Origin of the sequence: Paraburkholderia nemoris (assembly GCF_905221015.1) — a bacterium.
Classification (GTDB): Bacteria; Pseudomonadota; Gammaproteobacteria; order Burkholderiales; family Burkholderiaceae; genus Paraburkholderia; species Paraburkholderia nemoris.
In genome coordinates this window covers 115,343-166,509 of sequence record NZ_CAJNBO010000020.1, presented here as the reverse complement: position 1 = coordinate 166,509, position 51,167 = coordinate 115,343, and the positions used below count along the sequence as shown (strand labels likewise).

Genomic DNA, 51,167 nt, shown 5'->3' with positions numbered 1-51,167 from the left:
ATAGACGTCCTGCAACACCTCTCCCGGCGGCTTTAGTGGCTCAGCCGACGGGTCGTCAGGTGGGGGAATTTGAAGTGACCATACCCGGAGGAATTTGACCGACCGCCGGGGTTCCCCCATTTACCGGATGGACTGGTTTGTGTCGTTCGCGCCGTGCTGTTTATGGATCTCGTTGAATCTTGCAGGCTGATGCAGGATAACGAGGTCGAAGCAGCGCGGCGTTGGCGCGCGTTCAAGGCGCGGATCGAGAATGACTTGGTGCCGGCGCACGGCGGCCGCCTGATCAGAACCGAGGGCGACGGACTCATGGTCACGTTCGTGCGCCTGCAGGATGGACTCGCCGCGACCTTTGCAATCCAGCGCACGTCGCGCGAGGTCAACGCCGGCGAGCCGGCGAGCAAACACATGCTTTTGCGCATGGGCTTGCACTTCACGGAGTTGTACGAGGACGAGCGTGACGTGTACGGCCGCGGCGTCAACCTGGCTGCGCGCCTCTATACGCTGGCGGGACCGGGCGAGATCGTGGTGTCCGCGCAGGTACGGGATCAGCTGACTTCCGAACTGGACGCGGAAATCGACGACCTCGGCGAATGCCATCTGAAGCATTTCGAGCATCCGGTGCACGCCTATCGGATCGGTCCGCCCGGTCCGCGTCCGCTGATCGAGCGTGGCGCTGCTTTTTTGCCGGAGTTGCGGCCCACGATTGCGGTGATTCCTTTCATCTTGCGTGGCGGCGACGTAGCACAGCAGATGCTCGGCGAAGTGCTCGCCGACGAGATCATTTCCTCCTTGTCTCGCACGGCCGAGCTTCAGGTGATCTCGCGTTTGTCCACGACCGCGTTTCGCGAGCGCGGCGCGTCACTCGACGAAATCAGCGGCTTTCTCGGCGCGCGTTACGTACTGTCGGGCGCATATCGAATGTCGGGCGATCAGTTTGTGCTCGTCGCCGAGCTTGCCGAGGCCAAATCGCGTCACATTTTGTGGACTGAGAGCATCAGAGGCCGTACTACCGAGATCATGCTTGGCGAAGACGAGCTGATCGGCCGGGTGGTCGGTGGCGTCAGCAATGCAATCATCAATCGCGAACTGCATCGGGCACGATCGCAGGCGTTGCCCACGCTCGAAATCTCGACGCTGCTGATGAGCGCCATCGTGCTGATGCACCGCGGCGTGGCGGACGACTTCAACCGCGCGCGGGACATGCTGGAAGTGGTGATCGAACGTGCGGGCAGACAGGCATTGCCGCATGCATGGCTCGCCAAGTGGCATGTCTTGCGCTTCAATCGCGGTTGGACCGATGACCGCAGCGGCGAAGCACATGTGGCGCTCGAATGCACGCGACACGCGCTCGACGCCGATCCTGAGTGTTCACTCGCGTTGACTATCGACGGATTCGTGCACACGAATCTGCTCAAGCAGCTCGACGTCGCGCAGCAGCGCTACGCGCTCGCGCTCTCGGTCAATCCGAATGATTCGCTTGCATGGCTGCTCAAAGGCACGCTGCACGCATTCGAAGGCGAGGGCGAGGAGGCGGTCGACGCAACCGAGCGTGCCCTCAGGCTTTCGCCGCTCGATCCCTTGCGCTATTTCTACGAATCGCTCGGCGCAACGGCCGCGCTATCCGCAGGCCGCTACGAACGCGCGGTGGAACTGGCGCAACGGTCCCTGCGGGTGAACCGTACCAACACGTCCACGTTACGCGCGCTGGCGATCGCGCAGTCGCTGCTCGGCAACGTCGAGGCGGCACGTCTGACTGTCGGCGAAGTGCTGGCCATCGATCCGACGCTGACGGTGCAACGTTATCTCGAACGCTCGCCTAGCGGCGCATACAAGACCGGCAAGATCTGGTCGGAGGCACTTCGCCAGGCGGGATTGCCTGGTTAGATAAAAGAAGCAATGAATGCGGTGCTGGATCCCTGAGAGTGGAGACATATCGTGAGCGGACTTGGCGGTGCGGGTGGGGCAGGCGGAGCAGGAGGTGCGGGTGGTGCTGGTGGCGCGGGCGTTCCGCCCGGCGGTGGCGGGGCGGGGGGCGTCTATGATGCGGGCGGCGGCAGTTCGGGCGACCCGCGGCTTCTCGCGGAAGCGCTGATCGGACATCGCGACGGGATCGTGGGCAGTTGGCGGACTCCGGAACTGGTGACGCTCAACTTCGACAATCAGAAACTGCAGGATCTCCCTACCGCGCCTGCGCTCGACGATCCCGCTCAACTGTGGCGCTGGGAGCCCTGGGTCCGCGCGACGGTGCTCGATTTCGAACTGCTGAGCAGTCTGCGCTTTTCGTTTCCAAACCCTGCTACCGCCACGCTGTCTCACCGGGCAATCGCACAAGGCGGCGCGGACGTGGATATCGTCTCCTTGAGCCGCCCGGACGTGGCCGTTTTCACGAAACAACTCGACTGGCTGGACTTCTATTCGGACCTGCGCGAGGACCGCGCCGCGGAGATACTGTGTCAGATGGGTCCGCAAGTGGCGTTCTGGAGCACTCTCATCTTTCTGCACCCGAGCCGCACGCCGAAGACGCTCGAACTGCTCGATACCGCTGTGCGATTCGCGATCTTCGCGGAAATTCGTTTCAAGCACGCGATCGCGGCACAAAGGCCGATCGAGTATTCGACCCAGGTCCAGCCGATGATCCAGACGCCAGGGCATGGCTCGCTACCAAGCGGCCATTCGACCCAGGCGTTCATTATCGCGGTAGTGCTGTGCGCATTGTTCAATGAGGGGCCCGGCTCCGTATTCCAACAGCAGGTGATGAGGCAGGCGTACCGCGTCGCGGTGAATCGCACGGTAGCGGGTGTGCATTTTCCGATCGACAGCATTGCGGGGCACGTGCTCGGTACTTCACTCGGGGAATACTTTGTTGCGCGGTGTAAGCAAAAGCTTGGCGGCAACGGCATGATTACTCCGCGCTATTTCAAGGGCAACAGCATCAACGCCAATGGTCCGCGCGGCAACCCGGACTTCGACTATCACGAGCCGCTGAGCAACACCGATGTCGCCACCTACATCCTGAACAATCCGGCCATGACCGCGCCACAGGTGCGAACCTATTTCTCGTTCATCGACTGGGACTCTACGCAAACGGCCGTGGATGGATCCGACATTCTGTCGTGGCTATGGAAACAGGCGGCGAGCGAGTGGACGGGCAAGAGTCTCCAGAACACGCGTTAGCCGTAAGCGTGTCGATGCGTGCGGGAAGGTTGGCAAATGAGGTGGCATGTGAGGTGGCATATGAGCGGGCAATCTTTGGCGGGTGGCGGCGCGTGGAGCGGTCTCAACTGGATCGGACGGGCTGCTAACAGCACTCGCGCCGACCCCTATCTGGCGTGGGCGGACACAACGGCGTTTGCTCACCTCGGAGGGCAACCCACGTGGGTGCGCGTCATCCTCGAACTGGAAGCGCGCTGGCCAGGAGCGGCCGCTACGCCCCTTACCGCGCAGACGTTCGCGGAGAGTCTGGAAAACGGCAACGCCACGTGGAAGGTGTGGATTCAGGTATCGACCGTGTATCGCTATCCGCCGCATGATCTGGAAGCGTCGCGCTTCCTGACTGCGATCGTGACAAAGCAGTTCTTCACCGAAATCGATGGCGCCATGAAGGGCGTCGTGAAGCGCTTCGAGCTCGGGATGCCGATCGCTCCTGGCGACGCGGCGCCGTCTTTGGCTCCCGGTTCCGCAGCACCCGTGCCGGGAACGGCGCCCGTCTTCGGTCCCATTGCTCAACCGGGCGCCGCGTCCACTGACGCGGCGGACCAGCCGCACGCCGTGTTCATGGGTGTCATGGACGACGGCCTGGCGTTCGCTCACGAACGCTTTCGTTCCGTCGCCGATATTCCGTTGACCCGTATCGAATACTTCTGGAATCAAGATGACGCAGCGGCGCCGCCGCTCGGCGTGCACTACGGGCGTGAGCTAGCCGGCGCCGACATAAACGGCTTGCTTAAGCAGTGCGTGACCAAAGGACTCGTCGATGAAGACGCCGTGTATCGACTCAACGGTTACGTCGGCGCACGCAAACGCTGGGCGCACGGCACGGAGGTCATGGATCTCGCGTGCGGCGTGAGGCACAACAGGATCGAGGCCGCCGCGTTGACCCTGGAAGGGGAGCGGACGGGAACGGTTCAACCGCCGCGCATCCTGTGCGTCCAGTTCAAAACGGCAGGGCGAACGATTCGCGACACGTCCGGGCTCTGGTTCGCCGTTCACGCGCTCGACGCGATCCGCTACCTCCTGCGTCGTGCCGACGATCTTGCCGACGGCGCAGAGTACTCGGTTGTACTCAACCTGAGCTACGGATATATGGCGGGTCCGCACGACGGCAGTTCGATCATTGAAAGCGCGATGGACGAACTGATCGGTCTGCATCGCGATCTATCCATCGTCGTACCCGCGGGAAACAGCAACATGCTGCGCTGTCACGCGGAACTCGAGGTTGAGAAAGGAACGTCGAGCCCGATCACTTGGAGGGTCCTGCCCGATTGCGCCACGCCTGGTTTTCTCGAGATATGGTTGCCGAAGCATGTCGATGCATCCAGCCTGACCGTTCAGATCACGCCGCCGGGGGGAGACAAGAGCCCCGCGTTTCCCGTCGAGAATCTCTACACGTGGCAACCGGGGCGCAATGTGCTGTGCACGGTGGTCTATCTGGACTGCGTCGCGACGGGGGACTGCAAGATGATCCTGATTGCACTCGCCCCTACGACGATGAATCAGTCTCAGCGCGATCCGGCGCCGGCGGGCAACTGGACCGTGACGCTGACGAACGGGTCGAGTGACGATCTGGAGATTCATGCGTGGGTGCAGCGTAATGAAACGGCCTACGGCTATCCACTGCGAGGGCGCCAGTCGCGCTTCGAGGATCCGGCATACAAGCGGTTTGTTTTTGGCGCCCACGTGCGGGACTTCGACGCAGGCAATCCGTGGACGTGGATCAAGCGTGGCGGCACGTTGAGTTCTATTGCGACCGGCGAGCACACCGTCGTGGTCGGTGCCTATCGCAGGACTGACGGACGCGCGGCGACTTACTCATCGACCGGACCTTCTCTTCTGGCGACGCAGCGATTGGGTCCGGATGCGGCGGCGGTCAGCGAAGACTCCGTCGCATGCGCAGGTGTGCTGGCTGCGAGTACGCGCAGCGGCTGCCTCGTTGCGTTGAGTGGAACCAGCGCCGCGGCGCCGCAGGTGGCACGCTTGCTGGCGAGGCAAAAAATCATCGAGCACGCGAATGGATTGCAGCCCAATACGTTCACGCCTCAGCCTTCCGCTCGCGTGTGGATTGAAACCGAGGCGAATTCCCTCGATCCGGATCAGGTCGCGTCGGTTCCTCACCTGCTAGGCTCATGTGTCGGCACGTTGAACCCACCGCCGGTAGCGATCGGTCAACACGCCTATGTGCCGCGTCTGCCTGCGATTCGGGCAGGCTCCGGCAGGTTGCCTTCGCCGCGCTGGAAGAAAAGAGGTATCAAGCTGTAGCGAAGCCGTTGCGCGACGAGGGCAGGGTCTTGTTCACCCGGCCCTCGTCGTGCGTTACCTGCGTCATGTGCATCACGTGCGTCCGCTGCAGGCATTCGCAGCGGACCGAAAGATCATTGGCCTCCCTTGAAAAGCTCCTGGAGCCTTGCCGCTTCTCCGTTCCGTTGCGAGCGCACGAGATCCTGATAGACATCGGCGCGGGTTTTGCCCTGTTGAGTCGCGGCGCCGCCCGACATCGAGTTGGTCGACATGTCGGGTCCTTGCGAACTGTTCATGATTTCGGTTGCCGTCGGCGTCTGTTGCGCGGTGGTGTCCTGCGCGTTTGCCTGCCATGAGCATGCGCAGAGCACGCCGCTGACCAGTAGAAATGCTGTCTTCATTTTGACTCTCCTTTAGAAGTGGCGGCGCCTGCACCCACTGCGCCGAACCGAAGCGCCGATGTGCGCCGTGTCCAGGGAGAAAGCGGGTCGCTCCGTGGAACGGAGTGAGTGCGATCGGGCGAGGTTGCAGAGACGCTTAGGCTGATTGCAGTATGTGTGTCGGGCGTGGGCCCGGCTATATGGCATTGGTGATAGACGACGAAGGACGCGCGGCGCGCCGGCTGCTACCTGTCCATGCGCTCGATATGAGGGTCACGCTGCACACCTGCGCTACGAACTGGAAACATAAGCTGTACTGCCTATATCACTCATCTTTTATCCGCTAGCCTGGCGACAAAACCGGTGTTTGATCTGACGGTTCTCGTTTCATCCTCTTCTGGACAATTTTTGCAAAAAGCACAATGATGTTTTGAGCAATGAGCTCACTTCATGGGATCGGTTCCAGTCTAATATCCGCTGGTCCTTTCATGCTGTGCTGTGCGTGGCGCCGGGCCGGACTTCGGACTCGTCTATAGTCCGCTGAAAACCGTCGACTGAGAGCGAGCCGAAATTGATCAATAAGAACCTGGTGCCGATGAACCCAGTGACCGGCGAAGAGATTGATTACTCGTTTGTCGACAGCACGTCGCGCCGGGCGATGCTCAAGACGCTTGCGATCGCCGCGCAACTCGCGTTTCTGTCGCCCGTTGCCGCATTCGCGCAGCCGTCGGTCCGGGAGACGGACTTCCTCGCGCTATCTAAGGCGCTCACCGGCCACGGGTCGATGAATCCAATCGTTGGCAAGCGCTTATATGCGGCGCTTGTCGCGAGCGATAGCACTTTCGCCGACCGCACAGCCAGGCTGACGGGACTGATGCAAGCAGGGCAGACGCCACAGCAGTTGCTCGCGCGGGCGAGTGGGGCGGGTCTGCGAGAAACGGTGCAGGCGATCGTCGCCGGCTGGTACACAGGGACCGTCACGCACGGCAACCGGTCGCAGTTGATTGCTTACGACGACGCGCTGATGTACAGCACGGTCAGCGATGGTCTCACCGTGCCGACGTACTGCTCGAACGGTCCGCTATGGTGGTCGAAAGCGCCGCCCGCTGCCGGCGTAGTCACGCCCGCCGAGGCCGCTAAAGCGCGTCTCGCACCGGCCCCTGCGCCCGTCACGAACAGGCAGGCCTGAAGATGAGAACGCCCACTATTTCAGACAATGGCGATGTCGCCGCAGATGTCGTCATCGTCGGTTCCGGCGTGGTCGGCGCGCTCATGGCCGACCAGCTGGTTCGCCAGGGGTATTCGGTTGTGATTCTCGAGGCGGGCTTGCGCATCGAGCGTGCAACCGCGGTCGAGAATTGGCGCAACATGCCGTTTCCGAATCGGGTCGGCTCGGATTTTCAAGGTCTTTATCCGCAGGCGAAGGCCGCACCCGCGCCGCTGTATTTCCCTCCCAACGACTATGTCGCCTTGAGCGGCCCGAGCGGAGGAAGTTTCAAGCAAGGCTATCTGCGCACGGTGGGTGGCACCACGTGGCACTGGGCGGCGTCATGCTGGCGCCATCTGCCGGTGGATTTCCGCATGAAGTCGACCTATGGTGTCGGCCGCGATTGGCCGATTTCCTACGACGACCTCGAACCCTACTACTGCCGCGCGGAAGAAGAACTCGGCGTTGCGGGTCCGAACGACCCGTCGCGTCAGTCGCCGACTGAACGCAGCCGTCCCTATCCAATGGACATGGTGCCGTGGGCATACGGCGACACGCGCTTTGCCGAAGTCGTCAATGCATACGGCTATCGCTCGATTCCGATTCCACAGGCGCGCAGCACGCGGCCATGGAACGGCCGACCGACCTGTTGCGGCAACAACAATTGTCAACCGATCTGTCCGATTGGTGCGATGTATAACGGCATCCATCACGTGCAAAGCGCGGAGCATCACGGCGCCAGGGTGCTCGCGGAGTCGGTCGTCTACAAGATCGATACCGACGAACATAACAACGTCACCGCAGTGCACTTCTACGACGCGAAGCGTCAATCTCACGAGGCCAAAGGGCGTGCGTTTGTGCTCGCATGCAATGGTATCGAGACGCCGCGCTTGTTGCTGCTCGCCGCGAACGCACGCAATCCGAACGGGATTGCGAACGCGTCCGACCAGGTCGGGCGGAACATGATGGATCACTCGGGCTTTCACTGCACGTTCCTCGCCAACGAGCCACTATGGTTCGGCCGCGGGCCCGCGCAGAGCAGTTGCATCGTCGGTCCACGCGACGGTGCGTTCCGCTCGAAGTATTCGTCGAACAAAATGATCCTGAATAACATCTCGCGCGTGGGACCGGCCACCGATCAGGCGCTCAAGCTTGGCCTCGTAGGCAAGGATCTCGATGACGAAATTCGCCGTCGCGCGATTTTCGGCGTCGATCTGTCGATTAGTCTCGAACCGCTGCCCGATCCGAACAACCGTCTTACGTTGAGCAAGACGCGGCGTGACCCGCTCGGACTTGCCTGTCCCGACATCCATTACGACGTCGGCGACTACGTGCGCGACGGCGCAACCGCGGCGCATGCGCAACTCGAACATATCGGCAAGCTGTTCGGCGCGGTGGAGTTCGAAATTACCACGAGCCTGAACGCGAACAATCACATCATGGGCGGCACGATCATGGGTTCCGATCCGAAAGACTCGGTGGTCGACGGCGACTGCCGCGCTCACGATCATGCGAACCTGTGGTTGCCGGGCGGCGGCGCGATGGCCTCGGCCTCGGTGGTGAACACGACGTTGTCGATGGTGGCGCTCGGCATCAAGGCTGCTGATTCGATCCAGAAGACCTTGCGGCAGGCCTGAGATGAATCAGCGATTCTTCAGCATTCGTCATGCATTCGACTCGGCGGAGAAAAATAGCCGCGCACTGATCGCATGTGCGGCGCTGGGTCTGGCGGGTACCGTGGGTACTCACGCCACGACAGCCATGGCACAGCAGGTCGCCAATTCGGTGACGCCGGCGCCCGCGCCGAACAGTGAAGCAGCGCTTATCAACCAGGGTCGTTTGCTGGCGATCGCATCGGACTGCATGGCTTGCCATACGGTCACGGACAAGGGCCGCGAGTTTGCGGGCGGTTACGGCATCGTCTCGCCGATGGGGACGATCTATTCGACCAACATCACGCCATCCAGACGCGCGGGCATCGGCAACTACACCGAAGCGCAATTCGCCCGCGCGTTGCGCGAGGGCGTTCGAGCCGACGGCGCGCATCTCTATCCGGCGATGCCGTACACCGCCTACACGGGCATGACCGATCAGGACATGCACGCCCTTTACACCTACTTCATGAAGGGCGTCGAGCCAGTCGACGAGGTTCCGCCGCAGACCGCGTTGCCGTTTCCGTTCAGCATCCGGCAGTCGATGATCGTCTGGAACCTGCTATTCCTGAAAGACCGCCGCTTTGCGGTGGACCCGCAAAAGAGCGTGGAATGGAATCGCGGCGCCTATTTGACGAATGTGCTTGCGCATTGCAGCGCATGCCATACGCCGCGCAACATGCTGATGGCCGAGGACCTGGAGCGGGGCTTCAGCGGCGCGCAACTCGGTCCGTGGTACGCACCGAACATTACGTCCGATCCAGTAAGCGGAATCGGTGCATGGAGCGATGCGGAAATCGTCGACTATCTGAAGACCGGACACGTAATCGGCAAGAACCATGCCGCCGGCGGCATGGCCGAAGCTGTACAGAACAGTCTGCAGTTTCTGTCCGCCGCCGATTTGCAGTCCATTGCGGTCTACCTGAAGAGCACGGCGCCGATCCGGACGCCAGGCGAGAGCCGGCCGGCATTTGGCATCGCCGGGCGAGGCGGCGATGAGGCGTCGCTGCGCGGCACGTCAAGCCAGAATAGCGTCGAAGCGCCGCGTTCCGGTGCTGCACTTTTTAGCGGCTACTGCGCGAGTTGCCATCGTCCGGACGGCGCCGGCAGCACAGACCAGAGCTATCCGTCGCTGTTCCACAATACGGCGACCGGTAGCCTGAATCCATCGAATCTGATCGCCGCGATCCTGCACGGCGTCGATCGCAAGGTCGGCGATCAGCATGTGTTGATGCCGAATTTCGGTGACGATTCCTTTGTTCAGCCGCTGACCGACGAACAGATTGCCGCGATCTCGAACTACGTACTGCAACGCTTCGGCAATTCGAACGTGACGGTCTCGGCGAATGACGTCGCCGTGGCGCGCAAGGGCGGTCAATTGCCGTTCCTCGCATGGGTGCAGCCGTTCCTCCCGGTCGCCGGCATTGCGGTGCTCGCCATACTGGCGTTCGGGTTTCTATGGGGCAAGCGGCGCAGCCGTCGCCTGACGGCACAATCTTCGCGATAAGCCCTGCGGGGCTTATCGGATCGCTGTGATCAGGAATGTTGAGTGATCGGCCGGTTGAGCGGCTTGATCGGCGTGTCAGCAGCGTCACGCAAATCGTCGAGATCACGCCCGCGCGTTTCTGGTGTGAAGTAGGTTGTCACCACGCCGATCAGGCTGAGAATCGCGACGTAACTGGCAAGTGGAATCCACGCCAGAATCGTGCCCTCGTGTCCACCCCAGTGCAGCGTCGCCCAGGCGACCATGGATGCGCCGACGAGCGGCGCCACGCCGCCTGCGATGACGGCCGACACTTCGCGTCCCACCGCCACACCTGCATAGCGATGCTGCGCGCCAAAGAGCTCCGGCAGCAGCGCGCCCTGCGTCGCGAACATGCCCCAGACGCCGGCCAACGCGACGCACAACATCGCAATGCTTGCCGTGGCGTTGCCGAGGCTCAGCACCCACCAGGTCGGATAGGCCAGCAGCAATTGATAGACAGCGAAGGCGCGATAGACGGGGATGCGGCCGAACCGGTCGCTCGCCATGCCCGCCAGCGGGATGATGATCGCCCCCGAGGCGCCGGCGAGCAGCAGGGCGATCGGGCCGATCTGGCCTTTGAGACCGGTTGCGGTTGCGATATAGCTGATCGCGAGCGACTGATAGATCGACGAGCCGCCGTTCTCGGCCATGCGCAGGCCGATGACCTTGAGAAGCGTCGGCTTCGAATGCTGGATGAGGTGCCTCAACGGGTTCTCGTTGACCTCGCTGCGCGCTTCGAGTTTGGTAAACGAGGGCGACTCCTTGAGTTTCAGCCGGATCCAGATCGCTACCGCAATGATCACAATGCTCAACAGGAACGGCACGCGCCACAGCCAGCTTTGCGAAAGATCCTCGACGCGGACCAGCGCGAAGTAGATCGCAGCGGCCATAACGGTGCCGAGCAGCACGCCCATGAACGGCAACGCAGCGAAATAGCCGCGACGTTTGGCCGGGGCGTACTCGGCCATCAACACGGCAGCGCCTGCCTGTTCAGCGCCGGCGCCCAATCCTTGCAGCAGGCGGCATCCAACGAGCAGTATCGGCGCCCAGATGCCTGCGGAGGCATAGGTGGGCAAAAAGCCGATGAGCGTGCTTGCGATGCCCATCAGCAGGATCGTCGCCATCAGGACGAACTTGCGCCCATAACGGTCGCCGAGCGTGCCGAAGATGATGCCGCCCACCGGCCGGATGGCGAAGCCCAGAAAGTACGCGCCGAAGCTCGCGATCAGTCCGATGGCCGGCGTGCTCGACGGAAAGAAGAGCGGCCCGAAGATCAGCGCCGAGGCGAGGTTGTACAGCGCGAAGTCATAGTATTCGAGCGCGCTGCCGAGCGACGCCGCCCACGCGGCGCGATACAGGTCGGCGTTCGTGACTTCGTGCTTGCCGGCGCCGGAGCCGGCGGCATGGCCCGTGTCGCGCGGGTCTATCGCAACGGTGTGCTGATGTTTCATCTTGTCGTCTCCTCCAATCGGGATGCCATTCAGGTCATTTCACTCATGACCTGAACGGTCCGCTAGCCCACGTGTGCAATCTCGTCGAGCAGAGCCGTACTCATCGTCTCGAGCGGCGCGGGTTTGCCTGTGTACAGTTCGATCTGGCCGCAGAATTGATGTAGCAGCATTCGCGTGCCATCGACGACGCGGCACCCAAGCTCTTCGGCCTCGCGAATCAGCCTGGTGCGCACGGGGATAAACGCCGCGTCCATCACGAACAGATGCGGCGCAAGTTGTTCGGGCTTCAGCGGATTGACGTCGGGCGCGCGGAAGCCCGCGGCCGTCGCATTGACCACACCGTCAAAACCGGCCGCAGCGAAATCATTCAGATCGCCGCCGAAAGCGAGACCGAAGTGGCGCGCCAGTTCTTCTCCACGCGACGCGGTGCGGTTGAACACGGTGAGCTCCGCGCCCGCACGTTGTACCCCCCAGGCGATCGCGCGCGCCGCGCCGCCCGCGCCGAGCAGCGCGATGCGGCGGCCCGGCAGCGAGGTCACTTCCTCGAGTGCGCGCACGGCGCCCATGCAGTCGGTGTTATAGCCGGTCAGATGGCCGTCGCGATTGTCGATCGTGTTCACCGCGCCGATTTCGCGCGCCGTTTCGTCGAGTGCGTCGAGGTAGGGAATCACGGCCTGTTTGTGCGGCATCGTCACATTCAGGCCGCGAATGCCGAGCGTGCGCATCGCGTTTATCGCGCCGGCAATATCCTCCACACCGAAGCTCACGAAGGTGTAGTCGACGCCTAACGCACGATAAGCCGCGTTGTGCACCTTGACGTTGAACGTGAACGGCTGGCCGGCGAGCGAGCCGCATAGCGTCGGAATCGAGTGAGGCATGAAGGGCATGGACTGTTTCCCAGTGGTATTCAGTTGACGATGATCAGCGCGGGGTCGTACGAAGCGACGAAGGGCCGCCCGTTAGCGCGATCCGCTGTCCGGTGTCCTGCAGATGGCCGCCGTTCACCGCAAACATGGCGAGCTGCTTCTCGACGTTGAACTGCACGATCAGATGCTTGCTGTCGGCGGTAAACACGATGCCCTGCGCAGCTTCTCCACCCGGCGCCTCGGACATCTTCACGGCCTGGCCGTTGCGGATCGCGAAGAGCAGAACCTTGCCGCGGGCATGGCGTCCGGGGTTGTCCGGCGTGAGGTTCGAGCCGTCCATGGCCTGTGCGCCGATCCATTTGCCGTCGGGCGAGATCGCCACGCCTTCGGGCAACGAGGGCACCGTGATGTGTTGAACCGCGCGGAACGGCTCGTGCGATATGTCGATGAGCGTGATGGTGTCGGCATCCCCCGCGAGTTTGCCGGCGTAGGCGGGCAGGCCGGAGAGGCCGACGTCGCTCACGACGGCCCATTTGCCGTCGCTCGATACGTCGACGGTGTAGGGCGCCACGCCGCTTGACAGGCGCACGCCGCTATCGGTGACGTGGCCGTCCGCGATGTTCAGCACGGCAACGCCTTGCTCGTCGCGCAGTGCCACTAGCGCATGCTTGCCGTCGTGCGTGAAGCTCACGCCAGCCAGACGCTTCTGGCCGATCTTCAGCGTATCCACCTGCGTCACGCGGTTTCCGTCGATGCTGAGCACCACCACGCTGCCGTCGACGCATGCAACGAGCGCCAGCTTGCCGCTACGGTCGATGGCGATGCCCTGCGGATGGCTGCCGATCTCGAGCCGGCTAACGGCGGGCGGCGATGCCCGCAGATCGACTACCTGAACAAAGGAATCCATCAGCAGCTTGCCGGCGGCCTGATCGTAGCGGGTGGGCGCGCCGACCAGCGCTACGGCGGCGTCCGGCGTAACCGCGACCGCCTGCGGCGGTCCCTGGATGCCGTTCTCCACTTCCACCTGAAGCTTGACCTGCGGCGGAAAATGGCTGGCGTCGAGGAGCGTGAGCGTGTCGGCTTGAGGATTGGCTGGATAGGTATCACGTCCCTCGACGCGTTGATACTTGCCGTCGTTGCCCGAGACGATCCAGTCCGCGGCGTGCGCGGCGCATGCCGCGAGGGCGATTGTCAAACCGGCGAGCGTCTGCGCGCCCCGTGTCCGGTTCGGGATGAATGAATGCATGTCGATGTCTCCGATCTTGTGTTTTGTGGCGTGCTGCCGTAGTGGACGGCGTCTCTCAGGCCCGCAGGCTGCGCCGCGCATCCCATGATGCGCCACGGTTGCCTCGAATGCCCACCAGTTCAACGCAAGCGCAGCAAACGCGCCAATAGTCTTTCATGACGTTGTTATCATGATTCGTGATGACAAGCGCCCGCTTGCGGAGAGACACCATGGAATTGAAGCACCTGCGCGCCTTCGTAGCGCTGGCTGAAGAGCTGCATTTTGGCCGCGCGGCGCAGCGCCTATGTATCGTGCAGCCCGCGCTGAGCATGCAGATCAAGGCACTGGAAGGGGAACTGGAGGTACGGCTCTTCGAGCGTGACCGGCACAACGTCGCGTTGAGCGACACCGGGCGGCTCTTTCTGCCCGAAGCGCGCGCCACGCTTCATCAGGCGAAGCGCGCGGAGCAGACCGCGAGGCTTTCCGCGCGCGGGGAGATTGGCGTGCTGCGCATTGCGTTCGTGTCGTCGGTCCTGCCTAAGCTGCTGCCCGATCTGATCCGCAGTATGCACGCACGCTATCCGCTCATCACGCTGGAGTTGAAGGACCTGACGACGCCGGACCAGATCGCGGCGCTGCACGACAACAAGCTCGACTTCGGCCTGCTACGCATGCCTGTGAGCGGCTCAGGACTCGAAACGCGCGTCGTGCTCGAAGAATCGTTCGTGGTGGCGGTGCCCGAAGATCACGCGTTAGCCGCAAAGCCTTTGATTCATCCGACTGACCTGAGCGGCTCGCCCGCTTTCGTGCTCTCGCGGCGATACGCGCCCGGTTTCTACGACGAGATGCTCGTCGCGCTGACACAGCAGGGGGCGGTGCTCAACATCGCTCAGGAGCTGGGTGAATTCCCGACCATGCTGGCGCTGGTGGCGGCAGGGCTCGGCATCGGCGTCATTCCAGCCGAGGCGGCGCTGGCTTTGCCGCCCAAGGTCGTGGCGCGTCCGCTCGATCTTCCCGGTCACCGGACCGGTATCGGTCTTGCATATACGCGGCTTGATAGTCCGGCAAAACGGGCGCTCTTCGAAGTGATGGAGCATTGCGCCAGCGATGCACGGGAGAACTGAGTTCACGTGTCCATGCACTAAAGCCACTCAACCCTCGAGCAACGCTTGCGCGAGCCCTCCCAGCCGGCGGACGCCGTCTTCTATGCGATGGTCCCAGGCATGCCCAGCGCTCAGCCGGAGGCAATTGCGAAAGCGCCGGCTTGCGGAGAAGACATCACCGGGCGCGAAGCAAATGCCTTGTTCGAGCGCTTCGTCGAAGAGCGCGCGCGAGTCGAAGCGCCTCGGCAGTTCCAGCCAGAGCATGAAGCCGCCTGCTGGCCGGCTCACTTTCGTGTCGGCCGGGAAGCTTGTCTCGATCGCACGTGTCATGCGCCCGAGGTTCTCTTCGAAGATGCGCCGGACGCCGCGCAAGTGTGCATCGTATGCACCGCTCTCCAGAAAGTCTGCGAGCGCGACCTGCGGCAGAACAGGGCAGCAGAGGCTGAATGCCAATTTGCGCTCCATCACCTGTTGCGCATAGGCGCCCGCCACAATCCAGCCGACCCGGTACCCGGGTGCAAGGCTCTTCGAAAACGAGCTGCAGTAGATCGTATTGGCGCCGCCGTCGAGCGCGATGAACGGCTTGGGCCGCTCGCGGCCGAAGTGGATGTCGCCGTAGACGTCGTCTTCGATCAGCGGCACGGCATGCTGCGCGAGCAGCGCAAGGAGTGCCCGCTTGTCGGCTTCGGCCATCGCGCAGCCCAGCGGGTTGTTGAAATTCGACGACAGTACGCAGGCGGCCACCGGTTCCGTATCGAGCAGGCGGGCGAGCGCGTCGACGTCGATGCCGCGCGTCGGGTCGGTGGGCAGCTCGAAGGCCTTCATGCCCAGCACTTCGAGAGTATGGAGGAGGCCAAAGTAAGTGGGCGATTCGATCGCAATCGAATCGCCCCGTTTGGCGACGGCGGTCAGCGCGAGCGTCAATGCCTCGGTGCAGCCGTTCGTGATGAGCAGGTCGTCGGGTGACAGCGCGTGCCCGAAGTGCATCGCCCGTTTCGCGATTTCGCGGCGCAGGCGCGGGTCGCCTTGCGGTGCGCAATAGATGTTGTAGCGCGTGCCGTGTTGACGTGCGGCACGCGCGAGCCCAAGGTCGAGCCGCTTTGACTGCAGCAGCGCCGCGTCGGGTACGGCGCAGCCGAGCGGCACCAGCGCCGGATTCGATACGTGCTCGAGCAATCCCGCGACGGCGCCGCTGATCGACACCGTCGACGCTTTCGCGCGCGGCCGCGAGACCGACGGCAACGCGAGTGCGCCGCGGCGCGAGCCCGCGACGTAAAAGCCTGACTGCGGCCGCGCGACGAGGATGCCGCGATCTTCGAGCAGGCGATACGCCTGTAATACCGTGGAGATGCTGATGCTGTGCTGTTCGCTGACGGCGCGCACGGATGGCAGACGCGTGCCCGCCGCGAGCGCGCCATTGTCGATCATGCCGACGATGAGCTCGGCCAGGCGCTCGTAGCGGTACGGAGTGGGCGTGTCCATGTCCATGGAAGGGCTCGCAACGGGGTGATCGGTGTAATCCACGATTATCGACCCGGCGCCCCGGCTCGCCAAGAGGAATTGTGATGGTCCATTTTGCGGAAAATTGTGACTGTTATGGTCGACCGGTGGGCGCTACGATGCAGGCGTTGCGATCGCGTCTGAAGGAGCCGGGGTGCTGCGTACAGCGATAAATGCTGTCGGAGCCAGGCTGGAACGGCTGTCTGGCTGCTTGCAACGGATCGTCTGACAAACAATTCACAGCAAACGCAAGGCAAAAGCATGCAGGGTATTCAACGGAATCTCGACGAACGACAACAGGCTGGCCTCAGCGAATCGAATCCCGAGGCGTGGCGCGGGCGATTTCCGCGCAACGAGATCATTTCACTTCTCAATGTGAACCGGCCGTTCAACCTGGCGGAGAGCACGTCGCAGGACTTGACGCTCGGCGAACTCCTGTCTCTGCCGGGTCTCGAGGATATCCGCAATCTGAAGCTCGGCTATGGCACATCCGCTGGTTCGGTCGCGCTTCGCGAGGCAATTGCCGAGGGCTGCAAGGTGCCAGCCGAGCAGATCATCACGACACAAGGTACTGCGCTCGGTCTGTTTCTTCTCGCTTTCGAAGTTTGCCGATCGGGCGACGAAGCAGTCCTCGCGACACCCTGCTTTCCGCCGAGCCGTGATTGCCTGCTCGGCGCCGGTGTTAGTGTCCGCGAGGTCAAGCTGTCATTCGAGCATGGCTATCGGCTGGACCTGGAGCAGATCGAGGCAAGTCTGTCGCCGAAAACGAAGCTGGTCAGCATCGCTTCGCCACAGAATCCGGCGGGTATCCAGACGTCCCGTGCCGACGTCGAGAAACTTCTCGTCTTGATGGAAAAGCGGGCTCCTGACGCGATACTTTTTATCGACGAGACCTATCGGGAAGCCACCTATGGCGACAATGCGGCGCTCGAGAGTTTCGCGGGACTGGATGCACGTATCGTCACCGGCGCGTCGGTGTCGAAGGCGCTCGGCGCGCCGGGCTCGCGCACGGGTTGGCTCACCGTGGAGAACGCGGATCTGCGGGAGCGTCTGGCCGTCGCCAAAATGAACACCGTGATATCGGGTTCGGTTCTCGACGAGACGCTCTCCACAGCGCTTCTGCGCAACAGGGAAGGCGTGCTCGCACCGCGACGCCGCTTGCTCGCCGCTGCGCTCCATGAACTGGCGCTTTGGTGCGAGAGCGAGGACGAGCGTATCGAGTGGGTGCGTCCTGACGCCGGCGCGTTGTGCTGCCTGCGCCTGCGTGCCGACGCATTCGACGAAGTTGCTGTCGCGCGTTTCTGGGATCTGCTGCCGGGTCATGATTTGCAACTCGCATCCGGCGCGTGGTTTGGCGAAAGCAGCCGTGTATTCCGGCTAGGCTTTGGCTACCTGCCGCCTGCGCGTCTCGGACCCGCACTGTCGGCACTTTCAACGGTCATGGACGCCGCTACGGCGTGACTTGTCGGCATAGGCTGGAATGAATCGCCACGCCTAAGGGCGGGCGAGCGGAATCTTAACTACTGGACATGTGGAGCACAGCTATGAAAGTAAGAATCGCATATCTCGAGGAACCGCCGTTCTACTGGACGGGTGAAGATCATTCGGCGACGGGCGCCGACATCGAACTGGCCGAGGTGGTGCTTCGGGCGATCGGTGTGACCTCAATCGAACATCAGTTGACCTCGTTCGAAGAACTTCTGCCTGGTGTGCAGGAAGGCCGGTGGGACATGAACGTACCCATTTTCGTGACCGCTGAGCGCGCCGAGCGCGTTGCGTTCAGCGTGCCGGTCTGGGCGCTGGGCGACGGCTTTCTGCTTCGTCAGGGCAATCCGAAAGCGCTGACGAGCTATGCGACCGTTGCAGCGCGCAACGACGCGCGGCTTGGGATCGTCGCCGGGACAGTTCAGCTCGACTCTGCAAAGTCGGTCGGCGTGAGGGATAGCCAGATAGTGGCGTTCAAGGGCCAAACCGAAGCGATCGACGCGCTGCTTGCGGGAAAAATCGACGCCTACGCGAGCACGGCGGTTGGCAGCCGTGTTCTTGCCAGCGCCAATCAGGAACTGGAAGTGGTGGCGCACGAAACGAGCAAGGATGGCAGAGCGCCTGTCGGCGCGTTCTCGTTCAGCAAGAACAATCCTGACTTTCTACGGGCGGTGAATGAGCAACTTCGCAAGTACCTCGGTTCGGCTGATCACCGTGCCCGCATGGCGAAGTACGGGCTCACGCAGACGGAGCTCGACAGCGTCAGCGCAACCTGAACGCAACGTCAGCGCAGCCTGTGCGGAATGATCCAGCCCCAGTCACTCAGGTATTTCGCCGAAGTCGCGCGCACGGGTTCGCTAAGACATGCTTCGGAGACGTTCTTCGTTGCACCCAGCGCGATCAGCAAACAGATTAGCAATCTGGAAAAGGAACTCGGCGCGGCGTTGTTCGACCGCTCACCGCGCGGCGCGACGCTAACCGCGGCCGGCCAGCTATTGCTCGACTACGTGAACGCCAACACGCGCCACGTCGAGCAGTTGCACGCTGCAATGGACGACCTGAGCTCATTGCGCCATGGCGTGGTGAGGATTGCGCTGGTCGAAGCTGCCGTCCATAGCTTCATGCCCGACCTGATTACGGAGTTCTCGCGTGACCACCCGGGCATTGCGGTGCATCTCGAGGTCTGCGGAACCGCACAGATTGTCGACGCGCTCGTCGATCATCGCGCCGAGATTGGCATGGCATTCAATGTCCTCAATCGCGACGACATCAATCTTCATGGCCGCTCGATCCAGCCATTGCAGATGATATGCCGGCCGGCGCATCCACTCGCCGGCCGTAAAACAGTGGCCATGTCCGAACTGGGTAACGTGAGGGTTGCGTTGCCGGCGCGGACATTCGGCATTCGCTATCTGATCGAAAAAGCTGCCGAACGGGCGAACGTCGCGCTTCAGGTTGCGATCGAAGCCAACTCACTGCAGGTCATCAAGAACCTCGTCAGGCAATCGGATCTTGTCAGCTTCATGCCGCCGCTTACCCTCGAGCAGGAGACGGCCCACGGATGGTTACGGGCAGTACCGCTGGACGAGCGCGATTCCGGGGCGGCGACCATCGACGTGATCAGCTTTCGCGGGCGGCAACTGTCGGTCGCGGCACAGCGTTTCCTCGACCTTCTGATCCGGCGTCTCAGGACAAGCCACCAGTCTCCCTGACCAATCACCCCCAGTGTTCTGTTTTTGTGACGATAGACGTCACTTCGAACGCCTTCCCCGGGAAATTTGTATCCCATCTAATGCATTCATCACGTGGGGCCGAGCCCGGGCACCACGAACCGAGTGAGGGACATGATGAATGTTGGATTGATAGGATGCGGCGCCATCGGTAGCCTGCTGTACGACTTGTTGAGCCGGTACGTGCCGGCCGTCCGTGTCGTGGCTATCTATGAACGGGACACACATCGCGAGGGCGCGCGCAAGGCGCTCGACGCCGGCGCCCGGATTGTCGATAGCGTTGGCGACTTCCTTGAGAGTGATCTCGACCTCGTCGTCGAATGTGCAGGCCATGAAGCGTTGCGCAACCTGGGGCCGTCCGTGCTGGCGGCAGGGCACGACATGCTCGTCGCCTCGGTCGGTGCGTTGGCGGATCCGACGCTCGAGACGCTATTGATCGGTAGCGCGACCGCTGCAGGGGCGCGTTTGCGCATTCCCTCCGGCGCGCTGGGCGGGCTCGACGCGCTTGGCGCGGCGAAGTTCGCCGGCCTGCACGAGGTGCGCTACGAATCGCACAAGGCGCCGGGCGCCTGGCGGGGCACGCCCGCCGAAGCGCTGGTTGTGCTCGACGACATCGAGCGGCCGACCGCCTTCTATGAGGGCACGGCGCGAGATGCGGCGCGCCTCTTTCCACAGAACGCCAACGTGGCCGCTGCGGTCGCGCTGGCCGGCGTCGGCTTCGATCGGACCAGGGTGGTGCTGTATGTCGATCCGCTTGCCACCGGCAACACGCACCGGATCAAGGCCGAAGGCGATTTTGGCCACATCGACATTGCGGTCACGGGCAAGACCCTGCCGAGCAATCCCAAAACCTCGATGCTGGCGCCGTGCAGTCTCGTACGTGCGATCGCAGACCTCAACCAGACCCTGGTCGTCGCATAGCCGACGAGAGCGCTTCTCGTCGGATCCCCACGCGGATTCGCAGTGAGCGGCCAAAAATAAAAACACCGATCATAGATAAGGATGCCAAATGAAATATTACATTGAGACGCAAACCCAACCAACCGACGCCGTGCGCAGCCCCTATGACGGCGCTGTGGTCGGTTATATGCCGATTGCCGATGCGGACGCTGTCGAACGATCGATCGAACGCGCACAAGCCGCATTCGAGATCATGCGCCAACTGCCTCGATTCACCCGCGCGGATATTCTGCAACGCGCGGCGGACTTGATCGAATCACGGCGCGACAAGTTCGTGCGCACGATCGCGGCGGAGTCGGGCAAGCCCTTGTACGATGCGCGCGGCGAGGTTTCGCGTGGCATCTTCAACTTGCGTAACGCGGCTGCCGAAGCGCGGCGCAGTCATGGTGAAGAAGTACCGCTCGATGTCGACGCGGGCGTTTTCGAATACCAGACCACCGATGCCAGCGGCAGCGCTACGGAATTGTCTCGTCTCGATCTCGACAAACTGGCGGACATGCGGCGTCGCGTGGGTATTGCAAGGCGTTTTCCGATTGGTCTCATCCTGGCGATCTCGCCGTTCAATTTTCCGCTCAATCTTGTCCTGCACAAAGTCGCGCCGGCGATTGCGGTAGGCAATGCCGTCGTGCTGAAGCCCGCACCGCAAACACCGCTCACGAGCCTTCTGCTGCAGGAAGTTATGCGCGATGCGGGTCTGCCCGATGGCGCGCTGGAAGTGTGTCACTGCAGTATTCCTCTTGCGGAGTCGATGGTCCGGGACGACCGCTTCGCCATGGTGACCTTCACGGGCAGTGCCAAAGTCGGCTGGCATATCAAATCGATTGCGGGCCACAAGAAAGTCGCGCTTGAGCTCGGCGGCAACGGCACGGTGATCGTGGCGGAAGACGCGGATCTTGACCTTGCAGCGGCGCGGTGTGTTCGTGGCGGCGTGGTGTTCGGTGGGCAGTATTGCATTGGTGTACAGCGCATTCTTGTGCACGAGAACGTACGCGCCCAGTTCGAGGCCAGGCTGCTCGACAAGGTGCGTGCGTGCAAGGTCGGCGATCCGATGGAAGAGGGCATCGACGTGGGTCCGGTGATCGACGAGAAGTCGGCTATCCGCATTCAGGGCTGGATAGACGCAGCGCTGACCGGCGGCGCGCGTCTGCTGGCCGGTGGCCCGCGTGTCGGCGCAGTCGTGCAGCCGACCGTGCTGGCGGATACCCAACGCGGAATGCTGGTCGAGGACGAGGAAATCTTCGGACCCGTACTCACGCTCAATAGCTATCGCACATTCGATGAAGCTGTAGAGCGTGCCAACGATTCACGCTATGGCTTGCAGGGCGGCCTGTTCACACGGGACCTGCAGCGCGCGTTCCGGGCGCTGGAGAAATGGGATGTGGGCGGCCTGATGATCAATGACGTGCCGATCTATCGCATCGACAACATGCCTTTCGGCGGCTGGAAGGAATCCGGCACCGGCCGCGAGGGCACACGTTACGCGATGGACGAGATGTCGGAAATCAAGCTGCTCGTGATCAACTATTCGTGAAGCCAGGTCGCGCGTTTCGCTGAACGCTGCGAAACGCGTCTTCCATGCCCTCTTCCAGGATCCAACATGTCGACGTCTCCCCTGAACATCCCCTCCTGTGACCTCGAAGATGACGCCCCGACCGGGCGCAGTCTCTATAGCAAGCTCACATGGCGTCTCGCCCCATTCCTGGGTCTATGCTTCTTTGCCGCGTTTCTGGACCGTGTGAATGTAGGCATTGCCAAGCTGCAGATGCTCGATTCACTTGGATTCAGCGAAACGGTGTACGGGCTCGGCGCCGGACTGTTTTTCGTCGGCTATATCCTGTTTGAAGTGCCCAGCAACCTGATACTCGAGAAAGTCGGCGCCCGCTTCTGGATCGCGCGCATCATGGTCACATGGGGCGTGCTTTCAGGGCTGACGATGTTCGTGAAGACGCCCGGGCAGTTCTATCTCGTGCGTTTCCTGCTGGGCGTGGCGGAAGCCGGGTTCCTGCCCGGCGCACTGCTTTACCTCACCTACTGGTTTCCCGACGCGCGGCGCGGCAGGATTGTCGCACTCTTCATGGTGGGCTTGCCGCTGTCGAGTCTGATCGGCGCGCCGCTCTCAGGCTGGATACTGTCGATCTTTGACGGCGTGCATGGCTTGCGAGGCTGGCAGTGGCTGTTCGCGCTGGAAGCAATGCCTTCCGTGCTGCTTGGTGTGCTCGTTTATATCTTCCTGCCGAAAACGCACCAAGGTGCGCGTTTTCTCAGCGCTGCCGAACTCGCGAGGTTAAAGCGGGACATCGGAATCGATCGGGAGGAGAAGAAGGAGCATCGGCTGGCTCAGGCGTTTGCCAATCCGAAAGTATGGGTGGTGGGTTATCTCGACCTCTGCGTACTGCTCTGCTTCTATTCGATCAGTTTCTGGATGCCCACGATGCTGCGCGATGCCGGCGCGAGAAGTGCGATCGAGATTGGCGCGCTGATGGCAATCCCTAATGGCCTGGCGGTGGTCATGGTTCTGCTAACCGGGATCAGTTCCGACCGGTTCCGGGAACGTCGCTGGCATGTTGCCGTGCCCTTGCTGTGCTCAGCGTTTGGCCTGATCGCAAGCGCCTTTTTCCCGGGCAGCGTGCCCGCCATCGTCATCCTTCTCTCGGTGGCCAACGCCGGGGCCGCGGCGGCGATGCCGGTGATCTGGGCGCTTCCGTCAACGTTTCTTCGCGGCACGGCAGCAGCAGCCGGTATTGCATTCGCGTGCTCGATTGCCAATCTTGGAGGCTTCGCGAGTACCTATTTCCTTGGCTGGCTGAAAGACCGGACACATAGCGTGGGCACGGGTGTCATCACGTTCGGTATCTGCCTGCTGCTGGGTTGCGTGCTGGCGCTGGCAATGCCGAAGCGGGTCGTCAACCGGTGAGCGTTTGCCATTCTGGTCGGGCGAAATTGTAATGGTTGCATAGGCGAAAAACTGTGACTGTTACGGTTGGGCGGCACGCGCTACGATGCATGTGTTGCACTTGCATCTAAAGAATGCCCAGATGTCCACTGGAGTCAGACGAGGCGAACATGAAACGATCTTATAAAGTGGTTGACGTCTTCACCGTGAGGCCGTTTCTGGGCAATCCGGTGGCCATGGTATTGGACGCGGAGGGCATGACCACTGACGCGATGCAAGCTGTCGCGCGCTGGACCAACCTGTCAGAAACGACCTTTGTCCTTCCGCCCACAACAGCCGGGGCCGACTATCTCTTGAGAATCTTCACGCCGCGTAGCGAGCTTCCCTTCGCAGGACATCCGACTCTGGGCAGTGCTCACGCCATCGTGGAAGCGGGGCGTGTCACACCGCGCGAAAGCGGTCGATTGGTTCAACAATGCGGTATCGGTCTAGTTGAATTGACGCTCGAGGAGCGAGGCGCAGACCGCCTGCTCACGTTCAACCTGCCACCTGCGAAGTTGGAGCCGTTGCACGCGGAAGATGTGGCGGAGCTGGAGCTGATCCTCGGCTGCAAAGTGGACCAGAAGACTGCGCCAGGCATCGTGAATGTCGGCGCCATCTGGATCGTTGTGCATCTGAACGATGCCGCTGCCGTACTCAACCTTCAGCCGGATTTCGCCAGGTTGGCGGAGCTCGAGCGCCGCCTGGGCGTCACGGGCCTGACCGTATTCGGCCCGCGCGAGCATGGAGACGATGCTGCAATCGAAGTGCGCACCTTCGCGCCGTCCTGTGGTGTGGAGGAGGATCCAGTCTGCGGAAGCGGTAACGGCAGCGTGGCTGCTTTCCAGTGGCAGCGTGGACTGTTGCCGCCCGGCGGCACAGATTATGTGGCGGCTCAGGGACGGTGCGTCGGTCGAGATGGGCGAATCAAGGTGAGCGTGGATGCGAACGGAAATGTGCGCGTGGGCGGTTCCTGCGTCACATCTGTGGAGGGCTCGCTTACGCTCTAGACAGGGACCGGACGCGAGACGCGCTGAAACGGCTTGCGCGTTGGCTTCTGAAATTTTCCGCATTCGCAAGAAAGGACGCAGGCGCTTCGAAATGAATTCCGCATTCCCCATTGACTCATCGCCCGGCTTCATCTCGGTCACCAATCCCTTCGATGGCGTCGAAGTCGGCACGGTCGTGAACATTCCGCCGGAAGGCGCGCAAGTGCTGATCCAGACCGCGAAGGAGGGCGCGCGCGTTTGCCGGAGCCTGTCCCGCCACGAACGCTCTCGCGTGCTCGAAACCTGCGCATCGCTCGTCGAACGTGATAGCGACGCCTTTGCGAATCTCATCGTCGCGGAAGCGGGTAAAACGATCAAGCAGGCCCGGAAAGAAGTGCTGCGGTGTGTGAGCACGCTCAAGCTCTCCGCCGATGAGGCGCGTCGAAACGCAGGTGAAGTCGTGCCGTTCGACGCGTACGGCGGATCGGAAAACCGCCAGGGGTGGTTCACTCGGGAACCGCTCGGCATTATCGTTGCGATCACGCCGTACAACGATCCACTCAACCTGGTTGCGCATAAGCTCGGGCCGGCAATCGCCGGCGGCAATGCCGTCGTTCTCAAGCCCTCCGAACTCACGCCGCTGTCGGCGATCAAGCTTGTTGGATATCTGGTGGCGGCCGGCATGCCGCCGAACGTCGTGTCGGTTGCGACAGGTGGCGCAGCGCTCGGCGAAGCACTCGTCTCGTCCCGGGACGTCAGAATGATTTCGTTTACCGGTGGATTCGCAACCGGAGAGAGAATAGCCAGCTCCGCGGGCCTCAAAAAGCTTGCGATGGATCTGGGCGGTAATGCACCCGTCATCGTTCTGAACGACTGCGACCTTGAGGACGCTGCTACGTCGTGCGTGTCAGGAGCGTTCTGGGCCGCAGGCCAGAACTGTATTGGCACGCAACGCATTCTGGTTCAGTCGTCCATCTATGACGCGTTCAGGACGCGTTTCGTTGCCGGCACCAAAGTGCTCAAGACGGGCAATCCTGCGTTGCCTGATACGGACGTTGGGCCGATGATCACGGCTCAGTCAGCGGCTCGCACGAGACGCGTGGTGGATGCCGCGCTCAGTCAGGGAGCCACACTGCTGTGCGGCAATACTCAGGACGGTTCGCTTTACTCGCCGACGGTACTTGAGGACGTCAGCTTCGAATGCGACCTGTGGAAGCAGGAAATATTCAGCCCGGTTGTCGTTCTTCAGCGGATTGAGACACTGGATGAGGCACTCTTGCTCGCCAACAGCGCCGAATACAGTCTGCATGCCGGCATCTTCACAAATGATCTGCATGCCGCGCTCAAGGCGGCCGACAGGCTGGAGGCTGGCGGGGTCATGATCAACGACTCGTCGGACTACCGATTCGACGCCATGCCGTTTGGGGGATTCAAGTACGGAAGCCTCGGCCGCGAAGGTGTCAGATTTGCGTACGAGGAAATGACTCAACCGAAGGTCGTGTGCATCAGGAAGACGGTATATGGCAACCATGAACAGTCAGCAACGGCCTGATAAGGACGAACCGGCAAGCCTTTCTTTCGCCAGCCAGGCCGTACATGCCGGGAACGTCGTTGACGCCACGACGGGCGCGATCCGCACGCCGATCGTGATGGCGAACTCGTACCAGTTGCCCAATGACCCGTCTTCATTCGACTGGTCGGATTCTCAAACGCTGTTCTATACCCGCAATTCTGGCCACAATCAGCTTTGCCTCGAGCGTAAGCTTGCCGCAATGGAGCGCGGTGAGGATGCAGCCGTTTTTAGCACGGGTGTTGCTGCGTTGCATGCGATCTTCTTCACGTTCCTGAAGAGTGGCGATCATGTCTTTCAATGCGTGGCTGATCATGCGAGGCTCCGTGACTTTGGTGGAGCCAGCCATCCAACCACACGGAGCTAGTGAAGCGCCGTAGGGCGTGCTGTTATTACAGTGCCGTTGGATTAGGTGATGGCGCTACGGATATACACGCCGTGATCCGGCGGCTCGAGCATCTCGCCGACCGAAATCGAACATGCCCTTACCGATTGGCCGGGTTGTCACTGACGTTTCTGTTGAGCGATGAGTGGTTTCACGGTGCCCGCAAGTGCTTCAACAACGCTGCCAACACAGGAGAAACCTGCTTGCGAGACGGGTAGTAGAGGAAGAATCCGGGGAAGGGAGGGCACCAGTCCTCCAACACCCGGACCAGACGCTTAGTCCCGATATGGAGCGCTGCCTCATGCTCCAACACGTACGCTACGCCAAGACCGTCTATCGCGGCCTCGAGCATCAAATCCGGCTCGTTGAATGTCAGCGGTCCCGACAGCGCCACCTTCAATTTCCGACCGCCGTTCTCAAACTCCCACGAATAGAGGCTGCCTGCCGTTTCCATCCGGTAGTTGATGCATCGGTGATGTTGAAGATCGTCCGGTGTACTGGGAGCAGAATACCGCGACAAATATTCCGGCGAGGCAACCACAGCCATTCTCAGGGCCGGCCCGACCGGCAGAGCGACCATATCCTGTTCGAGTTTCTCGCCCAGCCGGATGCCGGCGTCGAAATGCCAGGCAACAAGATCCCTGAAGGCATAGTCGATGATGACCTCTACGGTTGCTTCCGGATAGGTCGTGCAGAAGTCGGCTAGCACCGGACGGATGACGGCCTCATATCCTTGTCGAGTGGCGGTGATCCGGAGGGTGCCTGAAATGCGATCGCGGATTCGGCTGAGGTCTCCCAAGGCGCCGTCGATTGCATCGAGAGCCGGTTCGAGCGTCAGCAGGAGCGTTTGCCCCTCGGCGGTGGGTGCAACGCTGCGGCTGGTTCGTCGAAGGAGTGGGTAGCCGAGGCGATCTTCAAGTCGCTTGATCGTATAGCTCAGCATCGAATTGGACACGTTCAATTCGGCGGCAGCGCGGGAAAAACTGCGCAGCCGCGCGACCACGGCGAAGGCCGAGAGGTCATCCAGGACCCCATGCGAGATCGTTTTATCTGCTTGCATGACTCATGCGAATTATCCGTGATGATTGAATGAATCGTCGCATCTATCCTTTCTGGAGGTCAAGACATCGTGCGCAAGGCGGTGTCGATAGTCCGAAATGAAACGGAGGAAGGATGATTGACGATAATTCGGTATGGCTGATTACCGGTAGCTCTTCCGGTCTGGGTCGGGCGCTGGCCGAAAAGGTGCTTCAACACGGTTATCGTGCCGTTGTCACCGCTCGCAGGCCCGCTGCCGTACACGGCCTTGTTGAGCATTACGGCGACCGGGCGATGGCTGTCGGCCTCGACGTGACCCAGTCCGCACAGATCAGCGCTGCGGTGAAAGCGGCGCATGAGAGGTTCGGTCGGATCGACGTACTCGTGAACAATGCCGGCTATGGCTATATCGGGGCCATCGAAGAGGGCGAGGATGCCGAGATTCGCGCGCAGTTCGACACCAACGTCCATGGCGTCATCGCCTTGATGCAGGCTGTGCTACCGGGGATGCGTCACCGTGGCAAAGGTCATATCGTCAATGTGAGCTCGATCGGCGGACTTACCACTTTTCCGAACGTCGGCTACTACCATGCGAGCAAGTACGCGCTTGAGGGCCTTTCGCAGACCCTGGCGAAGGAGATGGCGCCGTTCGGCATCGGCGTGACGGTGGTCGAACCCGGTGCGTTCAGGACTGATTTTCGCGGCCGTTCGATGCGGCAATCCAGAATTCGCATTCCCGAGTTTGCCGGGACACTGGGCAAGCAACGCGATGCGCTGCTCGACTCGCACGGAAAGCAACACAATGATCCGGCGAAAGGCGCGCTCGCAATCATCGAGGCATTGAAGGCGAAGCAGCCGCCCATGCATCTGCTACTCGGCGCCGATGCGCTCGACCTTGCGCACAAACAGCTTGCTGCCATGCTTAAGGACTTTGACGCGTGGGAGACGCTCTCACGAAGTACTGCATTTGACGACACCGCGTAGGTTTACATGAGAGCCGCGTAGATGATGTCTGTCTTTCCTGCGAGTCGGGCATTCATCGCGCCTTGGGATCGGCGTCAGCTTCGATTTCAGCAATGACCCCGCGTTCGGCCGCTAGCACCGGGAAAGTCTTCAGACACAGGCCACCGGCCCCATGCATACAGCCTGTCACCAGATCGAAGCGCAACCCATGTGCCGGGCAACGCAACAGGTGACCGTCAAGCTGACCGCTTGCCAGCGACGCACCGTTATGGGGGCAGGAATTATCGATCGCGTAGACGGTGCCTTCGATATTGAAGATGACGACGCTGCGACCCTCGACGAAAACAATCTTGCGTTTTCCGGGAGGCAGCTCATCGACAGGATCGATCGGAATGAGGTGTGACAGGTCGCTCTCCAATGTTCTCGCAATCGGCTACGTTCGCTCGTCAACTGAGTTCGTCAATGAATTCCATAGCACGTGGCCACTCGCCGTACCCCGAGGCGGGGTTGAGATGGCCGACAGCTCCAACGTCGACCAGCCGGCTGCCCCATGCGCTCGCCAGTTGAGTGACCTCCTCGATCCGCGCGAGGGGATCGTTCGTGCTGGCCGCAACGATGCTCGGGAACGGTAGCCGGGTTCGCGGCGTAGGCAGCCAGCCATGCTGACGCAAGGCATCCAGCGTCGGATAGCCGTCCGGCAGCGGCGTTTCGAAATCCGGCGGCGCCGCTAGCAGCGCGCCCCTGATTTGCCGCTGATGATGTTGTGCCCAGTGGACCGTGATCATCACGCCCGCACTGTGCGACACGAGCACGACAGGACCGGTGATACTGGCCAGTGCCTGGTCGAGTGCGTCGATTCTCGCCGCGCAACTCAGCTTGTCATGATCCAACGGCGCTACCACGCGCGAATTGGGCAGCTTGCGTGAAAGAATCGTTTGCCAGTGATCTTCGACATGGTCCCGAAGGCCGGGAACGATCAGAATGGTTGGCGGTAAAGCGGTGGTCATCGGCGAGGCTCCGTGAAAAGTGTCATTTCGGCATGGCCTTGTCGCGCGCTTCATTAATGCGCCCCAGGTCTTTTGCGTAAGTCCGCTTGCCTGCGAAGAATGCGGCCGCGCCGATAAGAGGAACAATAGGAACGATCTGCAAGGTGCCGAGCAGGCCGATTCTGTCCGCGATAAATCCGGTCAGGACGGCGGCCGGTGCCAGACCCAGCAGGTTATTGGCCAGCGTCAGCGTCGCAAAAGCGGAGGCGTGGATGGACGAGGGCGTAAGGTTGGCGACCATTGCGCCTGACGGCCCGGATGCGCCGGCGCTGACGAACATGCCGACACCGATCAACACAAGTTGCAACGGGCCCGCATGCAAGCGGAAGGCAATTCCCAGCACGGCGAACGACACCAGGCAATAGACAATAGCAGTGAGCCACTTTCGAATCGGGACCGTTTTGCTGATCCGGTCGGTCAGCATGCCGCAAGCGACCATTCCGACACCCGTTAGCAGGACGAAGCCCGACGCGGCGACGGCGGCGCTGCCGGGCGCCATCGAGTAATAGCGATTCAGGTAGCTGGGCATCCATGCAAACAGGGCAGCGGGAACGAACAGGTGCAAGCCACTGCCGACGTACGCACAAACCACGGATCTGGAAGCGAACAGCCCCTGCATCAGCAAGCGGAAACTCAGGCGTACGCCGGGCCTGCACGGTGCCTCTACGCTGACTTTCGCCCGGAGCCGCGCCAACCGCTTTTCCGTGACGACGATACGATAGACGATGACGAGCAGAATGCCGAAGGCGGCGATCAGGCCGAACGACCAGCGCCATCCGAGGTGGGCCGCAATGCTGCCGCCTAGGGCCATGCCGAGCACGGAGCCGAAGGCACCGCCTGCCATGAAGGCCCCCGTGAGTGTCGAGCGCAGATGAGACGGAAAGATGCTCAGGACGAGAGCAACACCCACGCTTCCATAGGCCGCTTCGCCGAGGCCGACGAACGCACGCGCCGCGAGCATTTCACCGTAGTTCGTCGAAATGGCGCACCCAAGCGTTGCAAGGCTCCAGAGCCCCGCCATCAGAACGATGCTGTTCGTGCGGCCCCAGCGATCGGCGAGTACCGACAAGGGGAACGTCAGTATGCCGACCATCAATGCGACGACGCTACTGAGCGAACCCAATTGCGTATCTGACAAATTCCACGCCGCCTTGAGCAGAGGAAAGACCGCGTTCAGAACTTGCCGTGACATGTAGTCCGACAGCAGCAGACCGAGTGTCAGCGCAAAAACCGTCCATGCGTACGTGCGCGAGATGGCCGGGGCAGAATCAATATTCCCGGTCTCGAGCTTGATATCGTGTAAGTACAAGATTGTCTCCTCCAGTGCCCGGCGACATGGTTCTCTCGTGCACATCTCTGTGCACCGGACCTTTTTAAGGGCTGGGCATCGTATGACGCCCAGCCTTCGCCATTGCATGGTCAATGTTGATGCGGGTGCCGGAAGGTCACACCTCGCATGGTGTTGCGCCGTCAGGCAACCTGCAGCGGCGCGTTCTTCGTAATACCCCGGCGGTTTGGCATCATGCCGTTGGCGCTCAGCGTCTGATCGGCATCCTTGTATTGCACACCGATCCGGTAAATCTCGCGCGCTTCTTTGCCCGATGCAATCTCCCGGCCCAACTCGCGCGCCACACGCACTGTCTGTTCGATCTGCTGTACCGAAGTCATGCGCTCACCATGCTGGTCGATGATCGTGTCCTCGATGCCGCACCTGGGATGCAGACCCATGGCGAGCGCCATGGTGTTGAACGGCAATACGTTCTTCAGCAGGGACTCGGCGGTCAGCGTGCAGCCATTCGGCGCGCGATGGATGAAATTGAAGAAGTTGAATGGATTGGGACCGTCGAAGCCGCCGCCGATACCGATCCAGGTCAGATTCAGCGGCCCCTTGTACACACCCTTACGGACCAGGCGCTCGAGCGTTTCCAATGCGTGGATGCCGGTGAGCTGGAAATGCGGTTGAATGCCGGCGGCCTGGAGGCGGCGCAGGTGCTCCTCGACCCAGGCCGGACCCGCGGGCACGGTCATTTCGCTGTAGGCCGCCATGAGCGCGGGATTGGCCAGCGAGGTGCCCTCCAGATACTCCGGATACAGCAGCTCCATGATGTTCATCTGCGTCGTGTTGATCGCGACGGTCACCTGGTCGGGCTTCGGTTCGAGGTCGGCCAGCATGTGACGGGTGTCGTCGGAAAGCCACTTGGCGGCCTGTCCGTCGTCTTCAGGGGCGAACGAGATCGAGCCGCCCACCTGAATAATCATGTCGGGCACTTTGGCGCGCACGCCCGCGATCAATTCGTTGAACTTCGAGAGCCGCTTAGAACCCTTGCCGTCGAGTTCGCGCACATGCAGGTGAAGCACCGTTGCGCCGGCGTTGTAACAGTCGACGGCTTTCTGGATCTGCTCTTCCATCGTGACCGGAATGTCTTCGGGGAAGTCTGCCGGCATCCATTCGGGCCCATACGGCGCGACCGTAATGACCACTTTTTCCATGTTTTCCGGGTGCAACGAGTCGTCGAGAAATTGCATGTTTTCCTCTGTTTCAGTAGGTTGACGCGAGACGGTATAGCCGCTGGCGTGAGTGATCAGTAGGGCACGTCGCCGATGATTCCTGCGCGCTCCATCTTGCGGTCGCAAGGCGGGTAATCCATCACTGCGTAGTGCTGCGTGCTGCGGTTATCCCAGATCGCGATGCTGTCTTTCTGCCAGCGCCAGCGCACCTGATACTCGGGAATCTGCGCCTGGCTCAGCAGGTAATTGAGCAAAAGACCGGCCCCGGGATTGGCGTCCTGGCCGAAGCGAATGCGCTCCGGCGTGTGATAGTTCGTGAAGTGCGTCGTGAAGCCGTTGACGAACAGCACCTTCTCGCCAGTCTCCGGGTGTGTGCGGACCACCGGATGTTCGGCGTCCGGATATTGCGCTTTCAGCGCCAGCCGTTTTTCGATCGGCATGGCCGCGCCGAAGCTGGCTTCGATGCTGTGGCGTGCGCGCAAATCGGCGATCTGCGTCTTCACGTGGGCCGGCAGATTCTCATAGGCCAACACCATGTTCGCCCACATCGTGTCGCCGCCCACCGGCGGGCATTCGACACAGCGCAATACACAACCGAACGGTGGCGCGACGCGCCACGTCGCGTCGGTATGCCACGCGTTTTCATAGCGATCATTGGGCTGATCGGGCGTTTTGTAGATGCGCACGAGTCCCGGATGCTCAGGGTCGCTGCCCGCAACCGGATGATCCTCGAGTCCGCCGAAGCGTCGCGCAAAGGCGACGTGTTCATCGCGGGTGATGTCCTGATCGCGGAGAAACACGACGCGGTGCTTCAGCAGTGCAGCGCGGATTGCAGCGAACAGGCCGTCGTCGTCAATCGCATCGGCGAGATGAACGCCGACCAGTTCCGCGCCGATACTGCAGGTAAGGGGTTCGATCCGCATGGTTCTTTCCTCAGACGAACAGGACAGATGAGCCGGTTGTCCTGCGCGCTTCCAGATCGCGATGGGCCTGCCCGGCATCCTGCAATGCGTAGCGCTGATTGATCTCGATCCTGATGCGGCCGGCGGCGACGTGGTCGAACAGTTCGCCGGCCAACTGGTTTTTCTCGGCTGGATCGGCGATGTAGTCGGCAAGCGCCGGGCGGGTCAGATAGAGCGAACCCTTCATTGCAAGCAGTTGCGGGTTGAATGGCGGAATCGGTCCGGAGGCGGTGCCGACACAGACCATCAGGCCGCGCCGCCGCAGCGAGTCGAGCGATGCGTTGAAGGTGTCCTTGCCGACGCTGTCGAACACGACATTGACGCCGGTGCCTTCGGTCAGTTCGCGCACGCGTTTCGCGACGTCCTCGCGGCTGTAGTCGATCGTATGGTCGCAACCATGCAAGCGGGCAATCGCCGCCTTGCTTTCGTTCGAGACAGTGCCGATCACGGTAATTCCCAGCAGTTTCGCCCACTGTGACACGATCAGTCCGACGCCGCCGGCCGCTGCGTGCAGCAGGATGGTGTCGCCAGGCTGGAATGCGTGGATGCGGCGAAGCAGATAGGCGGACGTGAGGCCGCGCATCGTCATTGCGGCGGCCGTCTCGCACGAGATGCCGTCGGGCAGCCGGATCAGCGGCGCGGCCGCGATCAGCCGCTCGCTGCTGTAAGCGCCGAGCGTGTTGAGAAAACCGGTGTAGGTGACGCGGTCGCCCACGGCGACGTTGGTCACGTCCGGACCGATTGCCTCGACGACGCCCGCTGCTTCGACACCCATGCCCGCCGGCAGAGGCATCGGGTACAGGCCGGTGCGGAAGTAGGTGTCGGCGAAATTGAGTCCGACTGCCTCATGGCGCAGACGCACCTGACCCGGGCCCGGATCGCCCACAGCCACATCTTCCCAGCGCAACACCTCAGGGCCACCGGTTTCGTACATTCGTATTGCATGTGCCATTCACGTCTCCAATCTTTTTTGCAGGCCTTAGTGCCCGTTTCTTTACAACGTCGGGGAGCGCGGCGACTTATCGGTGGACCAGGCGGCAAACTCCTCCGCCAGTACATTCCAGTCCTTGTCGCTCAAATAGCGTCGCGCGGCGGGCAACACAACGCCTTCCTTGCGCCCCATGTTCTCCCAGGTGAATTGCGCGCAAGCACGCAGACCCTCTTCAAGCATCCCGCTGGTTGCCGCGGATTCATCGCCGCGTGCGATCAGCCGGACCAAATCGTCAAACATCTGAATGGCACGTTGATGCTGTCGTTCCAGTTCGTCAAGTTCCGCATCGACTGCGGAGGTGTGTGCGCGCAGTCGGGCGAAGAGGGCTTCGGTCATCGAGTGATGTTGCGATTTCTGCAATTCGCTCAGGCGTCCTGCAATCTCGTGCAGCGTTGTCGCTTTGCAGGTCGCTTGGTACTCCGCCTGGCGGGCGAGGTCCGGCCCACGGGCCATCCGCGCGGCGCGCAGTGCGCCATGCAGGTGCGCGGCGAGCGTGCGTTGCCCGACGAGCAGAATGCGGATCGCCTGTGCGACTGCCGGGCGGGAATCGATCGCGCATGTCAACACCGCGATGCCGCCGCCGTCGACCGCTACCGTTCCCGTGCCGTACTCCGATATTCCGCTGGACGGCACCAGCGGCCGCGGCGCGACGCAGATCAGATCGCAACCATGAGCACGCGCGGCCGCGCCAATCGGCGCCGCATCCACGCCTGGTGCGGCCAGCGAGCACGGTACGCCCTGGGCGCGTGCCGCGGCTTCGGCCCGGGCGAGCAGTTCCCATGTCGTCTCGCCGTCGGCCGGCTGCGTGCATCGCTCAGCTTCCGCTTCCGGGCACGACGCCGTGCGTCCGGCCGGCAGCGGGCAGAATGTGATGCGCGCACCGATCGATTGGGCGAATTCGACCACCTGGCCGAGCGCTTCGATAGACGCATCGCTGCCGTCGACTGGGACGAGGAGGTGACGGAACATGAGATATATTGCTCACCAATAGGCTTTGTAGGCCGGGCGCATCGGCATGTGAAAAGGGATCTTTCCCATGCCGCTTGCCCGTTAAACATAGCGTAGTGCGTCGGCGCGTCGTGCGCCCCTCCCGTGACGGGAGGGGCTTGACGCACGCAGACCATCCGACCCATCCTGTAAACGAACTGTCGGCACAAGCATCCCGCACCCGCCGCCCCGGAACGCCGTCCAACCTCGCCAGATGTCCTCCACTTCCTTCGGCAACGAACCCGCTGCGACAGAAATCGTGCTGAAGACGATCGCGCCGCGAGCACCGCTCCATCTGCTGACGCGTTCGCGGCTGAGCGCGGTGGGGCCGTCCTTCAATGAGCAGCCGATTGTGCTCGTGCAAGCGCCCGCCGGATACGGCAAGACTTCGCTGCTCGCGCAGTGGCGGCGCGAGCATCTCGCAGCCGGCGCCGCGGTCGCGTGGCTGCTGGCCGACGAGCGCGACGACGCCGAACACATACTGCCCGGCCTCGTCCACGCGATGCGTACCGCTTGCGCGCGGCCCGCCTTCGGCCGTCTTTTGCTCGAGGGCGCGACGGCGGTAGCGGGCAACCTGGACGGCGCGACCGCGTGGCTTGCCGAAGTGGCACGGCTGTCCCTCGACGTCGTGCTGTTCATCGACGACGCCGACCGGATGCCGGCCGACGGCGCCGAGGTGCTCGCGTACGTGCTGCACAATGCACCGCCGAACCTGAGGGTCATCGTCGCCGCGCGGGGCGGTCTCGAAGCGGCATTCGGCGATCTGCTCGCCTATGGGCAGGCGCTGCTGCTGGGCCCCGAGGTGCTGCGCTTTCGCCTCGACGAGACAATCGCGCTGATCGGCAACCGCTTCGGCCCGCGTGTCGACGCCGATGCCTGCGCGCGGCTCTTCGAGGCGACGGACGGCTGGCCGCTCGGCCTGCAGCTCGCGCTTGCGGCCATGGCGCATGCGGCGGACCCGCGCCAGACTGTCGAATCTCTGGCGACCGGTCCGGGCAGGGCGCGTGATCAGCTCGTGGGTGCGTTGCTCGCAAAACTATCACCCGAGGACGAGGCGTTTCTTACGCGTATCAGCGTCGTCGACATGCTGCATCCCGACCTGTGCGCGGCGCTGACCGGCGACGCCGGCGCGCCTGAGCGACTCTTGAGTCTCGTGCGGCAAACTCCGGTCTTCATTACTTCTGAGGATGGCCCGTGGTGCCGCCTGCACATGCTCGTGCGCGACGTGCTGCGCGAGCGCTTGCTGGCGCTCGACGCGGATACGCAGACCACGCTTCATACGCGTGCGATGACGTGGCTCGCGGCTCAGGGGATGGTGCAGGAGGCCGCACACCACGCGCTTGCGGCCGGCCAGCACCAGACCGCCTACGAGTTGGCGGACCGCTGGCTGCACGATGCAGTCAAGCAGGGCCATCTGGGCACGGTGCTCGACTGGCTCGACCGGCTGCCGGAAGCGGAACTGGAGCGGCGCCCGCGTCTGCGGCTCGCTGCCGCCTGGGCACTTGCGCTCGGACAGCGGCACGAGGAAGCGCGACGCCAGGTCGAGTGCGTTCTCGCGGCGCCGGGCGTCGACACGGCGTTGCGCTACGAGTGCGCGCTGATTCTGAGCGCTGCCGCTTATTACGCAGACGAACCTGACCGCTTTGTCGAATTGTTCGAGCCGTGGGCGGACCATCTGCCCGACAGCGCATCCTGGCTTGCGCAGATCCACGCAAACCGTCTGTCGGCGCGCTCGGTCCTGTTCGGCGAACCGGCGCAGGCAAGACGTTTTCAGCAGCGCGTGCCGCGTGGCGAAGTGGGCAAGGGGCAGGGCTACGTGGCGCGCTGGGGCGATCACATCGTTGGTTTGAGCTATTTGCGGGAAGGCCAGTTGCGTCTCGCCGAAGAGGTCGTGATGCCGGCGCTGACGAGCGCCGAAGCGGATCTGGGTCGACGGCATCCGCTTACCTGCATGTTCGCGGCGATCTGCGCGGCGCTCAGCTACGAGGCCGATCGGATAGACGAAGCCGCCGCGCTGCTGGCGAACCGGCTGGACGTGCTCGAGCGCGGTGGCACACCCGAGACCGTGATGCTCGCCTATTGCACTGCCGCCCGCATCGCGGGTGTGCGCGGCAGCGAGCATCGCGCGCTCGACCTGCTCGAAGCGCTGCACGCAATGGGCGTCGCGCGACGGCTTCCGCGCCTGCGCATCGCGAGCATCGCCGAACAGGTGCGGATCCACGCGAGCCGTTATCGCGCGCAGACCTGCGACGCACTGGTGCGCAACATTGACGAGATCATGGCTGACAAAGCCATACCGCAGGGATTGCTATGGCAGAGTTCGGTCGCGTTGCCGCAGGTATTTGCGCGTGCCCGCGCCGATCTGGCGGCGCGGCGCAACGACAGCGCGTTGCGCACACTCGCCGATGCGGCGGAACTCGCGCAGGCGCAAAAGCTCGGTGTGCCGAGGATCGAATTGATGGCGCTGCACGCCTTCGCGCTCGAGCAGACCGGCGGAGATGGCCTGCCGCTGCTACGCGAGGCGATGAACCTTGCGCAGACTTACGATCTGACACGTACGCTGGCTGACGCGCATCCGGCGCTGGCGGATTGGGCGAGACGCGTGGGCGCCGAGCAGACCGATTCCGCCGCCGCTCACGTGATCGCCGTGCCGCGCATTGCACGGCCGCCGGCCTTGCGTGGCACAGGCAATCCACGTGCGGTGCCGAGCGTCGTGCTGACGCCGAAGGAGCGTGAAATCCTCGAATTGCTCGCGCGCAACCTGTCGAATAAGGAAATCGCCGTGGCCGCGACGGTCGGCGAGGGCACGGTGAAGTGGCACCTGAAGAACCTGTTCGGTAAGCTCGACGCCAGTTCCCGCAAGCATGCGGTGCGTCGCGCGCTGGTACTCGGCTTGCTCGAAGAGGGCTGAAACGCGTTCACGCCGCAGGTGCCGCGCACCGGTACCTATCCAAGCTTGGCTTGCCGGCCACCACTGAGTGTTTTCCATACCCCTCCCGCTGCGGGAGGGGTTCGCGCACGGAGCGTTGCGTATTCTTGCCTGCACTAGCCGGCATGATGCCGCCACGATTCCCCGTGCAGGAGAGCATTTCCGTGCAACAGTTCGATCCGTCTGACCCGCTCATCACACCCACGCCGTCGGCCTATGGCTATCCGCTGCTCGTCAGGCAGTTGCTGGTGAACGCACTGGCTGTGTCGGCGGAGCAGGAGATCACCTATCGCGGCGAGCGGCGCCACACGTACGCCGGGCTGAACCAGCGCATCGGCCGTCTCGCCAATGCACTCGCTTCGCTCGGCGTTCGACGTGGTTCGACCGTGGCGATCATGGACTGGGACAGCCATCGCTACCTCGAAGGCTATTTCGCTATCCCGATGATGGGTGCAACGATGTTCACGGTCAATGTGCGCACGTCCCCACAGCAGATCGCCTACGCGCTGAACGATGCGAATGCGCAAGTGCTGATCGTGCACACGGATTTTCTACCGCTCGTCGAACAGATTCGCGGCGAACTTCGCGGCGTGCGCGAGGTGATCATTGCCACCGACGGCGACGGGCATGACGTGCCGTCGGTTCCGTTCGCCGGCGAATATGAACAGTTGCTCGCGGCTGCCACCGAGCACTTCCCGTTTGAAGACTTTGACGAGAACACTCGCGCGGCGCTCTTCTACACCACCGGTACCACCGGTGACCCCAAAGGGGTGTTCTACAGCCATCGACAGATCGTGCTGCATGCGCTGGCGACGGCGGCCACGTTGTGCTCGCCGCGCGAGGGACAGCGGCTGCATCGCGAAGACGTGTACATGCCGGTTACACCGATGTTCCACGTACTCGCGTGGGGGATGCCCTATATCGCCGTGCTGCTTGGCCTGAAGATCGTATTGCCCGGCCGTTACCAGCCCGACACGCTGCTGAAGTTGAAAGCGAACGAGAAGGTGACGTTTTCGCACTGCGTGCCCACCTTGCTGCAGATGATGCTCGATGCTTCTGCGCATGACGGACAGGACCTGTCCGGCTGGAAGATGATCATTGGCGGATCGGCGCTATCGCCCACGCTGTGCCGAGCGGCACTGGCCCGCGGCATCGATGTGTTTTCCGGCTATGGGATGTCCGAGACCGGGCCCGTGGTCGCTCTGTCGCAATGCGCGCCGGGCGCGGCGCCGGCCAGCATCGATGATGACGTGCGCCGACGCTGCATGGCCGGACGACCGGTGCCGATGGTCGAATTGCGTGTGGTCGACGCCGACATGAAGGACGTTGCGCCCGACGGCCGCAGTCAGGGGGAGATCGTATTGCGCGCGCCGTTCCTCACTCAGGGATATCACGGTAAGCCGCATGCTTCAGAAGCGCTGTGGGCGAACGGCTATCTGCACACGCAGGATGTTGCTGTCGTTACGCGCGATGGCTACGTACAGATCGTCGATCGCATGAAGGACGTCATCAAAACCGGTGGTGAATGGGTGTCGTCAATCGAGGTCGAGGGCCTGATCAACGCGATCCCGGGTGTGCGCGAAAGCGCAGTTGTGGGCGTACGGGACGATAAGTGGGGCGAGCGCCCACAGGCTTTCATCGTCTGCGAGCCGGATGCGTTGTTGAGCGGCGGCGAAGTTCGCGCTCATCTGCTCGCGCTCGTTGAGGCAAACCGGATTAGCCGCTATGCGGTACCCGAGCCCGCCCGCATCGCGTTCGTGGAAGAGATACCGAAGACGAGCGTCGGCAAGATCGACAAGAAGGTGCTGCGCCAACGATTTGACTGATTGCAACGCTGTACCCCGCCGTTCTCGCACGGCGGTCACTATAAAACCACGGAGACAAAATGAAGCTGAAACTGATCGCGGCCGCCGCGATGGTCGGATTGGCAGGTGTCGCGCAAGCGCAGTCGTCGGTAACGCTCTACGGCATCATGGATTCGGGCGTTCTGTATCAGAGCAGTTCGGCGGCGACATTCGCGCCGAACGCGCCGAACACGGGCAAGGTATTCCGCTTCAAGGACGGCGGCATCTACTCGAGCATCTGGGGTATCCGGGGCAGTGAGGATATCGGCGGCGGCTACAAGGTCAACTTCAAGCTGCAAGGCTCGTTCGACAGTGGCACCGGCAAGCCGGGGCTTTCCGACACGCCCGGAGCAACGGCGGTCTTCAACCAGTTCACGACGATTGGTGTCTCCGGGCCGATCGGCACATTCACCGCGGGCCGCCAGATCGTGCCGATGATCTACGCAATGGCCGACACCGACGTGCGCTCGGCCCAGTATTTCGGCAGCATTCTGACCGCGTGGCTCGGACTGAACCAGGCCGCCGGCTGGCCGGGCAACAGCACAAATGCGCCGATCGGTGCGCTCTACGACAGCAATGCTCTGGTGTATCAATCGCCGGTTTTCGGGGGCGTGTCGCTTGGACTCGAATACGCGCCCGGGGGCGTAGCCGGGCAATTGCAGGGTGGTACGCGTGAGTCGGCGGTCCTCAAGTATTCAAACTACGGACTCAATCTGGCCGCGGTCTACTACAACGGGCATGACACGAACCCGGCACCGGGCGCGCCGCTCACAGGTATCGACAACAATCGCTTTGTTTATCTCGGCGCGCTGTATTCGATCGACGGGTTTTCGTTTTCCGCTTCGTATGCAAACGGTAGGAATCCTGCGCGCTCGAACCAGGTCAAGCTCGACATGTATTCGGTGGGACTCGGTTATCGCTTTTCGCCTGCGTTCAGGGTCACATCCGGTGTTTACTACCTGAAGGACAAGAACCATTCGGCGAACAAGTCGACCGAGATAGCACTCGGCGCGGAATACAACATCTCAAAGCGCACGCTGGCCTACGCGCAGGTCGGCTACGTCAACAACCGGGGCGGCATGAATCAGACCATCGTCTACGGGCAGCCGGTCGCGCCGGGTGTTTCGACCACGGCGGTCATGCTCGGTTTGCGGCATAACTTCTGAGTACGGGGGATTTTCACTACATGCCATCGCTGCCATACCGCAGCGGTGCGCTCTTCAACACGAGCGCCATCAACTGCCGCCGTGAATCAACACCGAGCTTCGCGAATGCCCGTTTCGCATAGGTCTCGACGGTCGAGGGCTTCAGTCCCATCGATTGCGCGATCGCCGGTGTCGTCATTCCCTGGATGAACGACGAGCACACGTACGTTTCGCGCGACGTCAGCTTGCCGTGTAACTGCGGAAGCCACTGCGCGAGCAGATTGTTGTCCGACGTATCCGGGCGGCCGTCGTCCGGCGAGATCGCGCCGATCAGCCGCTTGTGTACCGCCGCGAGCGGCAGCACGACGTGCGCGAACTGTTTCAGCAGGCTCAACTCCTTCAGCGAAAACGACGGCAGGCGCCGCGAGCGCGCCATCGATATCGAGTATCGCGTGCCGTTCGTCACGCCGAAGACCACGCATTCATCGTGGATGTTGCCGATGTCGAAGAACAGATGCCGGAGCTCGCTCGCAACCTTCTGCGCGGAGATCTGGATCAACTGCACGTCGCGCCTGTCTCCGACTCCCTCATAGGTCGCGTCCTCGCTCGCATAGCTCCGGTAGTAGTCCCGCATCACCTGTTCGACAAGCTCACGATCGCGACCGAAGCTCCCGATCCAGCCGACGCTGCGCTGACCGGACGCAGACACACGTTCGTAGTCCAGATGCACCGCGTCGAAGTCGACGAAGCGCACGAGATTTTCAAACACGGCCTGCATGAACTGCGGAGCACCGACGGCCTGCGCGATGTCGCCCAACGTCTCGGTCACTAACGCGACCTGACTGAGCTGGAGATCCGGGGAAGAGGGCGCGGCGTTCATCACTTCTGTTCTCGATTAATTCTGGGTGGCGCTACTGGTATCACGACAAATTCCCCATGCCTACACGGGAATGCACCCAAACGACCGTCATCGACGATGAAGCTTGTCCTTTGTTCCCGGGACAGACGACCCGTACGGCGATCTTTACAGTGCTCTACAAGCTGAAACGAAGGAGACCCGGCGTTCAGTCTGCACGTCGGCGATCGCCTCGCGACGCATTAACTAGTTTGCTTACCGGCGGCATCCGCATCGATCGGAGCGGCCGATTCACACTATCAGGAGATTTCCCATGCGTGCCCGTTTTCATCGCCGCTTGCTCATCAGGATCGTGTTCGCCGCATCAGCCAGCCTTGCGTTCGCGGCTAGCCAATCCGTGCTGGCCGGCGACACGAATCTGAACATTTACAACTGGTCCGAGTACATCGCGAAGGACACGGTGCCGAACTTTGAAAAGGAGACCGGCATCAAGGTGCGCTACGACAGCTATGACGGCGACGACACCCTGCAGACTAAGCTGCTCACCGGCAGTTCCGGCTACGACATCGTCGTGCCGACGTCGAATTACCTCGCGCGGCAGATCCAGGCGGGCGTCTATCAGAAGCTCGACAAGTCGAAGATCCCGAACCTTGTGAACCTCGACCCGGCGCTGATGAAAATGATGGCGAAGGCCGATCCGGGCAACCAGTACGGCGTGCCGTGGGCGTGGGGTACGACGGGGGTCGGCTACAACGTCGAGGCGGTCAAAAAGCGACTTGGCGACAACGCGCCGACCGACAGCTGGGCGCTGCTGTTCGATCCGGTGAACGTGTCGAAGCTGAAGGGCTGCGGCGTGTCACTGCTCGACGCGCCTGATGCGGCATTCGCAGCGGTGCTGCAATACATGGGCAAGGACCCGGAAAGCAAGAACCCGGCGGACTATCAGGCGGCCTACGAGGTGCTGAAGACGATCCGTCCGTACATCACGCAGTTCAATTCGGTGGGCTATTCGGACGATCTTGCGAACGGCGACGTGTGCGTAGTGCTCGGCTGGTCTGGCGACGTCAGCCTTGCGAGTCGGCGCTCGGCGGAGGCGAAACATGCATACCAGATCCGCTACGTGAATCCGAAGGAAGGCGGCCTGCTGTGGTTCGACGCGATGGCGATTCCGAAGGATGCGCCGAATCCCGAGGCGGCGTTGAAGTGGATCAACTACATCGAGGACCCGAAGACCAACGCGGCAATCACGAACGAGATTGCCTACCCGAGCGCGAACAAGGCCGCGCCCCCGTTCGTGAAGCCGGAGATCTCGCAGGATCCGGACGTCTACCTGTCTGACAGCGTGCTCGCCAGAATGTCGCTCGCGATGCCGATAAGCGCGGAGCTAACGCGGCTGCAGAACCGTCTTTGGTTGCGCTTGAAATCAGGCGGTTGAGGAATCCGAAGCAAAGAACAACAGGGAGACGTTTCATGAAGAAGAGGTTAATCAGCGTGCTGGTGGCCGGGGTGCTGCCGGGGCTGGCCGCAGCGAGTCCGACGGGCGATCAGATCAAGGCGCTGCAGCAGCAACTCGCCGCGCTGCAGCAGGAGGTCAAGGGGCTGCAGTCGCAGCTAGTCGCGAAGCCCGTGTCTACGCCGACGCCGGCGAGTGCCGCCGCTGTCGATCCGTCGTCGGCCGACTACGGCCAGGCGCCGGCGGTGCTGACCAACGACGAGGTTGCCGAGTTGAAGCAGCAGACCGCCAACCAGCAGCTGAAAGTCGACGCGCTGACCGACGCCGCTCAGACCGGCCCGATCGCGGGGCTATCGGTGACCGGCTACATCGATCCCACCTATCTGTATAACCGTGCGGCGGGCACGTCGTCGTTCCAGTTTGCGAACCACGAGAACGCGTACCAGTACTACAACAGTACGTTCGGCGATCTGTACCTCGACATCAAGAAGATGTTCGGCGTCGGCCCGATGGCGCCCTCCATCGAGGTGACCCTGATGCCAAACCGGGGCGCGGGGATGTACCTGATGAACGAACACAGCGACAGCGGGTTCAACATTCTGAATACCGCGATCGCGACGGTGCCGCTGACGCCGACCACGTCGGTCGTCGCCGGACTGATGCCGGGGCTGAGTGGCTACGAGATGCAGCAGTCGAACCAGATGCTGACGCTCACGCACAACCTGCTGTATGACTTCTCGGATCCGGGCAGCTCGATCGGCGCCGGCGTCAACTACACCGGTGACCAGTGGGCATGGAAATTCCTGCTCGGCAACGAGCAGTTCCGCACCGCCGGCTCAGTGACGCAGACCGGCACGAACGCGTTCGGCGATCCGATCACGACGAGCAATCGCATGCCGACGTTCAGCGCGCGGGTCGACTATCTGCGCGGCAGCCAGCTCGATGTCGGCGGCTCGTTCAGCATCGGCCGGCAGACGCTGCCGAGCGCGATCGATCCGGCGACAGGCTCGGTCAGCTATGGCTGGGGCGGCCAGGCGCCGAACGGCTACGGTACGTTCTTTTTCACCGAAGCTGATATGACGTACGCGCTGGCCGACATCCAGTACAACGCCGAAATCGACTACGGCCAGCAGCAGAATGCCGCGTGGAACGGCGGCCAGGCGCAGTGGTACGGATTGTCGCTGCTCGCGCACCGGAAGTTCAGGCTGCCGGTGGTCGGGCGGATGGGTGTGACGGCCCGCTACGACCTGCTGGTCGACAGCAAGAACGGTGGTGGGGGTGGTGGGATCGCCCTCAACGGCAACGGGATGGATCCGTATAACGGCTTCGGCATCGACGTGAATTGCCTCGCGGCGTCGAGCAATCACGGCTTCGAATGCAAGGGCGCGACACGCCAGGACGCCGCGCTCGACCTGCTGTTCTATCCGACCCAGCAGATCACGGTGAAGGTCGAATACCGGCACGATTGGGCGAACCGTCAGGTGTTCCTGCGCAATGACGGTACGTATGCGAAGTCGAACGACCTGCTTGCCGCGCAATTCCTCTACTCTTTCTGATGCGATGCCGGCGCCGGCCTGAGGCACCAGGGCCGCCGCCGATCGCGAGGCTTTGTCATGCTCAAGTTTGAAAATCAGGCACACGTCCCGTCATATTATGCGGCCACCGCGAACGACCGGACGTGTCATCCACCGCTGGAGGCGAACGTATCCACCGACGTCTGCGTGATCGGCGGTGGACTCACCGGCCTTTCCACCGCGCTCAATCTCGCGGAACGCGGCTACTCGGTCGTGCTGCTCGAGGCGTCGAAGATCGGCTGGGGCGCGAGCGGCCGCAACGGCGGCCAGCTGATCGCCGGCTATTCGTGTGACATCGATACGTTCTCGTCCTTCATGCCGGAAGAGGACGTGCGGCGCGTCTGGGCGATGGGGCTCGAGTCGGTGGAGCTCGTCAAGGAGCGGGTCGCGAAGCACCAGATCGATTGCGACCTGACGTTCGGCTATCTGACCGCCGCAAACAAGCCGCGCCATGTCGACGCGCTGCGTGCCTGGGCAGAAGCCGCCGAGTTGCGCTTCGGCTATCGCGGGTACCGGTATGTCGAGCGTGACGAGATGCGCGAGGTCCTCGCTTCGGATCGCTACCTGGGCGGGCTCCACCATGACGGCAGCGGTCATCTGCATCCGCTCAATTACACGCTCGGTCTGGCACGCGCGGCGCGTGACGCGGGGGTGTCGATTCACGAGGACACGAGCGCGCAGGCAATCGGCAAGACCGCGCAAGGCCATCGCGTGACGAGCGCGCGCGGGCGGGTGGACGCGCGCTACGTCGTGCTCGCGGGCAACGCCTATCTCGGCCGGCTTGCGCCGGCGCTGGCGCGCAAGATCATGCCGGTGGCGACGTACCTGATTGCGACCGAACCGCTCCGTGACGCGAGGGCGAGCGACACGATGCCGACGGATGTGGCGATCAGCGACTGCAATGCGGCGCTCGACTATTTCCGCATGACGAAGGATCGCCGCATGCTGTGGGGCGGCAAGGCGAGCAGCTCGACGCGTACGCCGCGCGAGCTCGCCGCGGCCATGCGGCGGGACATGCTGAAGACGTTTCCGCAGCTCGCCGACGCGAAGATCGACTACGCGTGGGGTGGCTTCGTCGACGCGACGATGAATCGCGCGCCGCATTTCGGCCGCCTCGAGCCGACCGTGTATTTCGCGCAGGGGTTCTCCGGGCACGGCGTGAACGTCACGGGGCTCGCGGGCCGGCTCATCGCGGAAGCGATCGATGCGCAGGCTGCCCGCTTCGACCTGTTCGGCAAGATCCGGCACCGCGACTTCCCGGGCGGACGCCTGCTGCGCTCGCCGATGCTGATGCTCGCGATGGCCTGGCACCGGATGATGGACGCGTTTTGAGCCGGTGTTCGCTCACAGCGCGTCCGGCCGCGCGGCAACTCACCTATATCGAACATTGCACACCTTCGAGGCGCTTATGACAGACATCACCCATATCGTGGACCTGATGCGGGACCCCGCGGAGCTGACCCAGTCACGCGTGCCGCGCGGTCTGCTGCTGGCTGGTAATCCGATGCAGACGCTCACGCATCACTACATCAGTCCTTGCGGACAGTTCAGCTCCGGCATCTGGGAGAGCACGCCCGGCCATTGGACGATCGAGTACGACGAGTCCGAGTACTGCGAGATGTTGAGTGGCGTGGTGATCGTGCGTGACATGCAAGGGAGCGAAAAGGTGCTGCGCGCCGGGGATCGCTTCGTGATTCCTTCCGGCTTTCGCGGCACCTGGGAGGTCGTGGAGGCGTGCAGGAAGATCTATGCGTCGCACGCCCCGCAAATTGAGCCATCCCACGCATAGCGCGGCGGTTCCACTTGCAACGTCAATCGTCGGAATCAACCAGGAGCATGACATGACTCAGGAATTGTGGCGTCTGAGCGCTACGGAAATGGTCGAACGCGTTAAGCGTCGCGACGTGTCGTCGACGGAACTCACGCAGAGCTGTCTACAGCGGCTCGAGGATGTGAATCCTCGTATCAACGCGATTGTCGACGTGCTGGCCGACAGCGCGCTGCAGGCTGCGTCGCAAGCCGATGCGGCGATCGCGCGGCGCGAGCCGATCGGACCGCTCCACGGCGTGCCGGTGACGGTCAAGATCAATGTCGACATGGCCGGCTACGCGACCACCAACGGCGTGAGCGCGTTCAAGAACCTCGTCGCAAGCGAGGACAGCCCCGTGGTCGCGAACCTGCGCAAGGCCGGCGCGATCGTGATCGGCCGCACTAATGCGCCGGCGTTTTCCTATCGCTGGTTCACCGACAACGACCTGCATGGCCGCACGCTGAATCCGTGGAATCCGCAACTGACGCCCGGGGGCTCAAGTGGTGGGGCATCGGCTGCGGTGGCCGCCGGCATCGGCGCGATCGCACACGGCAACGACCTCGGCGGCTCGATCCGCTATCCGGCCTGCGCGTGCGGTGTCGCGGGACTGAGGCCGAGCGCCGGCCGCGTACCGGGGTACAACCCGACGCAGACGAAAGACCGGACGCTCGCGGTCCAACTGGCTTCTGTGCAGGGGCCGCTGGCGCGAACAGTCGGTGACCTGCGCATCGCCCTGGCGGCGATGGCGGGCGGCGATCCGCGCGACGCATGGTGGATGCCGGTAGAGCCGCCTGGCCAGCGCGCGCCGTTTCCTGTTCGTGTCGCCGTCTGTGCGGAACTGCCGGGTATCCGTTCCGATGCCGCAGTCGTCGACGCGATCCGGCAGGCGGCAGGTTGGCTGGAGGAGGCGGGCTGCGTCGTCGAAGAAGCCGTCCCACCGCAGATTGCCGAAGCGAGCGCGCTGTGGCTGGACCTCGTCACCAACGAAGCGAGGAGTGGGCTCGGCGACGTCATCATGCAGCATGGCGACGAAGCGATTCGCACGGCGTTCGGCAGCCAGCGCCGGCTTGCCGCGCCGCTCGACCTGGCAGGCTACATGAACGGTCTGGCGCGGCGCACCGGCCTGTTACGCGACTGGCAGCGTTTCTTCGAGCGCTATCCGCTGCTGCTGATGCCCGTGTCATGCGCGCAGCCGTTCGCGATCGACGAGGACCAGCGCGGCGACGACGCGATGCGGCACGTCCTCGACATGCAGAGTCCGCTGCTCGCGACCGCGTTGCTCGGATTGCCGGGGCTGTCCGTGCCGACCGGCGTGCGCGACGGTGTGCCGATGGGCGTTCAGCTTGTCGCCGGCCGCTTTCAGGAGGCGCTGTGTCTCGCCGCGGGAGAAGCGATCGAAGCGCGCGCGGGAACTTGCACACCGATCGACCCAGTAGGTTCGGCGGTGCGTCGCGCGGGTTGAGACGAGGACAGGTAACGAGGCACGTGGTGTGCCTGTCAAACAACAGTGAATATAGGCATCCTGATGAATAAGAAAACTTTCTCAGACTGGCAGGATAAAGCCGTCGGCATGGAAATCGAAGGGCGCGCATTTATCGATGGCACGCTGCGCGACGCGCACAGCGAGAGCACATTCGCCTGTGTCAGTCCGATCGATGGCCGCGTGCTAGTCCAGGTCGCCGACTGCGGCGAGGCGGATGTCGACGCGGCCGTCACGGCGGCCCGTCGGGCATTCGACACGCAGGTATGGGCGGGCATGAATCCGCGCGATCGCAAGGCCGTGCTGCTGCGCTGGGCTGCATTGATGCGTGAGCACCTCGAGGAATTGGCTTTGCTCGAAACACTCGACGCGGGCAAGCCGATCGGCGACACCTCAGCCATCGACATACCGGCTGCAGCGCACTGCGTCGAATGGTATGCCGAGGCGATCGACAAGATGGGCGGCGAGGTCGCGCCGGCCGACCATCATCTGCTTGGTCTCGTCACACGCGAACCTGTGGGTGTCGTCGCGGCGGTGGTGCCGTGGAACTTCCCGCTGCTGATGGCGGCGTGGAAGTTCGCCCCGGCGCTTGCTACCGGTAACAGTGTGGTTCTCAAACCATCCGAGAAATCGCCTCTCACGGCGATTCGCGTCGCCCGCCTGGCGCACGAGGCAGGCCTGCCACCCGGTGTATTCAACGTCGTGCCGGGTGGCGCCGAGCCGGGCAGGTTGCTCGCGCTGCATCATGGCGTGGACTGCATCGCGTTCACCGGCTCGACGAGAACCGGAAGGCAGATCATGGAATGCGCGGCGCAATCCAATCTGAAGCGCGTGTGGCTCGAACTCGGCGGTAAATCAGCGAACATCGTGCTGCCTGATTACCCCGATCTCGATCGCGCAGTGAAGGCGGCCGCCGACGCGATTTTCTTCAACATGGGCGAGGTGTGCACGGCGGGTTCACGGCTCCTCGTGCACCGGGATATCAAGGACGCGTTCGTCGCGAAGGTGGCCGCTGCTGCGCGTGCCTATGAGCCGGGGCATCCGCTCGATCCGTCGGTGACGATGGGGCCTATCGTCGATCGTACCCAGTTCGAGCGCGTGGCGGCTTATATCGACGCAGGTCACCGGGAGGGCCGGCTTGTGACGGGCGGCGCGCAAGTCAGGGCGGAAACCGGCGGCTTCTATGTCGAACCGACCGTGTTCGAGGTCAAGCCGGATGCGAAGATTGCCCGCGAAGAAATCTTCGGGCCGGTTCTGTCCGTGATCGAGTTCGATCACGTCGACGAGGCGGTGCACATCGCGAACGACACCGAATACGGCCTCGCGGCTGCCGTATGGTCCGGCGATCTGGCGACTGCGCACGAGGTGGCGAGGCGTCTGCGCGCCGGATCAGTCTGGATCAACGGCTACAACGAAGGAGCCGACGACATGAATTTTCCGTTCGGCGGTTACAGGCAGTCGGGTAACGGGCGTGACAAGTCTCTGCACGCACTCGAGAAATATACGGAGTTGAAGTCGACGATCGTGCGGTTGCGCTAGGTAATGTTCAGACTTGCGCCGAGCGTGTTTCGATGCGATCTAATCACCCGGTGAGCCTCCGCGCCGACTGACAACCAGCAAACTACGGGGCGGATGCCGGCGTGGCACTTCCAGCCTTTTGAGGCGCGACTTTCTGGGGAGTGGCTTTGTGGTGAGATTTCTGGCCTGCGCTATGAGCCTTTTGTTCGGCTTTCCGTTGCGTGTCCTGCATCTGCTTCGTCCCGGGGGCGCCTGTCTGTGCCACGACTTCCGGGGCGAATGCGGCTGAAACAGCAAGACTTGCAGCGACTGCCAGCGAAACCGCGTAACGACTTTTCATGATTCTCTCCCAAGTCAGACGCCAGGGGGCGTGACCAGGATATCAATCTACTCCATTGACGGCGTGGCCGCGACCTGATGCGTGTACGTCGGCGTTCAGATTTTTGCGGGCAATGGCAACGCGATATGCGCTGCGGCTCGCATCTCAGCCAGCAATGCTTTGCCTGACCATGAAGGGCGCACGTCGGCTCGCTCGGCTTCCCGCACGAGTTCGCATAGCCGTGTGTTGACCGGCGCAATTTGCCCAAGGCGTTGGGCGAGGCGAACAACCTCGCCGTTGATCCAGTCGATTTCCGTGGCGCGTCCGGCCGCCAGATCGTCGGACATCGACGAGCGCGCGAGCGGATCGATCGTCAGCATCGCGCGGCCCAGCCGTTCGAACAATGCATCGGGTACGCTGAGAACACGCGGTATCCAGGTGGTTGGAAGCGGCGTCACTCTGGCTGGCCGTATGCCGGCCTGCTTCAGAAGCGCGAGCGCTTCTTTTTGCGCCATCGCGAGGCACAGCCGGTAGGCGCGTTGCGAGAGCTCCTCCTTCAAAGGCCGGTTCGCCAGGGCATTGATGGCATTGTTGAGGTTGAGCAGCAGCTTCGCCCACTGCACCGGCAACATGTCGGCGTGCTGGATCAGCGGCAGGCCCGCTTTCCTGAATTCGTCGACGAACGGCTGCATGGCCGGCGCATGCCTGATCTCCAGTTCTCCCGCTGAACCTTGATGAAACGCGCCAGGGCCGCGTTCGACGACATTGAATGGCACCATCCCTTCCAGCACCGTGTGCTGTGGCAGCGCGGCGCGCAGCACGTCCGCATTGCCAATGCCGTTCTGGAAGCTCACGACGATCGTGCCGGGCCGTAGCACGTTCGCCAGTTCGGCCGCGGCCGTGGGCGTCGCGGCAGATTTGACGGTAACGAGCACGAGATCGGCTGCGGCGGCGCTGGCCGCGTCCGTCGATACGTCGATCCGTTCCGACGGAGCGTGCCAGCGGCTGTCGTCGTGCCGCGACAGCGTGATGCCTTGATTGCGCAACTGGTCGGCCACGCGTGCACGTCCGATGAAACTGACGTCGCTCCCTCCGGCAAGAAGCCGTCCGCCGACATAGCAACCAATTGAGCCGGCACCGTAGATAAAGATCTTTGCCATACAGGTTCTCACGTGACCTACCAGATTACATCCGCGTTGCGTTGAATCGGCAAACGCGGCCTATGACGCTTAATACATGCTTACGCTGTTTGCCCGGCGTATGCCATCGTGCGCCGGGTATCCTCCGAGCGGACCGCGTTAGTCAGCATATCCGGGGTTGCGGCGGTCGA

The 51,167-nt window shown here is 62.5% G+C and carries 42 protein-coding genes (1 of these 42 cut by a window edge); 26 read left to right on the top strand and 16 right to left on the bottom strand.

Annotated features, from left to right (window positions below; translation table 11 throughout):
* The first annotated feature begins 162 nt into the window (after nucleotides 1-162).
* Genes KHO33_RS28245 through KHO33_RS28235 form a run of 3 tightly spaced genes read left to right on the top strand, consistent with a single transcriptional unit; the run spans nucleotide 163 to nucleotide 5,475 of the window.
* Nucleotides 163-1,884: an adenylate/guanylate cyclase domain-containing protein gene (locus tag KHO33_RS28245; protein ID WP_200566306.1), complete on the top strand. Its 1,722-nt coding sequence runs from the start codon at nucleotides 163-165 to the stop codon at nucleotides 1,882-1,884.
* A 51-nt stretch (nucleotides 1,885-1,935) separates the two neighbouring features.
* Nucleotides 1,936-3,174 (top strand): phosphatase PAP2 family protein, encoded by a 1,239-nt coding sequence (locus KHO33_RS28240; RefSeq protein WP_200566304.1) that lies wholly within the window; start codon nucleotides 1,936-1,938, stop codon nucleotides 3,172-3,174.
* A gap of 60 nt (nucleotides 3,175-3,234) precedes the next feature.
* Nucleotides 3,235-5,475, top strand: a complete 2,241-nt coding sequence (locus tag KHO33_RS28235; protein ID WP_200566302.1) for a S8 family serine peptidase — start codon at nucleotides 3,235-3,237, stop codon at nucleotides 5,473-5,475.
* A 113-nt stretch (nucleotides 5,476-5,588) separates the two neighbouring features.
* On the opposite strand, the gene KHO33_RS28230 is transcribed toward KHO33_RS28235, so the two are convergent.
* Nucleotides 5,589-5,855, bottom strand: a complete 267-nt coding sequence (locus KHO33_RS28230) for a hypothetical protein (RefSeq protein WP_054035216.1) — start codon at nucleotides 5,853-5,855, stop codon at nucleotides 5,589-5,591.
* Nucleotides 5,856-6,405: 550 nt separating this feature from the next.
* Here KHO33_RS28230 and KHO33_RS28225 point away from each other — a divergent pair.
* The 3 genes from KHO33_RS28225 to KHO33_RS28215 are packed head-to-tail and all read left to right on the top strand — an operon-like array spanning nucleotide 6,406 to nucleotide 10,200.
* Nucleotides 6,406-7,023 carry a sugar dehydrogenase complex small subunit gene (locus KHO33_RS28225; RefSeq protein ID WP_128576231.1) on the top strand — a complete coding sequence of 206 codons (618 nt, stop codon included), beginning with the start codon at nucleotides 6,406-6,408 and terminating at the stop codon, nucleotides 7,021-7,023.
* A 2-nt stretch (nucleotides 7,024-7,025) separates the two neighbouring features.
* Nucleotides 7,026-8,678 carry a GMC family oxidoreductase gene (locus KHO33_RS28220; RefSeq protein ID WP_054035217.1) on the top strand — a complete coding sequence of 551 codons (1,653 nt, stop codon included), beginning with the start codon at nucleotides 7,026-7,028 and terminating at the stop codon, nucleotides 8,676-8,678.
* A 1-nt stretch (nucleotide 8,679) separates the two neighbouring features.
* Nucleotides 8,680-10,200 carry a c-type cytochrome gene (locus tag KHO33_RS28215; RefSeq protein ID WP_234480672.1) on the top strand — a complete coding sequence of 507 codons (1,521 nt, stop codon included), beginning with the start codon at nucleotides 8,680-8,682 and terminating at the stop codon, nucleotides 10,198-10,200.
* Between the two features lie 29 nt (nucleotides 10,201-10,229).
* Here KHO33_RS28215 and KHO33_RS28210 read toward each other — a convergent pair whose 3' ends face one another.
* The 3 genes from KHO33_RS28210 to KHO33_RS28200 form a co-directional block, all read right to left on the bottom strand.
* Nucleotides 10,230-11,669: an MFS transporter gene (locus tag KHO33_RS28210; protein ID WP_200566300.1), complete on the bottom strand. Its 1,440-nt coding sequence runs from the start codon at nucleotides 11,667-11,669 to the stop codon at nucleotides 10,230-10,232.
* 62 nt (nucleotides 11,670-11,731) lie between these two features.
* The gene (aroE, locus tag KHO33_RS28205) at nucleotides 11,732-12,556 is read right to left on the bottom strand and encodes a shikimate dehydrogenase (protein WP_234480671.1); all 825 of its coding nucleotides are present in this window, start codon (nucleotides 12,554-12,556) and stop codon (nucleotides 11,732-11,734) included.
* A 34-nt stretch (nucleotides 12,557-12,590) separates the two neighbouring features.
* Nucleotides 12,591-13,781, bottom strand: a complete 1,191-nt coding sequence (locus KHO33_RS28200) for a YncE family protein (RefSeq protein WP_200566298.1) — start codon at nucleotides 13,779-13,781, stop codon at nucleotides 12,591-12,593.
* A 209-nt stretch (nucleotides 13,782-13,990) separates the two neighbouring features.
* Between KHO33_RS28200 and KHO33_RS28195 the strand changes: the two genes are divergently transcribed.
* On the top strand, nucleotides 13,991-14,884 hold the full coding sequence (locus tag KHO33_RS28195) for a LysR family transcriptional regulator (protein WP_200566296.1): 894 nt from the start codon (nucleotides 13,991-13,993) through the stop codon (nucleotides 14,882-14,884).
* Nucleotides 14,885-14,911: 27 nt separating this feature from the next.
* On the opposite strand, the gene KHO33_RS28190 is transcribed toward KHO33_RS28195, so the two are convergent.
* Complete coding sequence (locus KHO33_RS28190; protein ID WP_234475469.1) at nucleotides 14,912-16,351, bottom strand: aminotransferase-like domain-containing protein; 1,440 nt, start codon at nucleotides 16,349-16,351, stop codon at nucleotides 14,912-14,914.
* 273 nt (nucleotides 16,352-16,624) lie between these two features.
* Between KHO33_RS28190 and KHO33_RS28185 the strand changes: the two genes are divergently transcribed.
* The 9 genes from KHO33_RS28185 (at nucleotide 16,625) to KHO33_RS28145 (ending at nucleotide 26,396) form a co-directional block, all read left to right on the top strand.
* Nucleotides 16,625-17,824 carry a pyridoxal phosphate-dependent aminotransferase gene (locus KHO33_RS28185; protein WP_200566292.1) on the top strand — a complete coding sequence of 400 codons (1,200 nt, stop codon included), beginning with the start codon at nucleotides 16,625-16,627 and terminating at the stop codon, nucleotides 17,822-17,824.
* 83 nt (nucleotides 17,825-17,907) lie between these two features.
* A complete protein-coding gene (locus KHO33_RS28180; RefSeq protein ID WP_200566290.1) occupies nucleotides 17,908-18,624 on the top strand; it encodes a transporter substrate-binding domain-containing protein in 717 nt (238 codons plus the stop codon).
* Between the two features lie 27 nt (nucleotides 18,625-18,651).
* Entirely contained in the window at nucleotides 18,652-19,560 is a 909-nt protein-coding gene (locus tag KHO33_RS28175; RefSeq protein WP_200566288.1) for a LysR family transcriptional regulator, read from the top strand.
* A gap of 132 nt (nucleotides 19,561-19,692) precedes the next feature.
* A complete protein-coding gene (locus KHO33_RS28170; RefSeq protein WP_200566286.1) occupies nucleotides 19,693-20,499 on the top strand; it encodes an aspartate dehydrogenase in 807 nt (268 codons plus the stop codon).
* 88 nt (nucleotides 20,500-20,587) lie between these two features.
* Nucleotides 20,588-22,069 (top strand): aldehyde dehydrogenase family protein, encoded by a 1,482-nt coding sequence (locus KHO33_RS28165; RefSeq protein ID WP_200566284.1) that lies wholly within the window; start codon nucleotides 20,588-20,590, stop codon nucleotides 22,067-22,069.
* 66 nt (nucleotides 22,070-22,135) lie between these two features.
* Nucleotides 22,136-23,452 (top strand): MFS transporter, encoded by a 1,317-nt coding sequence (locus KHO33_RS28160; protein WP_200566282.1) that lies wholly within the window; start codon nucleotides 22,136-22,138, stop codon nucleotides 23,450-23,452.
* 149 nt (nucleotides 23,453-23,601) lie between these two features.
* Nucleotides 23,602-24,480 carry a PhzF family phenazine biosynthesis protein gene (locus KHO33_RS28155; RefSeq protein WP_200566280.1) on the top strand — a complete coding sequence of 293 codons (879 nt, stop codon included), beginning with the start codon at nucleotides 23,602-23,604 and terminating at the stop codon, nucleotides 24,478-24,480.
* A gap of 91 nt (nucleotides 24,481-24,571) precedes the next feature.
* A complete protein-coding gene (locus tag KHO33_RS28150) occupies nucleotides 24,572-26,011 on the top strand; it encodes an aldehyde dehydrogenase family protein (RefSeq protein WP_200566278.1) in 1,440 nt (479 codons plus the stop codon).
* Complete coding sequence (locus KHO33_RS28145) at nucleotides 25,980-26,396, top strand: PLP-dependent transferase (RefSeq protein WP_200566276.1); 417 nt, start codon at nucleotides 25,980-25,982, stop codon at nucleotides 26,394-26,396. The genes KHO33_RS28150 and KHO33_RS28145 overlap by 32 nt, the downstream gene beginning before the upstream one ends.
* Nucleotides 26,397-26,565: 169 nt before the next feature.
* Here KHO33_RS28145 and KHO33_RS28140 read toward each other — a convergent pair whose 3' ends face one another.
* Nucleotides 26,566-27,474 carry a LysR family transcriptional regulator gene (locus KHO33_RS28140; RefSeq protein WP_234480670.1) on the bottom strand — a complete coding sequence of 303 codons (909 nt, stop codon included), beginning with the start codon at nucleotides 27,472-27,474 and terminating at the stop codon, nucleotides 26,566-26,568.
* A 113-nt stretch (nucleotides 27,475-27,587) separates the two neighbouring features.
* On the opposite strand from KHO33_RS28140, the gene KHO33_RS28135 reads away from it, so the two are divergent.
* Entirely contained in the window at nucleotides 27,588-28,436 is an 849-nt protein-coding gene (locus KHO33_RS28135) for an oxidoreductase (protein ID WP_200566275.1), read from the top strand.
* A gap of 52 nt (nucleotides 28,437-28,488) precedes the next feature.
* Here KHO33_RS28135 and KHO33_RS28130 read toward each other — a convergent pair whose 3' ends face one another.
* The 7 genes from KHO33_RS28130 to KHO33_RS28100 all read right to left on the bottom strand — a co-directional run bounded on the left by KHO33_RS28130 (nucleotide 28,489) and on the right by KHO33_RS28100 (nucleotide 34,891).
* Complete coding sequence (locus tag KHO33_RS28130) at nucleotides 28,489-28,833, bottom strand: Rieske (2Fe-2S) protein (RefSeq protein WP_234480669.1); 345 nt, start codon at nucleotides 28,831-28,833, stop codon at nucleotides 28,489-28,491.
* Nucleotides 28,834-28,861: 28 nt separating this feature from the next.
* A complete protein-coding gene (locus KHO33_RS28125; RefSeq protein WP_200566267.1) occupies nucleotides 28,862-29,422 on the bottom strand; it encodes an RBBP9/YdeN family alpha/beta hydrolase in 561 nt (186 codons plus the stop codon).
* 22 nt (nucleotides 29,423-29,444) lie between these two features.
* Nucleotides 29,445-30,770, bottom strand: coding sequence for an MFS transporter (locus tag KHO33_RS28120; RefSeq protein ID WP_234475400.1), 1,326 nt, complete (start codon nucleotides 30,768-30,770; stop codon nucleotides 29,445-29,447).
* 161 nt (nucleotides 30,771-30,931) lie between these two features.
* Entirely contained in the window at nucleotides 30,932-31,987 is a 1,056-nt protein-coding gene (locus tag KHO33_RS28115) for a BKACE family enzyme (protein ID WP_054035233.1), read from the bottom strand.
* 56 nt (nucleotides 31,988-32,043) lie between these two features.
* The gene (locus tag KHO33_RS28110; RefSeq protein ID WP_200566265.1) at nucleotides 32,044-32,892 is read right to left on the bottom strand and encodes a TauD/TfdA dioxygenase family protein; all 849 of its coding nucleotides are present in this window, start codon (nucleotides 32,890-32,892) and stop codon (nucleotides 32,044-32,046) included.
* A gap of 10 nt (nucleotides 32,893-32,902) precedes the next feature.
* Complete coding sequence (locus KHO33_RS28105) at nucleotides 32,903-33,883, bottom strand: quinone oxidoreductase family protein (RefSeq protein WP_200566257.1); 981 nt, start codon at nucleotides 33,881-33,883, stop codon at nucleotides 32,903-32,905.
* A gap of 42 nt (nucleotides 33,884-33,925) precedes the next feature.
* Nucleotides 33,926-34,891 carry a hemerythrin domain-containing protein gene (locus tag KHO33_RS28100; RefSeq protein WP_200566255.1) on the bottom strand — a complete coding sequence of 322 codons (966 nt, stop codon included), beginning with the start codon at nucleotides 34,889-34,891 and terminating at the stop codon, nucleotides 33,926-33,928.
* A 232-nt stretch (nucleotides 34,892-35,123) separates the two neighbouring features.
* Here KHO33_RS28100 and KHO33_RS28095 point away from each other — a divergent pair, with 232 nt between their 5' ends.
* The 3 genes from KHO33_RS28095 (at nucleotide 35,124) to KHO33_RS28085 (ending at nucleotide 40,848) form a co-directional block, all read left to right on the top strand.
* Entirely contained in the window at nucleotides 35,124-37,820 is a 2,697-nt protein-coding gene (locus KHO33_RS28095) for a LuxR C-terminal-related transcriptional regulator (RefSeq protein ID WP_200566247.1), read from the top strand.
* Between the two features lie 182 nt (nucleotides 37,821-38,002).
* Nucleotides 38,003-39,664, top strand: a complete 1,662-nt coding sequence (locus KHO33_RS28090) for a fatty acid--CoA ligase (RefSeq protein WP_236074703.1) — start codon at nucleotides 38,003-38,005, stop codon at nucleotides 39,662-39,664.
* A 59-nt stretch (nucleotides 39,665-39,723) separates the two neighbouring features.
* Complete coding sequence (locus tag KHO33_RS28085) at nucleotides 39,724-40,848, top strand: porin (RefSeq protein WP_054035237.1); 1,125 nt, start codon at nucleotides 39,724-39,726, stop codon at nucleotides 40,846-40,848.
* Between the two features lie 16 nt (nucleotides 40,849-40,864).
* On the opposite strand, the gene KHO33_RS28080 is transcribed toward KHO33_RS28085, so the two are convergent.
* Nucleotides 40,865-41,707, bottom strand: coding sequence for a helix-turn-helix transcriptional regulator (locus KHO33_RS28080; RefSeq protein ID WP_054035238.1), 843 nt, complete (start codon nucleotides 41,705-41,707; stop codon nucleotides 40,865-40,867).
* Nucleotides 41,708-41,996: 289 nt separating this feature from the next.
* Here KHO33_RS28080 and KHO33_RS28075 point away from each other — a divergent pair, with 289 nt between their 5' ends.
* The 6 genes from KHO33_RS28075 (at nucleotide 41,997) to KHO33_RS28050 (ending at nucleotide 49,539) form a co-directional block, all read left to right on the top strand.
* Nucleotides 41,997-43,118, top strand: coding sequence for a polyamine ABC transporter substrate-binding protein (locus KHO33_RS28075; RefSeq protein WP_200566244.1), 1,122 nt, complete (start codon nucleotides 41,997-41,999; stop codon nucleotides 43,116-43,118).
* A 35-nt stretch (nucleotides 43,119-43,153) separates the two neighbouring features.
* On the top strand, nucleotides 43,154-44,692 hold the full coding sequence (locus KHO33_RS28070) for a DUF3138 family protein (protein ID WP_200566242.1): 1,539 nt from the start codon (nucleotides 43,154-43,156) through the stop codon (nucleotides 44,690-44,692).
* A 57-nt stretch (nucleotides 44,693-44,749) separates the two neighbouring features.
* Complete coding sequence (locus tag KHO33_RS28065; RefSeq protein WP_200566241.1) at nucleotides 44,750-46,042, top strand: NAD(P)/FAD-dependent oxidoreductase; 1,293 nt, start codon at nucleotides 44,750-44,752, stop codon at nucleotides 46,040-46,042.
* A gap of 76 nt (nucleotides 46,043-46,118) precedes the next feature.
* Nucleotides 46,119-46,499: a cupin domain-containing protein gene (locus tag KHO33_RS28060; RefSeq protein ID WP_054035240.1), complete on the top strand. Its 381-nt coding sequence runs from the start codon at nucleotides 46,119-46,121 to the stop codon at nucleotides 46,497-46,499.
* Between the two features lie 52 nt (nucleotides 46,500-46,551).
* Nucleotides 46,552-47,982, top strand: a complete 1,431-nt coding sequence (locus tag KHO33_RS28055; RefSeq protein ID WP_200566239.1) for an amidase family protein — start codon at nucleotides 46,552-46,554, stop codon at nucleotides 47,980-47,982.
* Nucleotides 47,983-48,045: 63 nt separating this feature from the next.
* On the top strand, nucleotides 48,046-49,539 hold the full coding sequence (locus KHO33_RS28050) for an aldehyde dehydrogenase family protein (RefSeq protein ID WP_200566237.1): 1,494 nt from the start codon (nucleotides 48,046-48,048) through the stop codon (nucleotides 49,537-49,539).
* A 414-nt stretch (nucleotides 49,540-49,953) separates the two neighbouring features.
* Here KHO33_RS28050 and KHO33_RS28045 read toward each other — a convergent pair whose 3' ends face one another.
* Nucleotides 49,954-50,997, bottom strand: coding sequence for a 2-dehydropantoate 2-reductase (locus KHO33_RS28045; protein WP_054035242.1), 1,044 nt, complete (start codon nucleotides 50,995-50,997; stop codon nucleotides 49,954-49,956).
* Nucleotides 50,998-51,135: 138 nt separating this feature from the next.
* Nucleotides 51,136-51,167, bottom strand: the 3' end of a protein-coding gene (locus KHO33_RS28040) for a class II aldolase/adducin family protein (protein ID WP_200566235.1). It continues 736 nt past the right edge of the window; only the last 32 of its 768 coding nucleotides appear in the window; its start codon lies beyond the right edge, outside the window — the gene reads right to left on this strand; its stop codon occupies nucleotides 51,136-51,138.

Excerpts from the sequence above, each read along its gene's own strand:
- KHO33_RS28245 (WP_200566306.1), top strand. The coding sequence starts at position 163 with ATGGATCTCGTTGAATCTTGCAGGCTGATGCAGGATAACGAGGTCGAA.
- KHO33_RS28235 (WP_200566302.1), top strand. The coding sequence starts at position 3,235 with ATGAGCGGGCAATCTTTGGCGGGTGGCGGCGCGTGGAGCGGTCTCAAC.
- KHO33_RS28230 (WP_054035216.1), bottom strand. The coding sequence starts at position 5,855 with ATGAAGACAGCATTTCTACTGGTCAGCGGCGTGCTCTGCGCATGCTCA.
- KHO33_RS28220 (WP_054035217.1), top strand. The coding sequence starts at position 7,026 with ATGAGAACGCCCACTATTTCAGACAATGGCGATGTCGCCGCAGATGTC.
- KHO33_RS28215 (WP_234480672.1), top strand. The coding sequence starts at position 8,680 with ATGAATCAGCGATTCTTCAGCATTCGTCATGCATTCGACTCGGCGGAG.
- KHO33_RS28210 (WP_200566300.1), bottom strand. The coding sequence starts at position 11,669 with ATGAAACATCAGCACACCGTTGCGATAGACCCGCGCGACACGGGCCAT.
- aroE (WP_234480671.1), bottom strand. The coding sequence starts at position 12,556 with ATGCCCTTCATGCCTCACTCGATTCCGACGCTATGCGGCTCGCTCGCC.
- KHO33_RS28200 (WP_200566298.1), bottom strand. The coding sequence starts at position 13,781 with ATGCATTCATTCATCCCGAACCGGACACGGGGCGCGCAGACGCTCGCC.
- KHO33_RS28195 (WP_200566296.1), top strand. The coding sequence starts at position 13,991 with ATGGAATTGAAGCACCTGCGCGCCTTCGTAGCGCTGGCTGAAGAGCTG.
- KHO33_RS28190 (WP_234475469.1), bottom strand. The coding sequence starts at position 16,351 with ATGGACATGGACACGCCCACTCCGTACCGCTACGAGCGCCTGGCCGAG.
- KHO33_RS28185 (WP_200566292.1), top strand. The coding sequence starts at position 16,625 with ATGCAGGGTATTCAACGGAATCTCGACGAACGACAACAGGCTGGCCTC.
- KHO33_RS28180 (WP_200566290.1), top strand. The coding sequence starts at position 17,908 with ATGAAAGTAAGAATCGCATATCTCGAGGAACCGCCGTTCTACTGGACG.
- KHO33_RS28175 (WP_200566288.1), top strand. The coding sequence starts at position 18,652 with ATGATCCAGCCCCAGTCACTCAGGTATTTCGCCGAAGTCGCGCGCACG.
- KHO33_RS28170 (WP_200566286.1), top strand. The coding sequence starts at position 19,693 with ATGATGAATGTTGGATTGATAGGATGCGGCGCCATCGGTAGCCTGCTG.
- KHO33_RS28165 (WP_200566284.1), top strand. The coding sequence starts at position 20,588 with ATGAAATATTACATTGAGACGCAAACCCAACCAACCGACGCCGTGCGC.
- KHO33_RS28160 (WP_200566282.1), top strand. The coding sequence starts at position 22,136 with ATGTCGACGTCTCCCCTGAACATCCCCTCCTGTGACCTCGAAGATGAC.
- KHO33_RS28155 (WP_200566280.1), top strand. The coding sequence starts at position 23,602 with ATGAAACGATCTTATAAAGTGGTTGACGTCTTCACCGTGAGGCCGTTT.
- KHO33_RS28150 (WP_200566278.1), top strand. The coding sequence starts at position 24,572 with ATGAATTCCGCATTCCCCATTGACTCATCGCCCGGCTTCATCTCGGTC.
- KHO33_RS28145 (WP_200566276.1), top strand. The coding sequence starts at position 25,980 with ATGGCAACCATGAACAGTCAGCAACGGCCTGATAAGGACGAACCGGCA.
- KHO33_RS28140 (WP_234480670.1), bottom strand. The coding sequence starts at position 27,474 with ATGCAAGCAGATAAAACGATCTCGCATGGGGTCCTGGATGACCTCTCG.
- KHO33_RS28135 (WP_200566275.1), top strand. The coding sequence starts at position 27,588 with ATGATTGACGATAATTCGGTATGGCTGATTACCGGTAGCTCTTCCGGT.
- KHO33_RS28125 (WP_200566267.1), bottom strand. The coding sequence starts at position 29,422 with ATGACCACCGCTTTACCGCCAACCATTCTGATCGTTCCCGGCCTTCGG.
- KHO33_RS28115 (WP_054035233.1), bottom strand. The coding sequence starts at position 31,987 with ATGCAATTTCTCGACGACTCGTTGCACCCGGAAAACATGGAAAAAGTG.
- KHO33_RS28110 (WP_200566265.1), bottom strand. The coding sequence starts at position 32,892 with ATGCGGATCGAACCCCTTACCTGCAGTATCGGCGCGGAACTGGTCGGC.
- KHO33_RS28105 (WP_200566257.1), bottom strand. The coding sequence starts at position 33,883 with ATGGCACATGCAATACGAATGTACGAAACCGGTGGCCCTGAGGTGTTG.
- KHO33_RS28100 (WP_200566255.1), bottom strand. The coding sequence starts at position 34,891 with ATGTTCCGTCACCTCCTCGTCCCAGTCGACGGCAGCGATGCGTCTATC.
- KHO33_RS28095 (WP_200566247.1), top strand. The coding sequence starts at position 35,124 with ATGTCCTCCACTTCCTTCGGCAACGAACCCGCTGCGACAGAAATCGTG.
- KHO33_RS28085 (WP_054035237.1), top strand. The coding sequence starts at position 39,724 with ATGAAGCTGAAACTGATCGCGGCCGCCGCGATGGTCGGATTGGCAGGT.
- KHO33_RS28080 (WP_054035238.1), bottom strand. The coding sequence starts at position 41,707 with ATGAACGCCGCGCCCTCTTCCCCGGATCTCCAGCTCAGTCAGGTCGCG.
- KHO33_RS28075 (WP_200566244.1), top strand. The coding sequence starts at position 41,997 with ATGCGTGCCCGTTTTCATCGCCGCTTGCTCATCAGGATCGTGTTCGCC.
- KHO33_RS28070 (WP_200566242.1), top strand. The coding sequence starts at position 43,154 with ATGAAGAAGAGGTTAATCAGCGTGCTGGTGGCCGGGGTGCTGCCGGGG.
- KHO33_RS28065 (WP_200566241.1), top strand. The coding sequence starts at position 44,750 with ATGCTCAAGTTTGAAAATCAGGCACACGTCCCGTCATATTATGCGGCC.
- KHO33_RS28060 (WP_054035240.1), top strand. The coding sequence starts at position 46,119 with ATGACAGACATCACCCATATCGTGGACCTGATGCGGGACCCCGCGGAG.
- KHO33_RS28055 (WP_200566239.1), top strand. The coding sequence starts at position 46,552 with ATGACTCAGGAATTGTGGCGTCTGAGCGCTACGGAAATGGTCGAACGC.
- KHO33_RS28050 (WP_200566237.1), top strand. The coding sequence starts at position 48,046 with ATGAATAAGAAAACTTTCTCAGACTGGCAGGATAAAGCCGTCGGCATG.
- KHO33_RS28045 (WP_054035242.1), bottom strand. The coding sequence starts at position 50,997 with ATGGCAAAGATCTTTATCTACGGTGCCGGCTCAATTGGTTGCTATGTC.